The following is a 49,034-nucleotide window of genomic DNA, read 5'->3' as shown; positions in this document are numbered from 1 at the left end:
TAGCTTGCAGCTTATAGCTTGCCGCTACCGCCTACTCAGCCTTGAGGGTAACCCGGGCAAATGCCTTCTTGCCCGCCTGGCATACATGGGTCGCGCCAAGTGCAAACATGAAATCACGATCAACCACCGCACCGTCGACCTTCACCGCGCCGCCATTGAGCAGATCCCGCGCCATCGCCGAGTTCTTCACCAGACCCGCGCGGTTCAACACGGCAGCGATCGGCAAGCCTTCAGCCGCAGAGACCTCAACCTCAGGCAGATCCTCCGGCAACTCGCCCTCTTTCATACGGTTACCTGCCGCGCGGTGAGCATTGGCGGCAGCCTCCTCGCCATGGAAGCGGGCAACGATCTCTTCCGCCAGCTTGATCTTAATGTCACGCGGGTTTGCGCCATTGGCGACATCGGCACGCAACTGCTCGATCTCTTCCATGGAACGGAAGCTCAGCAGTTCGAAGTAACGCCACATCAGGGTGTCAGGAATCGACACGAGCTTGCTGTACATCACCCCAGGGGCTTCCTGGATGCCGACATAATTGCCCAGGGACTTGGACATCTTCTTCACGCCGTCGAGCCCTTCGAGCAGCGGCATGGTCACGATGTTCTGTGCTTCCTGGCCGTAAGCACGTTGCAGCTCGCGCCCCATAAGCAGGTTGAACTTCTGGTCGGTACCGCCGAGCTCGACGTCGCACTTGAGTGCCACCGAGTCATAACCCTGCACCAGCGGATAGAGGAACTCATGGATCGCGATCGGCTGGTTGGTGGTGTAGCGCTTGTCGAAGTCGTCGCGCTCGAGCATGCGCGCCACGGTGTACTGCGACGCCAGGCGAATGAAGTCGGCCGGGGTGAGCTTGTCCATCCAGGTGGAGTTGAACGCGACTTCGGTCTTGGCCGGGTCGAGAATCTTGAACACCTGCTGTTTATAGGTCTCGGCGTTATCCAGTACCTGCTCGCGGGTCAGCGGCGGACGGGTAGCGCTCTTGCCGCTCGGGTCACCGATCATGCCGGTGAAGTCGCCAATCAGGAAGATCACCTGGTGACCCAGGTCCTGGAACTGGCGCAGCTTGTTGATCAGGACGGTATGCCCCAGGTGCAGGTCAGGCGCAGTCGGGTCAAAACCCGCCTTGATCCGCAGCGGCTGCCCGCGCTTGAGCTTCTCGACCAACTCGGACTCGACCAGTACCTCTTCCGCTCCACGCTTGATCAGCGCTAGCTGCTCTTCAACCGACTTCATAACAGACCCGTAAGGCTCAGATTCAAAGGGACCCAACCATACAAGATCAGCCATCAAATACAAGTTTTTGCCCCGAGTGTGACCTCGAAGCCGACTGATGACGTCTGCGCGCTTGCGCTGAAGGGGATTTGGTTATATTTTATACAGTTATTTCATCTTCATCATGTCATTCATCTTTTCCACTTCATCTATTTCAAAGTCAATTCATCTATGACCAACGAACCGCCTAAAGCGCCCCCGCTTTATCCGAAGAGCCACCTGTTGGCCGCCAGCGGCATCGCCGCCTTACTCAGCCTGGCCTTGCTGGTGTTCCCATCCAGCGAGGTCGAAGCCAAGAAAACCACCCTGAACCTGGAGCTGGAAAGCCCGGCAGAGCAACTCAAGCAGGAACAGGACGCCCCACTTACCCAGAACACCGACGCCACCCCCTCGCCGTTTGCGCAGATCGACAACAGCGCCGCAGCAACCGAGGAAACCGCCAAGACCGAGCCTGCGCCCGCCGCTGCCGAAGCCGCGCCAGACAAGGACCCAAGCCACCGCGAAGTCACCGTAAGCCGCGGCGATACCCTGTCGACCCTGTTCGCCAAGGTCGGCCTGCCGGCCACCGCTGTGCATGAAGTGCTGGCCAGTAACAAGCAGGCCAAGCAGTTCAGCCAGCTCAAGCATGGCCAGGTACTGCAGATCGAACTGGACAAGGACGGTCAACTGGCCAGCCTGCACAGCAAGCTCAGTGATCTGGAAACCATTCGCCTGACCAAGAGCGCAAACGGTTACGCGTTCAACCGTGAAATCAGCAAGCCCGTGGTTCGCTCGGCCTATGTACATGGCGTGATCAAGAGTTCGCTGTCGGCCTCGGCCCAGCGTGCCGGCCTGAATCACAACCTGACCATGGATATGGCGCGCATCTTCGGGTATGACATCGACTTCGCCCAGGATATCCGCCAGGGCGACGAGTTCGACGTGATCTATGAACAGAAGGTCATGAACGGCAAGGTCGTCGGTACCGGCAATATCCTTTCTGCCCGCTTCACCAACCGCGGCAAGAGTTTCACCGCAGTGCGCTACACCAACAAGCAGGGCAACACCAACTACTACACCGCCGACGGCAACAGCATGCGCAAGGCGTTCATCCGCACTCCGGTTGATTTCGCCCGCATCAGCTCGCGCTTCTCGGCTGGCCGCAAGCACCCGATCCTGAACAAGATCCGCGCGCACAAAGGTGTCGACTACGCAGCACCACGCGGCACACCGATCAAGGCGGCCGGTGACGGTAAAGTGCTGCTGGCAGGCCGCCGCGGCGGCTACGGCAATACCGTGATCATCCAGCACGGTAACCGCTACCAGACCCTGTACGGGCACATGCAGGGCTTCGCCAAGGGCGTGAAGACCGGCGGCACCGTCAAGCAAGGGCAAATCATCGGCTACATTGGCACCACCGGCCTGTCTACCGGCCCGCACCTGCACTACGAGTTCCAGGTCAACGGCGTCCACGTCGACCCGCTCGGGCAGAAGTTGCCAATGGCTGACCCGATCGCCAAAGCCGAGCGCCAGCGTTTCCTGCAGCAAAGCCAGCCACTGGTCGCGCGCATGGACCAGGAAAAGGCCACCCTGCTTGCTTCGAGCAAGCGTTAAGCAATGCCGCTCTATCTGGGTGTGATGTCCGGGACCAGCCTCGATGGCGTGGACATCGCCTTGATCGAACAGGAGCAGCAGCTCACGCTGCTCGCCACCCATTACATCCCCATGCCCGCCGACCTGCGCCAGGACCTGCTGGCCCTGTGCGCCAGCGGGCCGGACGAGATTGCCCGCGCCGCCCTGGCCGAAAACCGCTGGGTGCAGCTTGCCGCCGAAGGTATCCAGCACCTGCTGGCCGCGCGCAACCTCACGCCCGAGGCCATTCGCGCCATCGGCAGCCACGGCCAGACCATCCGCCACGAACCGGCGCGCGGCTTTACCGTACAGATCGGCAACCCGGCGCTGCTGGCTGAGCTTACCGGCATCAGCGTGGTCAGCGACTTCCGTCGCCGTGACGTTGCCGCCGGCGGCCAGGGCGCTCCCCTCGTACCGGCCTTTCACGAAGCCCTGTTCGCCCATCAGGGCCAACGCCTGGCGGTGCTCAATGTCGGTGGCTTCAGCAATCTGAGCCTGATCGAACAGGACAAACCAGTCAGCGGCTTCGACTGCGGGCCGGGTAACGTGCTGCTCGATGCCTGGATTCAGCAGAAACAAGGGCACAGCTATGACGCCAATGGTGCCTGGGCGGGCACCGGCCAGGTTATCCCAGGCCTGCTCGCCTCGCTGCTGAGCGATCCGTTCTTCGCAGGCAGCGGCCCGAAAAGTACCGGCCGCGAAGTGTTCAACCTGCCTTGGCTCAATCAGCACCTGGCCCCTCAGCCAAGCCTTCGGGATGAAGACGTGCAGGCCACCCTGCTGGAACTGACCGCCCGTAGCATCGTCAGCTCGCTGCAAGCGGCACAGGATGATACCCAGGCACTGCTGGTCTGCGGCGGCGGCGCCCACAACAGCGTGCTGATGCAGCGCCTGGCAGCCCTGCTGCCCAACGCCCGGGTCAGCAGCACTGCCGCTTGCGGGATCGACCCTGACTGGGTTGAGGCCATGGCCTTTGCCTGGCTGGCCCACTGCTGCCTGCAGCGCATCCCCGCCAACCGCCCCAGCGTCACCGCTGCCCGTGGCCTGCGGGTACTGGGCGCGATCTACCCGGCATAACTCGCAGACAGCAAAACGCCGCGCATCAGCGCGGCGTTTGCGGTACTGCCCTGGCGATCAGATCGAGAACGAAGAGCCGCAACCACAGGTCGTGGTGGCGTTCGGGTTCTTGATAACGAAACGCGAGCCTTCCAGGCCTTCCTGGTAATCCACCTCGGCTCCTGCCAGATACTGGAAACTCATCGGATCGACAACCAGAGCCACGCCTTCGCGCTCGACGATGGTGTCGTCTTCGGCAACGTCTTCATCGAAAGTGAAACCGTACTGAAAACCCGAGCAACCGCCGCCGGTCACGAAAACTCGCAACTTCAGGCGATCATTGCCTTCTTCATCGACCAGGGTCTTCACCTTGTGCGCTGCACCCTCAGTGAACTGCAATGCCACAGGGGTGAAGGATTCGACGCTCATGCTGACTATCTCCCGGCGCTATGCCGCCATAATGCGTGATGACGCGCATTATCCGCTTCTCCGAGAAAAGCGGTCAACAATACAAAAGCTGCAAGAGGTGCGCCGCAAGCTATAAGCGGATCGCGTGCACCTTTTACTTGCAGCTTGAAAGCTGGCGTTTACGGAAGCAGACCGGCGTGGGAAAGCCCCATGCGCTCGTCCAGGCCAAAGAGGATGTTGAGGTTCTGTACCGCCTGCCCCGACGCGCCCTTGACCAGGTTGTCGATCACCGACAACACCACCACCAGGTCGCCGCCCTGTGGACGGTGCACGGCAATTCGGCAGACGTTGGCACCGCGCACGCTGCGGGTTTCCGGATGGCTGCCGGCCGGCATTACGTCGACGAACGGTTCATCGGCGTAGCGTTTTTCGAATAGCGCCTGCAGATCGACCGAGGTATCGGCGACGGTTGCATACAGGGTCGAATGGATACCGCGGATCATCGGGGTCAGGTGCGGCACGAAGGTCAGTCCGACATCACCACCCGCCGCCCGGCGCAGGCCCTGGGTGATTTCCGGCAGGTGACGGTGCCCCTTGACCGCATAAGCCTTCATGCTTTCGCCCGCCTCACAGAACAGCGAGCCCACCGCCGCGCCACGGCCGGCGCCGCTGACCCCGGATTTGCAGTCGGCGATCAGCCGCGAGGCGTCGGCGATACCGGCTTCGAGCAGCGGCAGGAAGCCAAGCTGGGTAGCGGTTGGGTAGCAACCCGGTACGGCGATCAGGCGTGCCTGGCGAATTTGCTCGCGATTGACTTCAGGCAGGCCGTAGACCGCGTCCTTGAGCAGCTCGGGCGCGCCGTGCGGCTGGCCGTACCACTTGGCCCACTCATCGGCGTCCTGCAGGCGGAAGTCGGCGGACAGGTCGATGACCTTGGTGCCCGCGGCCAGCAGCTCGCCGGCCAGGGCGTGGGCGACACCGTGCGGGGTGGCAAAGAACACTACGTCGCAGGCGGCCAGGGTCTTCACGTCCGGCACGCTGAAGGCCAGGCCGTCGTAGTGGCCTCGCAGGTTCGGGTACATATCGGCAACCGCCAGACCAGCTTCGGAACGCGAGGTGATCACTGCCACCTCGGCCTGTGGATGCTGTGCCAACAGACGCAGCAGCTCGACCCCGGTGTAACCCGTGCCGCCAACGATACCGACCTTGACCATAACGCGTGCCCCTTATCAACGAACCATCAGGAAAGCCCACGATAATAGGGGCGCTGAAACACGCCCACAACTGTTGCGATGGCTCGCCGGGCCCCTTGCCTCTACTATCTGACCACCGTGAACCCTGAAGGAACTCAACCCCATGCTTTTTCTCTGGATCAAAGCGCTGCATATCGTCAGCGTGGTCTGCTGGTTTGCCGGCCTGTTCTACCTGCCGCGCCTGTTCGTCTATCACGCACAAAGCCAGGACAGCATCAGCCAGGAACGCTTCGTGATCATGGAGCGCAAGCTCTACCGCGGCATCATGCTGCCGGCGATGATCGCCAGCCTGGTCTTCGGCATCTGGCTGCTGAGCCTGACCCCGGGCTTCATGAGCCAGGGCTGGATGCACGCCAAGCTCACCCTGGTGGTGCTGCTGATCGGTTACCACCATATGTGCGGCGCACAGCTCAAGCGCTTCGCCCGCGGCGAAAACACCCGCAGCCACGTGTTCTACCGCTGGTTCAATGAAGTGCCGGTGCTGGTCCTGCTGGCCGTGGTAATTCTGGTGGTGGTCAAACCGTTCTAACCTAAACCCATACTCAGCCTCGGGAAACCTGCCATGTCATTGCCTGCCCTGCTCGAACAACGCTTGCGCCTGCCGGTGGTAGCGGCGCCGATGTTTCTGATCTCCAATCCGCAACTGGTACTGGCCTGTTGTGCTAACGGTGTGGTCGGCAGTTTCCCGGCCCTGAACCAGCGCGACAACGCAGGCTTCAAGGCTTGGCTGGAAGAGATCGAAACAGGCCTGGAGGCCCTCGACAAACCTGCACCCTATGCCGTCAACCTGATCGTGCACCAGAGCAACCCGCGCCTGCAGGCAGACCTGGCGTTGTGCGTCGAACACAAGGTGCCGATCGTCATCACCAGCCTCGGGGCGGTGAAGGAACTGGTCGATGCCGTGCACAGCTATGGCGGCCTGGTGTTCCATGACGTGACCACCCGCCGGCATGCCGAGAAAGCCGCCGAGGCCGGTGTCGACGGTCTGATTGCCGTAGCCGCGGGCGCCGGCGGCCACGCTGGCACCTGGAGCCCGTTCGCCCTGATCGCCGAGATTCGCCAGTTCTTCGACAAGACCTTGCTGCTGGCCGGTTGCATAAACCGTGGCCAGGAAATCCTCGCCGCGCAGTTGCTGGGCGCTGACCTCGCCTACCTGGGTACGCGCTTTATCGCCACCCACGAGAGCCAGGCGCCGGGGCCTTACAAAGAAATGATGCTTGAAGCCAAGGCAGCCGATATCATCCACACCGCTGCGGTTTCCGGGGTGCCTGCCAGCTTCATGCGCCAGAGCCTGGAAAACGCCGGTTTCGACATGGCCGCCCTGCGCAGCCACACCGAGACCAAGCTCAAACCCATCGACGACGAGGCCAAGGCCTGGAAGACCGTCTGGTCTGCCGGACAAGGTGTCGGTGCCATCGACCAGCTCTGCTCGGTCGAGCAACTGATTACCCGCCTGGATACCGAATACCGCCAGGCGCACGCCTCGGCCACAGCCCTTGGCCATCGCTGGCCGGGCTGACTCACGCTTTATCACGGCAAAGGAAGCCCGCATGTATGACACCCTGACTCTCGCCAACTCGAGCAAACCCAAGGTCATGAGCCTGGAAGGGCGAATTGGCCGCGTGCGCCTGCTGGCCTGGAGCCTGGTCTTGTTCGCTGCGACCATCGGCGGCATTTTCCTGGTGGCCTTGCTGTCCAGTTCAATGTCGCTGGACCTCGGCGGCCTGATGATGATCGGCCTGTTGTCGGCACGGATCCTGAGCATGCTGTTCATCGTCCAGCGCCTGCACGACCTGAACTGGAGCGGCTGGTTCTGCTGGCTGTCGATCCTTCCATGGGTCGGCAACTTCTTCATCCTGGTGCTGGTACTGATGCCCGGCACGCGTGGCAGCAACCGCTTCGGTGCGCCGCCAGTGCCCAACAACAACGCAGTGGTGATCCTGGCCTGGCTGTGGCTGGTCCTGGTTGCCGGGCTTGCATACGTCACCGTCACCCGCCCCGGCATCTAGACACGCCACGGGTAGCAGCACTCCGGGCCCGGCACCTGTAAACTGCGCACTTTGGCCACCCTTCCCGACTGGAGAACTGCATGACCCGTTACGCCATGATCACCGGTGCCTCCAGCGGCTTGGGCCTGGCACTGGCCGAGGCGCTGGCACGTCGGGGACGCAATTTGATCCTGGTGGCCCGACAGCGCGACCCGCTGGAAAGCATCGCCATCGAGCTGACCCAGCGGTTTGGCGTCGAAGTGCTGTTTCGTGCCTGCGACCTGGGCGAGCCGCTGCGGTTGTCGGGGTTCCTGCTGGAGCTGGAAGAAAGCGAGCGGCACATCGACTTGCTGGTCAACTGCGCCGGAATTCGCTCCTACGGGCACTTTCTGGCCCAGGAATGGAGCGATGAGCAGGACCTGATCGAGGTGAACATCCTCGCCCTGACCCGCCTCTGCCACGCCCTTGGCAATGCCATGGCGGTTCAGGGCGGCGGGCAGATACTCAACGTCGCATCGCTTGCCGCCTTCGCGCCCGGCCCGTGGATGAGCAGCTACGCGGCAAGCAAAGCCTATGTGCTGCACTTTTCCGAAGGCCTGCGCGAAGAGCTCAAACGCACCGGCATCAAGGTTTCGGTGCTGTGCCCAGGCCCGGTGCGTTCGCCGTTGCGGCGTATCCCGCGGCTGGAAAACGGTCAACGCAGCCTGAGCCCGGAAGAAGTCGCGCTGTATACCGTACGCGCCTTGGACAAGAACCGCGCATTGATCATCCCCGGCCGGCGCAACCGCTGGCTGGCCTTCAGCCCGCGCTGGCTATCGCGCTGGCTGGCACGCAAGCTGGCCGGCGCCATCAACCAGGCCTATTGCCCGCGCTAGTTGTACAGGGCTGGGCGCAAGCGTCTGGCCTGCGTACACTCAAGTCCGATCACCCTCATGGAGCAGCCGTAGTGGATACTCTGTTTACCAAGATCATCAACCGGGAAATCCCGGCCAAGATCATCTACGAGGACGACCAGGTTCTGGCCTTCCACGATATCGCCCCGCAGGCACCGGTACATTTTCTGGTCATCCCGAAAAAACCGATCCGCACCCTCAACGACCTGACCGAAGAAGACAAGGGCCTGGCCGGGCACATCCTGTTCACTGCCCAGCGGCTGGCCAAGGAACTGGGCTGCGAAGACGGCTTTCGCGTGGTCATGAACTGCAATGAGCTGGGTGGGCAGACCGTCTACCACATTCATATGCACGTGCTTGGCCAGCGTCAGATGCACTGGCCACCAGGCTGATCCAGGGCAAGCCCCGGCATCGCGATTGGGGTAAACTGTCGGGCACATTCTTGCGGAGGTGCCCGATGGCTACCGAACGTCACTATTCCCCGCTCGACCGCTTGTTGCTGCAGGCCGACACCGCCATGCGCACCTTGCTGCCCTTCAGCGGCCAGCCTTCCCGGCCGTCGCCGGCGATCATCCAGCCGGATGTCACCCTCGACGAAACCCAGACCCGCCATGTGGCCGGGCTCATGCGTATCAACCATACCGGTGAAGTCTGTGCCCAGGCGCTGTACCAGGGCCAGGCCCTGACCGCCAAGCTGCCCCAGGTTCGCAAGGCCATGGAGCACGCCGCCGAAGAAGAAATCGACCACCTGGCCTGGTGCGAACAGCGCATTCGCCAGCTCGGCAGCCACCCCAGCGTGCTCAACCCGCTGTTCTACGGTATGTCCTTCGGCATCGGTGCCCTCGCGGGCCTGGTCAGCGACAAGGTCAGCCTGGGTTTTGTCGCCGCCACCGAGCATCAGGTGTGCAAGCACCTGGACGAACACCTGGAGCAAATCCCGGCCGAGGATGAGAAATCCCGGGCGATTCTTGAGCAGATGCGCATCGACGAAGAGCAACATGCCGAATCGGCCCTGGATGCTGGCGGCTTCCGCTTCCCGGCACCGGTCAAGTTCGGCATGAGCCTGATGGCCAAGGTCATGACCAAAAGCACTTATCGTATCTAGGACCACCGATGACGGAACGCTTCGACGCCAAGGACCTGGCCCGCGCAGTCAGCGCCGGCGTTCTGAACCCGGGCCAGGATCAGGCCCTGCTTGAATTTCTCAAGCGCCAGCCGCAAACCCAGGCCAGTTTCCATCTGGCCCACGTGGCGTTTTACTTCGGCGCCCTGCTGATCATGGCCGCCATGGGCTGGCTGCTCAGTGAAGCCTGGATGCGCGTCGGTGACAGCGCCCTGCTGCTGGTCTCACTGATTTATATCGGCGTACTGACCCTGGGCGCCTTGCTAATGCAACGCCGCGGCCAGGTCATCCCTGCTGGCGTACTTGCTGCGGTGGCGGTGAGCATCGTACCGCTGGCAGTGTTTGCGGCGCAGCGACTCAGCGGTTTCTGGCTACTGGACAACGCCCAGGGCAACTACCACAACTACTACACCTACGTGCAGGACGGTTGGCTGCTGATGGAGGCGGCGACGATACTGGCCGGCTTGTTGATGCTGCGCCTGATCCCGTTTCCGTTCATCGTCATGCCGATTGCCGTGGCCTTGTGGTTCATGTCCATGGACCTGAGCGAATGGTTCTATGGCGAGGCCTTCGACTGGAATCAGCGGCGTACGGTGTCACTGTGGTTTGGCCTGGCGACATTGCTGGTGTTCCTGGTGATCGACGGTCGCACCCGCCAGGACTATGCCTTCTGGGGCTATCTGGCCGGATTGCTGGCCTTCTGGCTCGGCTTGCCGCTGCTGGATACCGACAGTGAATGGGACAAAGCGCTTTATGGTCTGATCAACCTTGGCCTGATGGGCATAGCACTGTTGCTGCGCCGTCCGCTGTTCATGGTCTTTGGTGGCATGGGCGTGGCGATGTACCTGGGTTACCTGTCTTACGAGGTGTTTGCCGAGTCGCTGCTGTTCCCGGTGGTGCTGACCCTGATCGGGTTGGGCGTGATTGGCTTGGGGCTTTTCTATCAGAAGCACCGCGAGGCTTTGAGCAGCCGTTTGCAGGCGCGATTGCCGCAAGGCTTGCTGAAGCTGCTGCCGGGGTTGCGCCACTGATGATTCGGTTATTTTGCCTTCGCTTGCTGCAAAGCCTGGGGCTGGTGCTGGTGGCTTATCTGTTCGTGTGCCTGCTGACCGCCGGCATGAGCGGGGAACCCTTTAGCCTGAAACTGCCTGACATCTCCCAACCTGACGGCAACAGTGCCGTCGACCTGTGGGTGTTTTCACTGCCCGGGCAACTGCTGTTGCTGCTGGCCGGCTGCTTCATTCACAGGCAGCGCCTGCTTGCCTTGGCCTTTGTGTTATCGGCCGCGCTGACGGCCTGGCTGCAGTGCCTGATATTTGCCGACGCCTTTGGCAATACCTGGAGTAGTGCAGAAATCGTCGGTTTGCTCGTCTTCAACCTGCATTGGTTGGTGGTGGCGCTGGTTCCGGGGCTGGCCTGGCTGATCGGGCTGGAGCGCCTGCGCCGTTAGCCCGCCCCCACAGGAGCGGGCTTGCTGGTAATCAACCGAGCTCGACAATCTCGTAGCTGTGGGTGATCTCGACACCGGCCCGGCCGAGCATGATCGAGGCCGAGCAATACTTCTCTGCCGACAGCTCGACCGCACGCTTGACCTGGGCTTCTTTCAGGCCACGGCCCTTGACCACGAAATTCAGGTGGATTTTGGTGAATACCTTCGGGTCTTCGCTGGCGCGCTCGGCTTCAAGGAAAGCTTCGCAGCTCTCTACTGCCTGGCGGGATTTCTTCAGGATGCTGACTACATCGAAGTTGCTGCAGCCACCCAGGCCCAACAGCAGCATTTCCATGGGCCGTACACCCAGGTTGCGGCCACCGGCCTCGGGCGGGCCATCCATCACGACCACATGGCCACTGCCCGATTCGCCCAGAAACATGGCTTCACCTGCCCACTGGATACGCGCCTTCATTACCTGGACTCCCTTGATTGAAAAAAGGCTGCCAGCTTAGACCCTGCGAGCCCGGCGGAAAAGCTCAAGCGCATGAGTAAATCTGCCGATAGAAGGACAAGTGTCTGATAAGCTGACGCCAAATCACTGGCGCTTATCGCCAGACTATCTATAAAAGAAATTGAAGCGTCGCCTCCTGACCGGGATCCAGCCATGGTTGCATCAGCCCTTCCAGCCAAGATCAAGAACATCGACAAGCTGCTGGTCCATTGCCAGCGCCGCCGCTATGCGGCCAAGAGCAACATCATCTGCGCCGGTGACAAGGCCGAAACCCTGTCCTTTATCGTCAAGGGCTCGGTGACCATCCTTATCGAGGATGACAACGGCCACGAAATGATCATCGCCTACCTCAACAGTGGCGACTTTTTCGGCGAGCTGGGGCTGTTTGAACCAGCCGGCCAGGAACACCAGCGCAGCGCCTGGGTGCGGGCCAAAAGCGAATGTGAAGTTGCAGAAATCAGCTACGAAAAATTCCGAGAACTGGCGCGTCACGACCCGGACATTCTCTATGCCCTGGGCAGCCAGATGGCCCAGCGCCTGCGCAACACCACGCGCAAGGTCGGCGACCTGGCCTTCTTCGACGTCACCGGCCGGGTAGCCCGCTGCCTGCTGGAATTGTGCAAGCAGCCAGACGCCATGACCCACCCCGACGGCATGCAGATCAAGATCACCCGCCAGGAAATCGGCCGCATCGTCGGTTGTTCGCGGGAGATGGTTGGCCGCGTCCTCAAGGATCTCGAAGAGCGCAGCCTGGTACACGTCAAGGGCAAGACCATGGTGGTCTTCGGTACCCGTTAATCGCGGGCGATGCCTTTGATCACTTCGGCATAGGCCTGGCCAAGGCGCTCGAGCAGTGGCGCCTCGGGTACCACCTCGTGCAAAGCGATGTGGCTGTCGGCCAGGCAGCGCTGCTCCAGCTCGCAGCATTCGTTGAAGCGGTTAACCGCCGCCACCATCGACTCGCGCTCGTTATCCAGCAGCAACGCACCATGAACCAACACCACCGGGCGCTTGCCACCCAGGCCCTGGCGCCAGCGCTGGGCAGTGCCGACCAGTTTGCGACCGTTAAGGTTGACGTTGTAGCGGCCATCACAGAACGCCCCTTCGATTTCCCCCACCGACGCCATCCCGCCCCATTCGCGCAGCACATCACACAGCGGCAGGCACAGACGCTCGTAGGCGTTTTCGATACGGCCGTGATCACCTTCGCTTTTTGGTGCGACGTAAACCAGGGCGATGTTGATCACCGCCGGCGACTGCGGCACTGGCTCACCACCGGTTTCGCGCAGCAGCACCGGCCAACCGGCAATCGCAAGCTCGGCGCAGGCCGCCTCGAAGCCTTCGAGGCGGCTCATGCGCCGGGGCATGACCAGGGCATGATCGGTCGGTCGCCAGAACAACAGGCCATGATCCTTTTCGCCCTTGCATACCGCCGCCAGCAGCTCCTGTTCGGCGTGCAGCCCGGCCTCGACAGTGACATCAAGCACTTGATCAGTCATCGCATTAACCTTGTAGAAACAAAAAAGCCGGCATCGCCGGCTTCAGAGTTGAATCAGTCCAGGCCTTGCACCGGGTTCTGCACCACACGCTCCGGGAAGAACAGGCGCTGCAGCTCCAGCCCCGGGTGTTCGGCGCGCATGAACGCTTCGCCGACCAGGAAGGAGTAGACCTCGTTGATTTCCATCAGCTCGACGTCGGCGCGGTTGAGGATGCCGCTCTCGGTGATGGCCAGGCGATCACGGGGGATGCGCGGCAGCAGGTCGAGGGTGGTTTCCAGGCTGACTTCAAAGGTGTGCAGGTTGCGGTTGTTGACGCCCACCAGCGGCGTGTCGAGAGTCTTCAGCGCCCGCTCCAGCTCGTCGCCGTCGTGCACTTCGACCAGCACATCGAGGCCCACGCCTTTTGCCGTCGCGGCCAATTCGGCCATCTTCACATCATCCAGCGCGGCAACGATCAGCAGCACACAGTCGGCGCCCAAGGCCCGGGCTTCGACGATCTGATAAGGATCAATCATGAAGTCCTTGCGAATCACCGGCAGCTTGCACGCGGCGCGCGCCTGTTGCAGGTAGATGTCGCCGCCCTGGAAGTAATCGACGTCGGTCAGCACCGACAGGCAGGTCGCGCCGCCCTTCTCGTAGCTGACGGCAATGTCGGCCGGAATGAAGTTTTCGCGGATCACACCCTTGCTTGGCGAGGCTTTCTTGATTTCGGCAATGACTGCAGGCTGCTTGCGCTTGGCCTGTTCGATAAGGGCCTTGGCAAAACCGCGTGGCGCATCGGCAGCGGCCGCCAGGCGTTCAAGCTCGGCAAGGCTGACACGGGCGCTGCGCTCGGCGACTTCTTCGACCTTGCGCGCCAGAATGTTTTCCAGAACCGTCGGCACACTCATCCTTCATTCTCCTGCTTGAATACCGCGGTAAAGGCACCGAGCTCTTCGAGTTTTTCCCGGGCAAGGCCAGTGTGCAATGCGTCGTGAGCCAGCTCCACGCCCTGTTTGAGGCTCATGGCATGGTCGGCGGCGTACAGTGCGGCGCCGGCGTTGAGCACAATCATTTCCGCAGCCTTCTGGCCGTTCTCGGTCTTGCGCCGGCCCAGGGCATCGCGGATCAGCTCCAGCGACTTGGCCGGGCTCTCCACGGCCAGGCCATGCAGGCTCTGGCTTTTCATGCCGAGGTCTTCGGGCTCGACCCAGTACTCGCTGATCTGGTCGTTCTTGAGTTCAGCAACGAAGGTTGGCGCCGCCAGGCTGAATTCGTCCAGGCCATCTTTCGAATGCACCACCAGCACATGCTTGCTGCCCAGGCGTTGTAGCACTTCAGCCAGTGGGCGGCACAGTGCCTGGGTGAACACGCCGACGACCTGGTGCTTGACCCCGGCCGGATTCGTAAGCGGGCCGAGCATGTTGAACAGGGTACGCAAGCCCAGGTCACGACGCGGGCCGGCGGCGTATTTCATCGCCTTGTGGTGGGTCTGGGCAAACATGAAGCCAATGCCGACGCTGTCGATGCAGCGTGCGACCTGCACCGGCGTCAGGTTCAGGTAGATGCCAGCGGCTTCCAGCAGGTCGGCGCTGCCACTCTTGCCCGAGACCGCACGGTTACCGTGCTTGGCCACGGTGCAACCGGCGGCGGCGACGACGAAGGCCGAAGCGGTGGATACGTTGAAGATGTTGGCGCCATCACCGCCAGTGCCGACCACGTCGACCACCTGGTCGAGGGTGTTGAGCTCGACTTTGTCGGCCAGCTCGCGCATCACCGACACGGCACCGACAATTTCATCGATGCTCTCGCTCTTCATGCGCATGCCCATCATGAAGGCGCCGATCTGCGCCTCGGTGCATTGGCCGGTCATGATTTCGCGCATGACATCGCGCATTTCTTCGGTGCTCAGGTCCAGGTGGCCGACGATGCGGCTCAGCGCGCTCTTGATATCCATGTTCGATCCTTAACGGCGGCCGCCGGTCTGCTTGAGGAAATTGGCGAACAGCTCGTGGCCCTGCTCGGTGAGGATCGATTCGGGGTGGAACTGCACCCCTTCGATGTTCAGCTCTTTATGGCGCAGGCCCATGATCTCGTCCACCGAGCCGTCTTCAAGGGCGGTCCAGGCGGTCAGTTCCAGGCACTCGGGCAGGGTTTCGCGCTTGACCACCAGCGAGTGGTAGCGGGTCACGGTCAGCGGGTTGTTGAGGCCGGCAAACACGCCCTGGTCCTTGTGCAGCACCGGGCTGGTCTTGCCATGCATCACCTGGCGGGCGCGCACGACTTCACCGCCGAAGGCCTGGCCGATGGACTGGTGGCCCAGGCATACGCCGAGGATCGGCAGCTTGCCGGCAAAATGCTTGATGGCCTCCAGCGACACACCGGCTTCGGTCGGGGTGCAGGGGCCAGGGGAAACGACAATGCGCTCGGGGTTAAGGGCTTCGATCTGGGCGATGGTCAGTTCGTCATTGCGAATGACCTTGACCTCTGCACCCAGCTCGCCGAGGTATTGCACGACGTTGTAGGTAAAGGAGTCGTAGTTGTCGATCATCAGTAACATCTGGGTTCAACCTCTTGCATCTACTGACTTTGAATACATGCCTTTCGATGTGCCTGTGCGCGGTGCTACAGGTGCGAGCTTCCCGGTGCACACCAGCAAGCGCCGGTTACAGCAGGTAAAGCATTCAGAAAGGCAAAGCGGTACAGGGCCGGCTAACCGGCAAGAGATAAAGTCAGGCGCGCCAACGCCAACGGGCGTGGGCCTTGATAACGCGCATCAAGAGTTTGCTGACGATCAACACGGGGTAGGTCTCGTTCATACGTTCCCGCACAGTAGCCTACCGGCGCGGTCCACGCAATATGACGGTGGCATGCCGAAACGCTTTAGCGATGGAAGACGCGCGGAATGTTTTGCTAACGTCGTAAGGCGTCATCCGATAACAACAACGAAAAAGGATCTTTGCGATGTTGAACGCGCGCTCCCTGTTGCCTTGTGCATTCTCGCTGCTGGCCCTGGCCTGCTCCAGCGTCCATGCCGCCCCCTCCCCTTACTCAACTCTGATCGTCTTCGGCGACAGCCTTGCCGATGCCGGGCAGTTCCCCGACAGCAATGGCCCGGCGGGTTCCACCCAGCGCTTTACCAACCGGGTCGGGCCAACATACGCCAACGGCGAAGCCTTCGGCGCGGTTTCGCCCATGCTGCTCGGTGCCCAGCTGGGTGTTGCTGCGGCCGACCTGGGCGCTTCGACCTCGCCAGTCAATGCCGCGCTGGGTCGCCCGGACGGCAACAACTGGGCAGTGGGTGGTTACCGTACCGACCAGATTCTCGACTCGATCACCGGTACTTCCGACGTGATCATTCCACCGGGCAACCCCGGCGCCGGCACCGTGCTGCGCGAACGCCCGGGCTATCTGGCCGGTGGTCTGCGCGCCGACCCCAACGCGCTTTACTACCTGACCGGTGGCGGCAACGACTTCCTCCAGGGCCAGATCACCAGCCCGGCAACCGCCGCAGCTGCCGCCAATCGCCTGGCCGCCAGCGCCCAGGCCCTGCAACAGGGTGGCGCGCAGTACATCATGGTCTGGCTGCTGCCCGACCTGGGCCTGACTCCGGCCCTCAACGGCACGCCGATGCAGGGCCCGGCTTCGCAGTTGAGCAGTATCTTCAACCAGCAACTGGTCGGCCAGCTGAGCCAGATTGATGCACAAGTTATTCCGCTCAATGTGCCGTTGCTGCTCCAGGAAGCCCTGGCTGCTCCGACGCAGTTCGGCCTGGCCAGCGGGCAGAATCTTGTTGGCACCTGTTTCAGCGGCAATGGCTGTGTGCAGAACCCGACCTACGGCATCAACGGTGCCACGCCCGACCCGAGCAAGCTGCTGTTCAACGATTCGGTCCACCCCACCAGTGCCGGGCAGGAGCTGATCGCCGACTACGCGTTTTCGATTCTTTCCGCCCCTTGGGAGCTGACGCTGTTACCAGAAATGGCCCACGCCAGCCTGCGCGCGCACCAGGATGAACTGCGCAACCAGTGGCAAGGCAAATGGCAGCCGGTTGGCCAATGGCAGGCCATCGTAGCCGCCGGGGGGCAGAACCTGGATATCGACAGCCAGCGCAGCTCGGCCAGCGCCGACGGCCATGGCTATAACCTGACCCTGGGCGGCAGCTATCGTCTGGACGAGGCCTGGCGTATTGGCGTGGCCACAGGCGTTTACCAGCAAAAGCTCGAAGCCGGCGAGCAAGACTCCGACTACAAGCTCGACAGCTACCTGGCAACCGCTTTCGTGCAGTTCCAGCAGAACCAGTGGTGGGCCGATGCCGCGCTGACCGGCGGGCACCTAGACTACAGCGACTTGAAGCGCACCTTCGCCCTGGGGGTAAATGATCGCAGCGAGAAAGGTGATACCGATGGCGAACTGTGGGCCTTCGCCGCACGCCTGGGTTACGACCTGGCAGCGCCCGGCAGCCGGTGGAGCCTGTCGCCGTTTGTCAGCGCCGATTATGCGCGGGTGAAGGTCGATGGCTATTCGGAGAAAGGCAGCCGCGCCACTGCCCTGAGCTTTGACGATCAGGACCGCGAATCGCGGCGCCTGGGCCTGGGCTTGCAGGGCAAGTACCAGGCCGGGCCCAGCACCTTGCTGTTCGCCGAAGTCGCTCACGAGCACGAGTTCGAAGACGACCAGCAGGACCTGACCCTCCACCTCAACAGCCTGCCGGGCAACGACTTCACCCTGACCGGCTACACCCCGCAGAGCAATCTGAACCGGGCAACCCTGGGTCTGAGCCAGAGCTTGGCACCGGGCCTGGCCCTGCGCGGCAGCTACAACTGGCGCAAGAGCGACGAGCTGACCCAACAGGGGGTCAGCCTGGCATTAAGCCTGGAGTTCTAGGGAGGGGGAAAACGGCGCCTGCTACCAACAGGCGCCGTGGATCAGGCTCAGCTACGCGGCGTCTGCTCGGCCAGCGCCACCGCACGGAACATCGCCCGGCGCTTGTTGATGGTTTCTTCCCACTCGAGCGCTGGCACCGAATCGGCAACAATGCCGCCACCGGCCTGCACGTGCAGCTCGCCGTCCTTGATCACCGCGGTACGGATGGCAATTGCGGTGTCCATGTTGCCGTTCCAGGCAAAATACCCCACCGCACCACCGTAGACGCCACGCTTGACCGGCTCCAGCTCGTCGATGATTTCCATGGCGCGGATTTTCGGCGCGCCGGACAAGGTGCCCGCCGGCAGGATGGCACGCAGGGCATCCATGGCGCTCAAGCCCTGCTTCAGCTCGCCGGTGACGTTGGACACAATGTGCATGACGTTGGAATAACGCTCGATCACCATCTTCTCGGTGACTTTGACCGAGCCGGTTTCCGACACCCGGCCAGCGTCGTTGCGGCCCAGATCGATGAGCATCAGGTGCTCGGCGATTTCCTTGTCGTCAGACAGCAAGTCTTCTTCCAGCGCGCGATCAGCCTCTTCGGTGGCGCCGCGTGGGCGGGTACCGGCGATCGGGCGCACGGTGACCAGGTTGTCTTCGACCCGTACCAGCACTTCCGGAGAGCTGCCCACTACGTGGAAGTCGCCGAAGTTGAAGAAGTACATGTATGGCGTCGGGTTGAAGCAGCGCAGCGCCCGGTACAGGTCGATCGGCGCGGCCTTGAAGTCGATGGACATACGCTGCGACGGCACCACCTGCATGCAGTCGCCAGCGAGGATGTATTCCTTGATGGTATCGACCGCACGTTCGTAGTCGCTCTGGGTAAAGCTTGAGCGGAACTCAGGTTCTGCCGGCAGCGGCCCACCCAGGTCGAGGCCGCGACGCGGGGCGATAGGCTGGCGCAGTTGCTCAAGCAGGCCTTCGAGCCGGGCCAGGCCGTTTTCGTAAGCGTCTTGTTCAGCCGGATCGGCGAGGACAATGGCGTGCATCTTGCCGGCCAGGTTGTCGAACACCACCACGGCATCGGAGACCATCAGCAAGATGTCCGGCACGCCCAGCGGATCAGGGTTCGGGCACTTGCCCAGGCGCCGCTCGACATAACGCACGCAGTCATAACCGAAGTAGCCGACCAGGCCGCCGTTAAAGCGCGGCAGGCCGGCGATGGTCGGCACCTGGTAGCGCTCCTTGAAAGCTTCGACGAAGGCCAGCGGATCTTCCACTTCATGCTGCTCGATCAGTTCACCATCATGGGTGATCCGCACCTGATGATCGTGCACACGCAACACGGTGCGGCACGGCAGGCCGATGATCGAGTAACGCCCCCACTTCTCGCCGCCCTGCACCGATTCGAGCAGGTAGGAGTTGGCGTGGTCAGCCAGTTTCAGGTAGATCGACAGCGGCGTGTCGAAGTCGGCCAGGGTCTCGCAGGCCAGGGGAATGCGGTTGTAGCCGGCAGCGGCCAGGCGCAGGAATTCTTCGCGGGTCATGATAGCCTCGTGGCAAGCAGCAGATGGGTCAGGCAGGCAAGCAGGCCGGCGTGGGCCGGCGGATAGCAGTCAGGCGCGCCAACGCCAGCGGGCCAGGGCCTTGATGACTTTCATCCAGAGTTTGCCGATAACCGCCACGATGGAATCTCGATCTGAGGGGGATTGAACGTCCGCCAACGTTATCCCAGTGGCCGGATCTAAGCAACCAGGCAACAGCGCGCGCAGGTCGTCGATGACCAGGCACGGCGCCTCTTCGCTGATCGGCCGGCCATGGTTGTAGCCATAGGTCAGGCCAACGCATTTGACCCCGGCAGCCTTGGCCGCCAGCACGTCGCTGCGCGAGTCGCCAACGAACAGCGCCTGCTCGGGCTCGACGCTGGCCATTTTCATCACGAACAGCAAGGCAGCCGGATCGGGCTTTTTCTGCGGCAGGGTGTCGCCGCCGATGATCCAGCGGAAATAACGGCCGATTTTCATCTGGTCAAGCAAGGGTGCAACGAAGCGCTCGGGCTTGTTGGTGATCAGGGCCATTTCCACGCCCTGCTTGTGCAACCACTTGAGGGTGTCGCGCACGCCGGGGTAGACCACCGTCAGCTCATGGCTTTCGGCGTAGGCCTGCATGAACAGCTCCAGGCCCCGTTCGGCTTCGTCGTCATCCACTGCGCCATGCTCGATGCCACCGGCCAGCGCGCGGCGCACCAGCACCGGCGCACCATTGCCGACCCAGTGGCGTACCGCCTCAAGGCCAGCGGGCGGGCGGCCCATTGCGAGCAGCATGTTATCCACCGCCGCTGCCAGGTCCGGTACCGAATCGATCAGGGTACCGTCCAGATCAAACATCACCAGTTTGGGCAGGGCGCCGGGGAACAGCTGCTCGAAGCCACTCATGGGCGGGCCAGGGCCAGTTCGGCGTGCATCTTGGCAATCACCTCACGGTAGTCCGGGGTGTTGAAGATCGCCGAACCGGCGACGAAGGTGTCGGCGCCAGCAGCAGCGATTTCACGGATGTTGCCGACGTTGACGCCACCGTCGATTTCCAGGCGGATATCACGGCCGCTGGCGTCGATCAGCGCGCGGGCTTCGCGCAGCTTGTCGAGGGTGCCGGGGATGAATTTCTGGCCACCAAAGCCTGGGTTGACGCTCATCAACAGGATCATGTCGACCTTGTCCATCACGTACTTGAGGGTGTCGAGCGGAGTCGCCGGGTTGAATACCAGGCCGGCCTTGCAACCGCCGTCGCGAATCAACTGTAGCGAACGATCGATGTGCAGGGTGGCTTCCGGATGGAAGGTAATGTAGCTGGCGCCGGCTTCGATGAAGTCACCGATAATGCGGTCGACCGGGCTGACCATCAAATGCACGTCGATCGGTGCAGTGATGCCGTACTTGCGCAGGGCGGTGCAGACCATCGGGCCGATGGTCAGGTTGGGCACGTAATGGTTGTCCATTACATCGAAGTGAACGATGTCGGCACCCGCGGCCAGGACGTTGTCGACTTCCTCGCCGAGGCGGGCGAAGTCGGCAGAAAGAATCGAGGGGGCAATAGCGTAGGGCTGCATGGCGCACCTGTAGGCAGAATCACAGTGGCGCGCATTGTACCTCAGGCAAACGCTCAGGGGCTGACCGGTATCAAGGCGGTCGACGGGTGCTCATCGCGGGGCAAGTCGACTCGACTCGCCCCGCGAACGATCTCAACCCGGCTGCTGGGTACGCAGCTTCTCGCTGCGCCCACGCAACCACTCCAGGGTCAGCAACAGCACCACCGAGAAGGCAATCAGCAAGGTTGCGGCGGCGGCGATGGTCGGGCTGAGGTTCTCGCGGATGCCGCTGAACATCTGCCGTGGCAGGGTCGCCTGCTCGGGGCCGGCGAGGAACAGGGTGACCACTACCTCGTCAAAAGACGTGGCAAAAGCGAACAGCGCCCCGGAGATCACCCCCGGCGCAATCAGCGGCAGGGTAACCCGCCGGAAGGTGGTCAGCGGCGAGGCGCCCAGGCTGGCGGCGGCACGCACCAGGTTATGGTTGAAGCCCTGCAGGGTCGCCGAAACGGTGATGATGACGAACGGCACACCCAACACCGCATGCACCAGGATCAACGAGATAAAGCTGTTGCCCATGCCCAGCGGGGCAAAGAACAGGTAGCTGGCCACACCGATGATCACCACCGGCACCACCATGGGCGAAATCACCAGGGCCATGATCAGCGACTTGCCGGGGAAATCACCGCGAGTCAGGCCGATCGAAGCCAGGGTGCCGAAGATCATCGCCAGCACCGTGGCCGCCGGGGCGACGATGATGCTGTTCTTCAGCGCGCGCATCCACTCGGCGGAGGCGAAGAAGTCGTGGTACCACTGCAGCGAAAAGCCCTGCAGCGGGTAGACCAGGAAGCTGCCGGAGTTGAACGACAGCGGAATGATCACCAGCACCGGCAACACCAGGAACAACAGGATCAGCCCGCAAAGGATGCGCAAGCTGTAGAACCAGACCCGCTCGACGGGCGACATGTAGGGGCTCAGCATGACAACGCTCCTCAGCTAAGGCGCAGGCGGCTGGCGCCGACCAGCCAGCTATAGATCAGGTAAAGCAGCACGGTGGCCAGCAACAGCAGGCCGCCCAGCGCGGTCGCCATGCCCCAGTTGATGCTGGTGTTGGTGTAGAAGGCCACGAAGTAGCTGACCATCTGGTCGTTGGGGCTGCCGAGCAGCGCCGGGGTGATGTAGTAGCCGATGGCGAGGATGAATACCAACAGGCAGCCCGCGCCTACGCCGGCGTAGGTTTGCGGGAAGTACACCCGCCAGAAGCTGGCAAACGGATGACAGCCCAGGGATATCGCCGCACGCATGTAGGTCGGCGAAATGCCCTTCATCACGCTGTAGATCGGCAGGATCATGAACGGCAGCAGGATGTGCACCATGGAGATGTACACCCCGGTGCGGTTGAACACCAGTTCCAGCGGTTTGTCGATGATGCCCATGGCCATCAGCGCGCTGTTGATCAGCCCGCCCGATTGCAGCAGCACGATCCAGGCCGCAACCCGCACCAGGATCGAGGTCCAGAACGGCAGCAGCACCAGAATCATCAGCAGGTTGCTCTGCCGGGTCGGCAGGTTGGCCAGCAGGTAGGCCAGCGGATAGGCCAGCACAAGGCAGATGGCGGTGATGACGAAGCCCATCCACAGGGTACGGGTGAAGATGTCCAGGTAAATGGCCTGGTCCGGGGTGGCCTTGGCCAGCTCGCCGAGGTCATCGATACGATGGTCCAGGGCCGCCAGCAGGTAGAACGGGGTGACGCTACTGGTGTTACGGCGGATCGCCTGCCAGTAGGCCGGATCGCCCCAGCGCTCGTCCAGTTCCTGCAGGGCTTCTTTATAGGAAGCCGGCTCGGTCTTGAACGGCAACGCCCGCGCGGTCTTGGCCAGCAGGCTGCGATAGCCGGCCAGCTCCATGTTCAGACGCTTGGAGGTATCGCCCAGGGTCTGGTTCTTGCGTGCTTGCGCGAGGTCTTCGCTTAGCGCCTTATATACCGCCTCCCCTGGCAGGCCCTTGCCGTCCCACTCGGCCACAGCCGTCACAGTCAGCGGCAAGCCGCCGACCACTTCCGGGTTGCCCACGCTCTTGTACAACAGCGCGGCAATCGGCACGAGGAACACCAGCAGCAGAAACAGCGCCAGCGGTGCGATCAGCGCTTGCGCCTTCCAGCGGTTGACCCGCTCGGCACGCTTGAGACGCTGCTTGAGGTTGGAACCGGCGCCTTCATTCAGGGGCACTGCGATGGCCATAGCGAACTCCGAAATCTTGAGAACAAGGAGCGCCGGCGGCAAGCCGGCGCCCCATCAGCAGCCCTTACTTGGCAGCCCAGGCGTTGAAGCGTTGCTCCAGCTGCTCGCTGTTGTCGGCCCAGAACGCCACGTCGATCTGCACCTGGTTGGCGATGTTTTCCGGGGTGGTCGGCATGTCTTTCTTGATCTCGTCGGACAGCAGCGCGACGGCCTTGGAGTTGGCCGGGCCGTAGGCGATGTTCTCGGAGTAGGTCTTCTGCTGTTCAGGCTGGACCGAATAGGCGATGAATTTCTTTGCCTCTTCAACATCCTTGGCGCCTTTGGGGATGGCCCAGGCGTCGAAGTCGTAGATACCGCCGTTCCATACGACTTTCAGGTTGCTCTCTTTTTGCACCGCGGCAATCCGGCCGTTGTAGGCCGAGCTCATGACCACGTCACCCGAGGCCAGGTACTGCGGCGGCTGGGCACCGGCTTCCCACCACTGGATGCTCGGCTTGAGCTCGTCGAGTTTCTTGAAGGCGCGGTCCTGGCCTTCTTTGGTGCCAAGCACCTTGTAGACGTCCTTGGGCGCAACGCCGTCGGCCATCAGGGCAAACTCCAGGGTGTACTTGGCGCCTTTGCGCAGGCCGCGCTTGCCCGGGAACTGCTTGGTGTCCCAGAAGTCGGCCCAGCTGGTCGGCGCGGTCTTCAGTTTGTCGGCGTTGTAGGCCATGACTGTGGACCAGACGAAGAAGCCGACACCGCACGGCTGGATAGCGCCCTTCACATAGTCGCTTTCGTTGCCGAACAGTGCAGGATCGAGCTCTTCGAACATGCCTTCATCACACCCACGGGCCAGCTCCGGCGACTCGACTTCCACCAGGTTCCACGACACGCTCTTGGTGTCGACCATGGCTTTGACCTTGGCCATTTCACCGTTGTACTCGCCAGCGACGATCTTGCCCTTGCCCGCCTTCTCCCATGGCTCGTAGAACGCCTTGACCTGGGCCGCCTTGTTGGCGCCGCCGAAGGAAATCACGGTCAGGTCGGCCGCCATGGCCTGGCTTGCCGCAAACAGGCCCAGGGTCAGGGCGGTCAACTTCAAGTGCTTGAGCATTATTATTCTCTCCACAGAACAGGGTTGGTGAAGCAAACCTTCAATTGGCTTCCAGCAGAGGATCGAGCGCGCGGGCGTGCTCCACCTGCCAGCCAAGCGGTACCACATCGCCCACGGCCAGGGCCGGGTCGAGTTCGGCAATCGGCTGCTTCACGAAGAAATCGGCCTTGCCGCAGACTTCCAGGCGTACCCGCACGTGGTCGCCCAGGTAGATGAATTCGGCCACGCGCCCGGAGAAACGGTTGACGCAGCTTTCGCTGTGGCCGTTGAGGCGCACGCGCTCGGGGCGGATCGACAGGGTTACCGGCTCGCCGGCCTGGCCGACATTGACCGCCAGCGCCTCGACCTTCTCGCCGCGCGGCAGCAATACCTGGCAACGTTCGCCGTCGTGGCTGAGCAGGCGGCCATTGATGCGGTTGTTTTCACCGATGAAGTTGGCGACAAAGGTGTTCTTTGGCTCTTCATACAGGGTGCGCGGGTCGGCGATCTGCTGGATCTCGCCCTGGTGGAATACCGCGACGCGGTCGGACATGGTCAGCGCTTCGCCCTGGTCGTGGGTCACGTAGACCACAGTGACGCCCAGGCGCTGGTGCAGGTGCTTGATCTCCATCTGCATGTGTTCGCGCAGTTGCTTGTCCAGAGCGCCCAGCGGTTCATCCATCAGTACCAGCTGCGGCTCGAACACCAGCGCCCGGGCCAAAGCCACCCGTTGCTGCTGGCCACCGGAAAGCTGGCCGGGGTAACGCTGGGCGAAAGCGTCGAGCTGGACCATGTTGAGCACGCGCTTGACCCGTTCGCTGATGTCGGTCTTGCTCAGGTTGCGCACGCTCAAAGGGAAGGCCAGGTTCTCGGCAACGGTCATGTGCGGAAACAGCGCGTAGTTCTGGAACACCATGCCGATGTCGCGCTTGTGCGGCGGCACGTTGTTAATGGAACGGCCAGCCAGCTGGATCTCGCCTGCAGTCGGCGTTTCGAAGCCGGCGAGCATCATCAGGCTGGTGGTTTTGCCGGAACCGGACGGGCCGAGCAAGGTGAGAAACTCACCCTTGCGGATATCCAGGTTGAGGTCTTTGACGATCAGCGATTCGCCGTCGTAGCTCTTCTGCACACCACGGAAGCTGACCAGCACTTCGCCGGTTGCAGCGCTCGAATTCACCTCACTCATACCCGCACCTTTTTGTTGGATGACTGCTGTATCCAAAGCCTAGTGAAGGCGGCAAGCGGCGCAAATCGGCGGTGGAGAGAGATTGATATCAGCAGGATGGAAGGCTTGGGGTAGGGATTGCCCTACAAGAGTGGCGTTTTTGGATATGTGCATGGCAGGTTCAATGCTATCGCGGGTCAAGCCCGCTCCTACAGATCCCTACTTTGTGGGAGCGGGCTTGACCCGCGATGAGCTCAGCGCAATGTCGCTTCTGGAACACTCACAACAGCTTGTGCTCCATCGCGTACTTCACCAGCTCCGCCAGCGAGGTGACGTTGAGCTTCTGCATCAGCCGCGCCTTGTGGGTGCTGATGGTCTTGTTGCTCAGCGCCAGTTGCTGGGCAATATCGTTGACGTTAGCGCCCTGGGCCAGGCGCTCGAACACCGAGAATTCGCGCTCAGACAGCAATGAATGCAGCGGCCGGGCATCGGTGAGGCCGACCTCGAAGACCATGCGGTCAGCCAGGTCCGGGTCGATGTAACGCCCGCCACCGGCGACCCGACGAATCGCGGTGAGCAGCAACGCCGGATCGCTGTCCTTGGTGGCGTAGCCGGCAGCGCCGACTTTCAGCGCCCGCGCTGCCATCTGCGCTTCGTCGTGCATCGACAGCACCAGGATCGCCGGTGGGTTGTTCAAGGCGCGAATCCGCGGGATCGCCTCCAGGCCATTGACCCCGGGCATGGAAATATCCAGCAGCACCACCTCACACTCGGTATGGCGCAAGGTTTCCAGCAGCTGTTCGCCATTGCCGGCCTCCCCCGCTACCTGCATGTCCTTGGCCAGGCCGATCAACTGCTTGATGCCTTCACGGACAATGGTGTGGTCTTCGGCAACCAGTACTCGAATCACGCAATGCTCCTAATCCAGGGGGATGGCCACGCTCAGGCTGGTGCCCTCGCCCGGCTCGCTTTCCAGGGCCATGCTGCCACCGAGCATCAGCACCCGCTCACGCATACCGACTAGGCCAAAGGACGTTGGCCGACTTTGCTCAAGGACAAACCCTACGCCATCATCGATCACCGTCAGGCGCAGGGTCTGGCCATCGAGACTCAGGCTGATCTGCACAGTATGCGCCTGGGCATGGCGCATGACATTGGTCAGCGCCTCTTGCAGGATGCGGAACAGGCCAATGGCCTTGGCATCACTCAAGGGTGGCAGATTCTCCGGTACCTGCACCAGGCAGGGGATCTGCGTGCGCGCCTCGAAACGCCGGGCCTGCCACTCGATGGCCGAAGCAATGCCGGCATCGAGGATCGGCGGGCGCAAGGCGGTGGCCACATCGCGCACCAGCTGGAACAGCTGGGCGATCAGGCGCTTCATGCTGCCCAGGCGCTCGTTGAGGCCGGGGTCCAGTTCGGCGTAGGCCAGTTCGCACATGGATGTTTCAAGCTTGAGCACCGTGAGCATCTGTCCCAGCTCATCGTGCACTTCCCGGGCAATACGGGCTTTTTCTTCCTCGCGAACGCTTTCCAGGTGCGCCGACAGTTCGCGCAGTTGCTCCTGTGAACGGGCCAGCTCGAGCTCGACGCGCTTGCTCTGGCTGATGTCCCAGACCACTCCGTCCCAGACCACCCGGCCATCCACCAGGGTGCGGGTACTGGCCTTGATGTCGGCCCAGCGCTGCTCGCCCTGGCGGGTCAGGATCCGCCCTTGCCAGGACCAGTCGCTGTCAGTGGCCAGGGCCAGGTCCTGGACCCGGTGGTAATCGGCGCGGTCGTCAGGGTGCACCAGGTTGCGCAGGCCCATGTCCGGATGCTGCAACGCCGCAGGCGCATAGCCCACCAGGGCTTCACTGCCTTCACTGATGTAGGGGAACTCCAGCTCGCCTTCGGCCGGGTTGCGTTCAAGGCGAAACACCAGGCCGGGTACGTTGCCGGCAATACCCTTGAGCCGTGCCTCGCTCTCGCGCAGCGCCGCCAGGGCGCGCCTGCGTTCGGTGACATCGGCAAGAAACACCACCAGGTATTCGGCATCACGAAAGCGCAGAAAGCTCAGCGACACATCCACCGGCAGCAGGCTGCGATCGGCACGCAGGCACCGGGTTTCAAAATGCTGCGGGGCTTCATCGCTGGCACGGGCACGCTTCCACAGATCGAGCCAGCGGTCCATGTGCAGGTTCGGCTCGAAATCAATCAGCGGCCGATCGATCAGCGCCCCCGAGGGGTATCCGAGCATGCTTTCGGCGGCCCGGTTGGCATAGCGCACATGGCTGTCCCAGTTGACCCAGAGAATGCCCACGGTGCTCTGGTCGATGGAAAACTGGCTCAGGCGCAAGGCTTCTTCGCGGGCCTGGCGCTGGGCCAGGGTGTCGCGGGTGGCCAATAAACTGTGCTCGAGCTGCTGTAGTTGCCGACGCTGCCAAATGACGATGGCCACGCAACTGAACAGCAGCGCCGCCAGCAACAGACCCAGGTTCTGCCAAAAGCCCGGGGATTCGCTCAGGCGCGGGTATTTAGGCTCCAGCCAGCGCTGGTGGAGTTGCTCCAGGTCCTTGGCCGGAACGGCCTGCAGGCCGCGCTCAAGAATCTCGGCCAGCTCCGGCCAGTCCCGGCGCGAGCCGACCCGCAGCAACTGCGGCAGGCCGATATCACCGACCACCACCAGCTCGCTGAATTCACTTTCCCGAGACAGACGGCTCAACTGCGCTTCATCTACCACGGCAAACCGCGCCTGTTCGCTGAGCACCAGCTGCAACGCCTGGCGCTCCTGAGGCACGCCTTGCAGGTTGAGGTTGGTGTAGGTGGCACGCAGGTAGTCGGCGACAGTGCTGGGCATGCGCACGGCGACCCGATCGGTACTGGCGAGCTTCTCCAGATCAACCGCCACCGCGCCAGTACGCGGGCCGACAATCAATTGCGGCACGCGCATGTAGGGATCGCTGAACAACCATAGGCGCAGGCTGGCAGGTGTCTGGGTCAGACCTGGGGCCAGATCGACTTCGCCGGCCTGCAGCGCATGCTCAAGGGCAGCCTGATCGGTAAAGTTGCGCCAGGTAAGGTCCAGCCCCAGCGAACGGCCAAGCCAGTTCATCAGCTCGACGTTGACCCCATAGAGCTGCTGCAGGCGCCGGTCGAACTGGGCAAAAGGTGCCTGCAGCACCAGCCCGACGCGCAGGCTGCGGTGTTGCTCAAGCCATTGCTGCTGGGCCGGCTCCAGCACAACCTGCGCAGGCGCGGAAGGCGACGCCGCCCAAGTGATCAAGGGCAGGCAAAAACAGCCGATAAGCAACAGGCAGCGCAAAAGCTTCATCTGCACTCTCATCAAGGGTAGGACGGCCACCGAGCATGGCCGTCCCGAGCAAATACTATTAGGCTGCCGGTATTAATCTGGCCTGGATCGATCCATGTTCGCACTTTATCGCACGACGCTGCCGGCGTTATGCCTGTCACTGATACTACCTTGTACCGCACAAGCAGCCGCTGGCGAAACGCCAGAAGCGGCTGCCGACAGCAAACCTGCCGCAGTCGAACGCCAACCGCTGGCCGAACGCAGCCAGGAAGACGCCCAGGCCCTGGAACGCCAGGTTCCTGCAGCCGAACAGCAAACCCTGCAGGCTGGCAGCGACAGCTTCCTGGCCCTGTGGAAACCGGCCAACACTGCCGAACCCGAAGGCGCCCTGATCATTCTTGCCGGTGCTGGCGAAAATGCCGACTGGCCGAAAACCGTCGGCCCGCTGCGGCGCAAGTTTCCCGATGCCGGTTGGCACAGCCTGAGCCTGGCCCAGCCGGATTTGCTTGCCAGCGCCCCGCAGGCGCGCGTCGAAGTGCCCCCGGCAGTGGAAAAAAAGGCCGAGCCAGGCGAAAGCGCACCGGCCAAGGACACCCCGGCCAATGCCAACGCCAGTATCGAGCAAGCCACGGCAGCCGAAAGCGAGAACAGCGAAAGTATCGAACAAGCGAAGGCGCCGGTCGACGATGACAAGGCCGATGCCGAACGCATCTTCGCCCGCCTCGATGCGGCCGTTGCTTATGCCCAGCAACAGAATGCCCGCAGCATTGTCCTACTCGGTAACGGCAGCGGCGCCTACTGGGCAGCGCGTTACTTGAGCGAACGGCAACCGGCCCAGGTGCAGAAGCTGGTAATGGTCGCCGCGCAGACGCCAGCCCAGGCCGAACAGAGCCTGGACAGCCTGGCGCCGAACCTCAAGGTAGCCACCGCAGACTTCTTCTACGCCACCCTGCCCCAGGCCAGGCGCGCCGCCGAGCAGCGCCTGCAAGCCAGTAAACGCTTGAAGGACGCCAACTACCGCCAGGTCAGCCTGACCGCCATGCCAGGCAACAGCGCGGCGGAACAGGAGCAATTGTTCCGCCGCATCCGCGGCTGGCTCAGCCCGGAAAAACTCGACTAGAAGCCACGGCGTTTACGGATGACGGCGTAGGCCTGATGCAGTTCACGGGTTCGTTCGGTGGCCTCGCGAACCTGCGCGGGGCTTGCGCCATTGCCCACCAGCTTGTCCGGATGATGACGGCTGAGCAGGCGCCGGTAGGCTTGTTTGATCTGCCCGGCTTCGCTGTCGGCGCTGACCCCAAGCATGCGCAAGGCTTGTGGATAACCCAGCGTGCCATCGGCCAGTGCGGCCTTTTGCGGCTCATAGTCCAGCGCCAGGGCCTGGACCTTGGCTGCCGACCAGCCAAGGGCCTGGCCCCACGCCAGCAGCAGCTCGCGTTCATGCCGGCCAGCCTGGCCATCAGCCCAGACCATGCGCCAGCATGCGCGCAACATGCCTTCGGCGGCATGCGGCTGTTGCTTGAGGCGGCGCAGATGAACACCCAGGCGCTCCTTGCCAGCCTTGCCACGATTGAACGCGGCAATGGCGCGGCGCCTGGCCGGTTCAGTCATTTCCAGGCGCTGCATCTCCACCCGGGCCTGCTGGATATGGCCATCGACCACCCGTCCGTCGCTCTTGGCCAGGCGCCCAAGCAGGACGAACAGCACCTCGTCGTCACGCAGCACCGGCCGCCCACCCAGGCGTTCACGCAGATGCGCCCAACTGTGCAACTGCAAACGGCGGTCCATCGCCTGGCCCAGCAACGCCCCCAGCAACGCCCCGGGAATACTGGCGATGGCGAAGCCTGCTCCGGCACCTATCACTGTGCTCGGCCACAACATGTCAGCGGCGCTCAGCGAGCAGTTGCTCGACTTCGGCCAGCCGCTCCAGGGTGCCGACATCCACCCAGTGTCCGCTGAAATGCTCACCACTGACCTGCCCGGCCGTCATCGCCTGGCGCAGCAGCGGCGCCAGCTTGAAGGCGCCGGCCTGGCAGTCGGCAAACAGCTCCGGGGCGAGCACGGCGATTCCGCTGTAGGTCAGGGTGTCGGCATCGGCGTTGGCATCGCTGACCTGGCCTTTATCCAGACAGAAGTCACCCTTGCCATGATGACCAGGGTTATCCACCAGCACCAGGTGGGCCAGGCCGTCGAGGTGCTTCGGCAAGCCGGCGAAGTCGTACTCGGTCCAGATATCGCCATTGACCAGCACAAAAGGCTCATCGCCCAGCAACGGCAGGGCCTTGAAGATGCCGCCGCCGGTCTCCAGCGGCTCGCCTTCGGGTGAGTAACTGATGTTCAGGCCCCAGAGCGAACCATCGCCCAGGTGATCTTCGATCTGCTGCCCGAGCCAGGCGTGATTGATTACCACATCCTTGAGGCCGGCCGCTGCCAACGCACGCAGGTGGTACTCGATCAGCGGCATACCGGCCACCGGCACCAACGGCTTGGGGGTGTGCAGGGTCAGCGGGCGCATGCGCTCGCCTTTGCCTGCAGCAAGAATCATCGCTTTCATGGACGCGCTCCGGCTGCGGCCTGCAGGCTCTCGATCAGCTCATCGAGTTCGGCCAGCTCCGGCCTGCGCGCGATCACTTCATCTATATAGGCAAAGAAGCGCGGTACATCGGCCAGGTAACGCGGCTTGCCGTCGCGGTGGCAGATGCGCGCGAAGATGCCGATGACCTTGAGGTGACGCTGCACGCCCATCAGGTCGCTGGCGCGGTGGAAGTCCTCGAAATCGGCCTGCACCGGGATGCCCTTGGCCTGGGCGCGCTGCCAGTAATCCTTCAGCCAGCCCTGCACGCGTGCCTGCGGCCAGCTCAGGAAGGCATCCTTGAACAGGCAGGTGATGTCATAGGTGACCGGCCCGTACACCGCGTCCTGGAAATCCAGCACGCCGGGGTTCGGCTCGCTGTCCATCAGGTTGCGTGGCATATAATCGCGGTGCACCAGCACCTTTGGCTGAGCCAGGGCGCTGTCGATCAACAGGCTGCTGATACGCTGCCAGGCGGCCAGTTGCGCATCGGTAAAGCCCAGGCCCAGTTCACGGCCGACGTACCACTCGGGGAACAACTCAAGCTCGCGGCGCAACAGGGCCACGTCGTAGCTTGGCAGCGGCGCGTTCATCGGCAACTGCTGGAAGGCTAGCAGCGCATCAATGGCGTCGTTGAACAGGCCATCGGCGTTCTCGGCGTTGATCACATCGAGGTAGGTCTGGGTGCCCAGGTCGCTGAGCAACAGGAAACCACGTTCAAGGTCCTGGGCATGAACGACCGGAACATTGACCTCGGCCGTGGCCAGCAAGTGGGCAATATCAACGAATGGCCGGCAGTTTTCCTGCGGCGGTGGCGCATCCATGACAATAAAGCTGTGGCCTTCGGCCTGCCAGCGGAAGTAGCGGCGAAAGCTCGCATCGCTGCTGGCGGCGGTCAGGCTACCCGCGGGAACCGTGCCCCAGCCCTGTTTATGGAACAGATTTGCCAGCTGCTCGGCGAGCCAGACATTCAGGTGTTGCAAGCGTACATCGTGATCGGGCATTACAAGGGTCTCCGACGGCCCTAGCCGTCAAGCGGGTCATGCTTTATTATCCAGCATCTTTTTCAGACCATCGAGAGGCGTGCGGCCCCACACGCGGGCAGATGGCACGCAGGAAGCCCGGACTAATAAGATGGCATTGAAATCCCCCGCGTTTCGTAAAAAATTCCCGTTGCTGGTCACCGGCGGTTTGCTGGCGATGCAACCTCTGGCCACCCCATACGTGGTTGCCGCAGAGCAGTTCGACTGCCAAGTGTCTGCTGCCGGAGGCTGGGACTGCAAGCCCAAAACCCCTGCCGCCGCACTGCCGCCGCGCCCGGTGCACGCCGGAGCGGCCGCCAGCTCGTCCGGTGAAACGCCAGCCGGCTCCGGCGAGGTCGCCCAGGAGCAGGCTCAAGGTCCGGTGCTGGTCACCGAAGCCAAAGGCCGCGTGCTGAAATCCCGTAGCCCCGATGCCAGCCACCTGGATTGGGTCCCTCGTGACCAGCTCACCCCAGCCCAGCTCGCCGAAACCGGGCCTTACTGCGCCGGTGCCTACATCGAGCCGACCCGTCCGGGCATGACCGACACCACGCCCAAAGACGAGTCGCCGACCTTCATCGGTGCCAAGGTTTCGCGCTACCAGCAGGAGCAGCAGATCGCCACCCTCGCCGGTGACGTGGTCATGCGCCAGGGCAGCATGCAGGTCGAGGCCGACGAGGCCAACCTGTACCAGGCCGAGAACCGTGGTGAGCTGAGCGGCAATGTGAAGATTCGCGACAACGGTTCGCTGGTGGTCGGCGATCACGCCGACATCCAGCTCGACACCGGTGAAGCCAAGGTCGATAACGCCGAATACGTGATGCACAAATCGCGCATCCGCGGCAGCGCCCTGTACGCCAAGCGTGCTGAAAACGCCATCATCCGCCTCAAGGATGGTACCTACACCACCTGTGAGCCGAACAGCAACGCCTGGCAGCTCAAGGGCAACAACATTACCCTGAACCCGGCCACCGGCTTCGGTACCGCGACCAACGTCACCCTGCGGGTCAAGGATTTCCCGGTGTTCTACACACCGTACATCTACTTCCCGATCGATGACCGCCGCCAGTCCGGTTTCCTGCCGCCGTCGTTCAGCACCAGCAGCGATACCGGCTTCATGCTGGTCACGCCGTACTATTTCAACCTGGCGCCAAACTACGACGCCACCTTGTATCCACGCTACATGGCCAAGCGCGGCATGTTGATGGAAGGCGAGTTCCGCTACCTGACCAAGTCCAGCGAAGGACAGTTCGGTGGTGCTTACCTGAATGACAAGGATGATGACCGCAAGCTGCAGACGGACTACAAAGATCAGCGCTGGATGGTCAACTGGCAGCACAAGGGCGGCCTCGACGAGCGCCTGATGACTGAAGTCGACTACACCGACTTCAGCGACCCGTTCTACTTCCAGGACCTGGAATCGGATCAGATCGGTGTCGAAAGCCGGGACTTCGTCAATCAGCAAGGTGCGTTGACCTATCGCGGTGATACCTACACCGCGCGGCTGAACGTGCAGGCTTTCGAGCTGGCGACCATTTCGCAGATCACCCCGTATGACCGCCTGCCGCAGGTCACTTTCAACGGCATGCTGCCTTACCACCCGGGCGGGATGAACTTCACCTACGAATCCGAGGCTGTACGCTTCGAGCGTGATCTGAAGAACGGCACTGTCTTCGACAAGGACGGCAAGCTCGATACCAGCGTTCGCGCTGACGGTGGCCGCATCGACCAGAACATCACCGGCCTGGCCCGAGCCAACGGTACTCGCCTGCACCTGGCGCCGACCATCAGCCTGCCGATGGAAGCAAGCTATGGTTATGTACGGCCATCGCTGAAGTACGCCTACACCCACTACGACCTTGACCTCGACAGTCAGGGCAAGGCCCAGGCGCCAGGCCAGCCGCGCGAATTCGGCCGGTTCAACTCTTCGCAGGATCGCGATGTTCCGATCGTCAGCGTCGACAGCGGGCTGTACTTCGACCGCAGCACCCAGTGGTTCGGCAAGAACTACACCCAGACCCTGGAACCACGTCTGTACTACCTGTACGTCCCGTACAAGAACCAGATGGACATCCCGGTCTTCGATACCAGCGAGTACACCTTCAACTACGCCTCGCTGTTTCGCGACAACCGTTTCAGTGGCAACGACCGTATCGGCGACGAGAACAAGCTGTCGCTGGGCGTGACCAACCGCTGGATCGAAGAGAACGGCTTTGAACGTCAGCGCCTTAGCGTTGGCCAGGCCCTGTACTTCAAGGACCGCAAGGTTCAGTTGCCTGGCATTGCCTACAAGGACCGTCAGGACGCACAGTCGGATGTTTCCCCGTACGCACTGGAATACGAATACCGCTTCAACCGCGACTGGCGCTTCAATTCCGATTTCAACTGGGATCCGGACAGCCGCAGCACCCGTTCGGGCAGCGCGATGTTCCATTACCAGCCTGAAGACAACGTCAACAAGGTGGTCAACCTCGGTTACCGCTACCGCAACGACATGGTCATCTACAACAGCGCCACTGGTCGCTGGCAGGTAGGTGGTGGCGACTATGGCCAGCCGGGTGACGCGAACTACATCAAGGACTACTACAAGATCCAGCAGCATGACTTCTCGGTCATGTGGCCGATCGTTCCGCAGTGGACCGCGATCGCGCGCTGGCAGCATGACTACAACCGCAACCGCACGCTGGAAGCCTTCGGTGGTTTCGAATATGACAACTGCTGCTGGAAGCTGCGTCTGATCAACCGTTACTGGATCGATTACGACGATTACAGCCAGGCAATTCCGCAAAACGAAAAAGGCGACCACGGCGTCTTCCTGCAGATTGTGCTGAAAGGCCTCGGCGGCGTAGTGGGCAACAAGGTCGAGTCGTTCCTCGACCAGGGCATTCAAGGTTATCGTACTCGTGAAGACCAAGCTTACTGATTGTCTGCGCCCGCTGTTGCTGGGCGCAGTATTGCTGACCGGCACGGCGCACGCCGCCGTGCAACCCCTGGACAGCGTTGTGGCCATCGTCGACAACGACGTGGTGATGAAAAGCCAGCTGGACAGCCGCGTACGCGAAGTCCAGCAGACCATCGCCAAGCGTGGCGGCCAGGTGCCGCCCGCCGGTGTCCTGGACCAACAGGTGCTCGAGCGCCTGATCGTCGAGAACCTGCAACTGCAGATCGGCGATCGCTCGGGCATCCGCATCACCGACGAAGAACTGAACCAGGCCATCGGCACCATTGCCCAGCGCAATGGCATGAACCTGGAGCAGTTCCGCGCCGCTTTGGCCCACGACGGCCTGTCGTACGAAGATGCCCGCGAGCAGGTTCGACGCGAGATGATCATCAGCCGCGTGCGTCAGCGCCGGGTTGCCGAGCGCATCCAGGTCTCGGAGCAGGAAGTGAAAAACTTCCTCGCCTCGGAGCAAGGCCAGATGCAACTGTCGGAAGAATGGCGCCTGGCCAATATCCTGATCCCGACCCCGGAAAGCGCCAACTCGGCGCAGATCCAGGCGGCCGCGCAAAAGGCTGGTGAGGTCTACTCGCGCCTGAAAAGCGGTGCCGACTTCGGCCAGATGGCAATCGCCAGCTCCGCCAGCGAAAACGCCCTGGAAGGCGGCGAAATGGGCTGGCGTAAAGCCGGTCAACTGCCGCCGGAGCTCGCCAAGCTGCTCAGCAGCCTGAGCGTTGGTGACGTGACTCAGCCACTGCGTATTCCTACCGGTTTCCTCATCATCAAGATGCAGGAAAAACGCGGCGGCGGTGGTGCCACCATGCGCGACGAAGTGCATGTCCGCCACATCCTGATCAAGCCAAGCGAGATTCGCAGCGAAGCGGCGACCAAGGAACTGGCGCAACGGCTGTATGACCGCATCCAGAACGGCGAAGATTTCGCCACGCTGGCCAAGAGCTTCTCCGAAGACCCTGGCTCGGCACTCAATGGCGGCGACCTCAACTGGATCGATCCAAGCGCCCTGGTACCGGAGTTCCGCGAAGAAATGGCCAACGCCCAACAGGGCCAGGTGACCAAGCCATTCAAGACCCAGTATGGCTGGCACGTGCTCGAAGTGCTGGGCCGCCGCGCCACCGACAGCACCGAACAGGCCCGCGAGCAACAAGCGATGAACGTACTGCGCAACCGCAAGTACGATGAAGAACTGCAGACCTGGCTGCGTCAGATCCGTGACGAAGCCTACGTCGAAATCAAGCTTCCTGGCGCCGATCAGGCCGCGCAGTGAAACCGCAGCGCTTCGCCCTCACACCCGGCGAGCCGGCCGGCATAGGTCCTGACCTGTGCCTGCTGCTCGCCACGCAAGCCCAGCCGCACCCCCTGATTGCCATTACCAGCCGTGACCTGCTCGCCGAGCGGGCCACGCAGCTGGGCGTGGCCGTCACGCTGCTGCCGGTGAGCCTCGACGCCCTCCCCGACCAGCCCGCTCCGGCAGGCAGCCTGTATGTCTGGGACACGCCGCTGCAAAACCCGGTGGTTGCCGGCCAGCTGGACAAAGCCAACGCCGCATTCGTCCTGCAAACCCTCACCCGCGCCGGGCAAGGCTGCCTGGACGGGCATTTCGCCGGGATGATCACCGCACCGGTGCACAAGGGCGTGATCAACGAAAGCGGTATCGCCTTTTCCGGGCACACCGAGTTTCTCGCCGACCTGACCAACACCGCGCAAGTGGTGATGATGCTGGCGACCCGCGGCCTGCGCGTGGCCCTGGTGACCACGCACCTGCCGCTGCGCGAGGTTGCCGACGCCATCACCAGCGAGCGCCTGGAGCGCGTCACGCGGATCCTGCATGCTGACCTGCAACACAAGTTCGGCATAGCCAACCCGCGCATCCTGGTCTGCGGCCTCAACCCGCATGCCGGCGAGGGTGGTCACCTGGGCCACGAAGAAATAGACACCATCGAACCGACATTGGCGCGCCTGCGCAGCGAAGGCATGGACCTTCGCGGCCCGTTGCCCGCCGACACCCTGTTTACCCCCAAATATCTGGAGCACTGCGACGCAGTGCTGGCGATGTACCACGACCAGGGCCTGCCCGTGCTCAAGTACAAAGGCTTCGGCGCTGCGGTCAACGTGACCCTGGGCCTGCCGATCATCCGCACCTCGGTCGACCACGGCACCGCCCTGGACCTGGCCGGCAGCGGCAAGATCGACACCGGCAGCCTGCAGGTCGCCCTGGAAACCGCCTACCAGATGGCCGAGACCCGAAAATGACCGAGCAATACCAACACAAGGCGCGCAAGCGCTTTGGCCAGAACTTCCTGCACGACGCCGGGGTCATCGACCGCATCCTGCGCTCGATCCACGCCAAGGCCGGCGAGCGCATGCTGGAAATCGGCCCGGGCCAGGGCGCCCTGACCTCCGGCCTGCTGGCCAGCGGCGCGCAGCTGGACGTGGTCGAGCTGGACAAAGACCTGGTACCGATCCTCAACCAGCAGTTCGCTAACCGCGACAACTTTCGCCTGCACCAGGGCGATGCACTGAAGTTCGACTTCACCACCCTCGGCGCTGCCCCCCACAGCCTGCGCGTGGTCGGCAACCTGCCGTATAACATCTCGACGCCACTGATCTTCCACCTGCTGGCCAACGCCGAGCTGATCCGCGACATGCATTTCATGCTGCAGAAGGAAGTGGTCGAGCGCCTGGCCGCAGGCCCTGGCGGTGGTGACTGGGGCCGTCTGTCGATCATGGTGCAGTACCACTGCCGGGTCGAACACCTGTTCAACGTCGGTCCCGGCGCGTTCAACCCGCCGCCCAAGGTCGATTCAGCGATCGTGCGCCTGGTGCCACACGAAACCCTGCCGTTCCCGGCCAAGGACCATCGCCTGCTCGAACGCATCGTTCGCGAAGCCTTCAACCAGCGCCGCAAAACCCTGCGCAACACCCTCAAGGCCCTGCTCAGCAGCGACGCCATTGAAGCTGCCGGCGTCGATGGCAGCCTGCGCCCCGAGCAACTCGACCTCGCCGCCTTCGTGCGCCTGGCCGACAAGCTGGCCGAGCAACAGGGCGCCGCGTAACCTGCGCCATAGGCCAGTCATGCCCGCATGACTGGCCGGCTACCCCGCCGATAGCCTAGACTGACGCCATCGCCGTATCCGCGTCTGTTGCCAAGGCCCCTTGCATGTCTGATCCCCGTTACCAGATCGACGTCAGCGTCGTGACCCGCTTTCTCAAAGAACAATCCGACCCCGAAAACGACCGTTTCGCCTTCGCCTATACCATTACGGTGAAGAACAATGGCTCTGTGACCGCCAAGCTGATGTCACGACACTGGCTGATCACCAACGGTGATGGCCATGTCGAAGAGGTCAAGGGCGCCGGTGTGATCGGCCAGCAACCGGCCATTGAACCCGGGCAAAGCCACACTTACAGCAGCGGCGCGGTGATCAGCACCAAAGTCGGCACCATGCAGGGCAGCTATCAGATGTTTGCCGAGGACGGTAAGCGTTTCGACGCCGTCATTGCCCCCTTCCGCCTCGCCGTCCCCGGAGCCCTGCACTGATGGCGGTATACGCAGTCGGAGACCTGCAAGGCTGCCTGCAGCCGCTCAAGTCCCTGCTCGAACGGGTGAGCTTCGATCCAAAGGTCGACCGCCTGTGGCTGGTCGGCGATCTGGTCAACCGCGGCCCGGAATCACTGGAAACCTTGCGCTTCCTTTATTCCATCCGCGAATCGCTGGTGTGCGTACTGGGCAACCATGACCTGCACCTGCTGGCCGCCTGGCACAACATCGAGCGCCTGAAAAAAAGCGACACCCTGCGCGAAATTCTCGATGCGCCAGATGCTGGCGAACTGCTCGACTGGCTGCGCCGGCAAAAGCTGCTGCATTACGACGAGCAGCGCGGCGTAGTGCTGGTGCACGCCGGCATCCCGCCGCAGTGGACCCTGGGCAAGGCCCTGGAGCTGGCAGGCGAAGTTGAGGAAGCGCTGCGCGACGACAATCGCTTCAAGCCCTACCTCGATGGCATGTACGGCAACGAGCCGAACAAGTGGAGCAAGGACCTGAGCGGCGTCACCCGCCTGCGGGTGATCACCAACTACTTCACCCGCATGCGCTTTTGCACCAGCGAAGGCAAGCTCGACCTCAAGGGCAAGGAAGGCGCCGACACCGCCCCTCCCGGCTACAAGCCCTGGTTCGCCCACAAGGGCCGCCGCTCACGGCATGTGAAGATCATCTTCGGCCATTGGGCCGCCCTTGAAGGGCGCTGCAAGGAGCCCGGGGTGATCGCCCTGGACACCGGCTGCGTCTGGGGTGGCGCGATGACCCTGTACAACGTCGATACCGGCGCATTGCAGCGCTGTGAATGCACCGAGCAAGGCACCCCGCGCACGCAGCCTGCGTCCGCACAACCGGCTAGAATGAACGACCAGTCCTGAAGGAAACCGTACCCATGAGCGAATTCAAACGCATCCCTCCCGAGCAGGCCCAGGCGCTGCGCGAGCAAGGTGCGGTCGTGGTCGATATTCGCGACCCGCAAGCCTTTGCCGCCGGTCATATCACCGGCGCGCAGCATCTGGACAATCACTCGGTAGCGGACTTCATCCGCACTGCCGATCTCGATGCCCCCACCGTAGTGGTCTGCTATCACGGTAACTCCAGCCAGAGCGCTGCCGCCTACCTGATCAGCCAGGGCTTTTCCGACGTCTACAGCCTCGACGGCGGCTTCGAGCTGTGGCGTGGCACCTACCCTGCAGAAACCGCCCAAGGCACTGCCGAATAATTTTTTTCATCTCTCGCAGCCCGCGTCCTGTGCGGGCTCGCGCCTGGCCAGACGAACGGTCATGGCGAACTTCATGTACAACCGCCCTTGACCTCCCCGATAACGAACTATCCTTAAGCGCAGGCCATCCAAAAAGGGGAGAGCCGGTACACCGGCGTGCGGGTCATCGGTAGCGAGTTCTAGGTGTTCTGGGGGGTATACAGCAATCGGCGGTGTCGATTGCATGCCAGCATCAGCTGACTGATCCGGCGTCGGCTCCACGTATCGAGCGAGGTGACGTCATGAGTATTTTTAGCCACTTCCAACAACGTTTCGAGTCCACCCGTCAGGAAGAACTTTCGCTGCAAGAGTACCTTGAGCTCTGCAAAAGCGATCGCAGCGCTTATGCGTCGGCGGCCGAACGCCTGTTGATGGCTATCGGCGAGCCGGAACTGGTCGACACCTCGAACAACTCAAGGCTGTCGCGCATTTTCTCCAACAAGGTGATCCGCCGTTATCCGGCCTTTGAAGACTTCCATGGCATGGAAGAGTGCATCGACCAGATCGTGTCGTATTTCCGCCATGCCGCCCAAGGCCTGGAAGAGAAGAAACAGATCCTTTACCTGCTGGGCCCGGTGGGCGGTGGTAAATCGTCCCTGGCCGAAAAGCTCAAACAATTGATGGAGAAGGTGCCCTTCTATGCCATCAAGGGCTCGCCGGTATTCGAGTCGCCCCTGGGGCTGTTCAACGCCGCTGAAGACGGCGCCATTCTCGAAGAAGACTTCGGCATTCCACGACGCTACCTGAACACCATCATGTCGCCCTGGGCGACCAAGCGACTGGCCGAGTTCGGGGGCGACATCAGCCAGTTCAAAGTGGTCAAACTCTACCCGTCGATCCTCAACCAGATTGCCGTGGCCAAAACCGAACCGGGTGATGAAAACAACCAGGACATTTCCGCCCTGGTCGGCAAGGTCGACATCCGCAAACTCGAGGAATACCCGCAGAACGACGCCGACGCCTACAGCTACTCGGGCGCGCTGTGCCGGGCCAACCAGGGCCTGATGGAATTCGTCGAGATGTTCAAGGCGCCAATCAAGGTTCTGCACCCGCTGCTCACGGCAACCCAGGAAGGTAACTACAACAGTACCGAAGGCCTTGGGGCGATCCCCTACTCCGGGATCCTGCTGGCCCACTCCAACGAATCGGAATGGCACAGTTTCCGCAACAACAAGAACAACGAAGCCTTCATCGACCGTATCTACATCGTCAAGGTGCCGTACTGCCTGCGGGTCAGCGACGAGATCAAGATCTACGACAAGCTGCTGTTCAACAGCTCGCTGGCCAAGGCCCATTGCGCGCCAGACACCCTGAAGATGCTCGCCCAGTTCACCGTGCTGTCACGGCTCAAAGAGCCGGAAAACTCGAACATCTACTCGAAAATGCGGGTGTACGACGGCGAAAACCTCAAGGACACCGATCCCAAGGCCAAGTCGATCCAGGAGTACCGCGACGCCGCTGGAGTGGACGAAGGCATGAACGGCCTGTCGACCCGCTTCGCCTTCAAGATCCTCTCCAAGGTGTTCAACTTCGACCCTCACGAAATTGCCGCCAACCCGGTGCACCTGCTGTATGTGCTGGAGCAGCAAATCGAACAGGAACAGTTCCCGGCCGAAGTGCGCGAACGCTACCTGCGCTACCTCAAAGAGTACCTGGCACCGCGCTACATCGAGTTCATCGGCAAGGAAATCCAGACCGCTTACCTGGAGTCCTACAGCGAGTACGGGCAAAACATCTTCGACCGTTACGTGCTGTATGCCGACTTCTGGATTCAGGACCAGGAGTATCGCGACCCGGAAACCGGCGAGATCCTCAACCGCATCGCCCTCAACGAAGAGCTGGAGAAGATCGAGAAGCCGGCCGGCATCAGCAATCCGAAGGATTTCCGCAACGAAATCGTCAACTTCGTGTTGCGCGCCCGGGCCAACAACAACGGCAAGAACCCGACCTGGCTCAGCTACGAAAAACTGCGGGTGGTGATCGAGAAGAAAATGTTCTCCAACACCGAGGACCTGCTGCCGGTCATCAGCTTCAACGCCAAGGCCAGCAAAGAGGATCAACAAAAGCACAACGACTTCGTCACCCGAATGGTGGAACGCGGTTACACAGACAAGCAAGTTCGGCTGCTCTCGGAATGGTACCTGCGAGTCAGAAAATCGCAATAAGCGCCAAGCTGCAAGCTGTCAGCTGCAAGTCGCGCACGTAGGTCAAATACGTGTCGGCTTGCGGGGGCAGCGGTGATCCAACTTGAAGCTTGAAGCTTACAGCTTGCAGCTACCGCCTACTCCCGGAGGGGCCTATGAGCTATGTGATCGACCGACGCCTGAACGGCAAGAACAAGAGCACGGTCAACCGCCAGCGCTTTTTGCGGCGTTACCGTGACCATATCAAGAAGGCCGTCGAGGAGGCCGTGAGCCGCCGCTCCATCACCGATATGGAGCATGGCGAGCAGATCAGCATTCCCGGTCGCGACATCGACGAGCCGGTGCTGCACCATGGCCGCGGCGGCAAGCAGACCGTGGTGCACCCTGGCAACAAGGAATTCACCGCGGGCGAGCATATCGCCCGTCCGCAAGGGGGCGGCGGGGGCGGCGGCCGCGGCAAGGCCGGCAACTCTGGCGAAGGCATGGACGAGTTCGTCTTCCAGATTACCCAGGAAGAATTCCTCGAGTTCATGTTCGAAGACCTCGAACTGCCCAACCTGGTCAAACGTCACCTGACCGGCACCGACACCTTCAAGACCGTGCGCGCCGGTATCAGCAACGAAGGCAACCCGTCACGCATCAACATCATCCGCACCCTGCGTTCAGCCCATGCCCGGCGTATCGCCCTGTCCGGCAGCAGCCGGGCAAAACTGCGTGAGGCGCAGGAAGAACTGGCGCGCCTGAAGCGCGAAGAACCGGACAATTTCGGCGATATTCAGGAAATCGAAGCGGAAATCGAGCGATTGAGCGCGCGCATCCACCGCGTGCCGTTCCTCGACACCTTCGACCTCAAGTACAACCTGCTGGTCAAGCAACCCAACCCCAGTTCCAAGGCGGTGATGTTCTGCCTGATGGACGTTTCCGGCTCCATGACCCAGGCCACCAAGGACATCGCCAAGCGCTTCTTCATCCTTTTGTACCTGTTCCTCAAGCGCAACTACGACAAGATCGAAGTCGTGTTCATCCGCCATCACACCAGCGCCCGCGAAGTAGACGAAGAGGAGTTTTTCTACTCTCGGGAAACCGGCGGCACCATCGTCTCCAGCGCCCTGAAGCTGATGCAGGAGATCATGGCAGAACGCTATCCGGCCAATGAATGGAACATCTACGCCGCCCAGGCTTCAGATGGCGACAACTGGAACGACGACTCGCCGATCTGCCGCGAGATTCTTACCAAGCAGATCATGCCGTTCGTCCAGTACTACACTTACGTTGAGATCACCCCTCGCGAACATCAGGCATTGTGGTACGAGTATGAGCGTATCGGCGAAGCCTTTGCCGATACGTTCGCCCAGCAGCAGCTGGTGTCGGCCGGCGATATCTATCCGGTCTTCCGTGAACTCTTCCAGCGCAGGTTAGTGACATGACCGCTAGAGAGCAGAAGCGCCACCCTATTTCTACCGGGTCCGAATGGACATTCGAACTGATCCAGGCCTATGACCGGGAAATCAGCCGCCTGGCCGAGCGCTACGCCCTGGACACCTACCCCAACCAGATCGAGGTGATCACTGCCGAGCAAATGATGGACGCCTACGCCTCCGTCGGCATGCCGCTGGGCTATCACCACTGGTCCTACGGCAAACACTTTCTCAGCACTGAAAAGTCCTATAGCCGCGGTCAAATGGGCCTGGCCTACGAGATCGTGATCAACTCCGACCCCTGCATCGCCTACCTGATGGAAGAAAACACCATCTGCATGCAGGCCCTGGTGGTTGCCCACGCCTGCTACGGACACAACAGCTTCTTCAAGGGCAACTACCTGTTCCGCACCTGGACCGACGCCAGCTCGATCATCGACTACCTGGTGTTTGCCAAGCAGTACATCACCCAGTGCGAAGAACGCCATGGCATCGATGCCGTCGAAGACCTGCTCGACTCCTGCCACGCGCTGATGAACTACGGTGTCGACCGCTACAAGCGGCCCTACCCGATCTCCGCCGAAGAAGAGCGGCGCCGCCAGAAGGAACGCGAAGAGCACCTGCAAAAACAGATCAACGACCTGTGGCGCACCATTCCCAAGGGCGCCGACAAGAACAGCGACCGCGACAACGCGCGCTTCCCGGCCGAACCCCAGGAGAACATCCTCTACTTCATCGAGAAACACGCGCCGCTGCTCGAACCCTGGCAGCGTGAAATCGTGCGTATCGTGCGCAAGATCGCCCAGTACTTCTACCCGCAGCGCCAGACCCAGGTGATGAACGAAGGCTGGGCAACCTTCTGGCACTACACCCTGATGAACGATCTGTATGACGAAGGCCTGGTGACCGAAGGCTTCATGATGGAGTTCCTGCAGTCGCACACCAGCGTGGTGTTCCAGCCAGGCTTCGACAGCCCCTATTACAGCGGCATCAACCCTTATGCCCTGGGCTTTGCGATGTACCGCGACATCCGCCGCATGTGCGAACACCCTACCGAAGAGGACCGCCGCTGGTTCCCCGACATCGCCGGCAGTGACTGGCTGTCGACCATCAAGTTCGCCATGAGCAGCTTCAAGGACGAAAGCTTCATTCTCCAGTACCTGTCGCCGACGGTAATCCGCGACCTAAAGCTGTTCAGCATCCTCGATGACGATCAGCGCGAAGACCTGCTGGTACCGGCCATCCACGACGAAAGTGGCTATCGGATCATCCGCGAGACCCTGGCCGCCCAGTACAACCTCGGCAACCGTGAACCCAACGTGCAGATCTGGAGCATCGACCGTCGCGGCGACCGCTCGCTGACCCTGCGCCACCAGCAACACGACCGCAAACCCCTGGGCGACTCAACCGAGGAGGTTCTCAAGCACCTGCACCGCCTCTGGGGCTTTGACATCCACCTGGAGACCCTGCAGGGCGAGCAGGTGATGAAAACCCACCATGTGCCGCCCAAAGGCGAGCACGGCGAAGCTGACTATGGTCGCCTGGACCTGGCGGTAGTGCACCTCTAGCACGCCCTCCGTTGCTGCCAGACAGGTTATCCTGTGGCATCAACGGAGGTTCTACATGCAGATCTACAAAGTCGGCGGCGCCGTACGCGACCGCCTGCTCGGCAGGCCGGTCAGTGATATCGACTGGGTCGTGGTCGGCGCCACGGCGGAACAAATGCAAGCCCTGGGCTATCGCCCGGTCGGGGCGGATTTCCCGGTGTTCCTGCACCCCAAAAGCGGTGAGGAATACGCCTTGGCGCGCACCGAGCGCAAGAGCGGACGCGGCTATGGCGGCTTCACCTTCCACGCAAGCCCCGAGGTTACCCTCGAGCAGGACCTGATCCGCCGCGACCTGACCATCAATGCCATGGCCGAGGACGACGAGGGCAATATCTGCGACCCGTATAACGGCCAGAAAGACCTAGAAGCCCGAATTTTGCGCCATGTTTCCCCGGCATTCGCCGAAGATCCCTTGCGCGTGCTGCGCGTCGCCCGCTTTGCCGCGCGCTATGCCGGCATGGGCTTTAGCGTGGCCCCGGAAACCATCGAGCTGATGCGCGAACTGGGAGATTCAGGCGAACTGCAAGCCCTGACCGCCGAGCGCAGCTGGAAGGAAATCGCCCGGGCGCTGATGGAGGACCAACCCCAGGTATTCATCCAGGTATTGCGCGATTGCGGCGCCCTCAAGCAACTGATGCCCGAGCTCGATGCGCTGTTCGGGGTGCCGCAGCCTGAGGCCCATCACCCGGAGATCGACAGCGGCATCCATACCCTCTCGGTGCTCGAGCAAGCCGCCCTGCACCAGCAGCCCCTGAGCGTGCGCTGGGCCTGTTTGCTGCACGACCTGGGCAAGGGCCTTACCCCAGAGAAAGAATGGCCACGGCACATCGCTCACGAGCAACGCGGGCTGAAGTTGATCAAGGCGGTGAACCAGCGCTTCAAGGCGCCCCGTGAATGCCAGGAACTGGCCTTGCTGGTCGGGGAATATCACACCCACTGCCACCGGGCCCTGGAACTGCGCGCCTCGACCTTGCTGGAGCTACTGCAAAGCTTCGATGTGTACCGCCGGCCGCAGCGTTTCGAGGAGTTTATCGTCGCCTGCGAGATGGACGCCCGGGGCCGCAAGGGCCTGGAGCAACGTGATTATCCACAGGCTGATTACCTGCGCGGCGCAGCGGCGGCGGCGCGTGCAGTGCAGGTGCAACCGCTGGTGCAACGAGGGCTGACCGGGCAGGCGCTGGGCGAGGCGCTCAAGGGCGAGCGGCTGAAGGCGTTGAAGGCGTACAAGGAAGGTCTCGGGCGCTGAACCTATCGCGGGGCAAGCCCGCTCCTACAATCCTGTGGGAGCGGGCTTGCCCCGCGATCGAAGCTAAAGACCGGTCAACTGCTGCCCACGCCACTCGAACGGCACCGGCGCCAGCACTTGCTCGATTTGCGCCTCGGCCCACAGCTGGCTCATGGTTTTGCCGGCACCCGGGTGCTTAAGCGCTGGCGCAATCAACGCCAGCGGCCACAACACGAATGCGTTCTTGAGAATCTCTGCCCGCGGCAATACCAGCCCGTCGAAGCTGCCATGCAGGTCGTTGTACATCAGCACGTCGATATCCAGCGGCAGACCTTTGCGCTCGGGGGCGTAGCGGCCATTGTCGGCCTCGATGAACTTGAGCCGGCGATCCAGTTCCATCAGCGGCAGCTCGGTCAAACCGCTGACCACCAGGTTGAAGAACGGTCCGCTCTTGATGCCCACCGCCTGGCTTTCGAACACCGCCGAACAGTGCATGTCGGTGAGCATTTCGGCCAAGGCATCGAGCCCGGCGGTCAAGTGCCGCTCGCGCTCGATATTGCTGCCCAGCCCGAGGTAAACCCTGTTCAGAGACATCCGCGCTCGATCTCCACGCCGACCCCAGTGGCGGCCGGTACCGCGCCAGGCTTGGTCAGTTTCAGGCGCAACCAGGGAATCTGGAACTCACTCATCAGCACCGCCGCCAGGCGCTCGGCGAAGGTTTCCACCAACTGGAACTCGGACTGCTCGGCAAACGCCTGGATGCGCGCCGACACGCTGGCGTAGTCCAGGGCTTTGGTCAGGTCGTCTCCGGCTGCGGCCGGGCGGTTGTCCCAGGCAAAGCTCAGGTCCAGGCGCAGGCACTGGCGGATTCCGCGCTCCCAGTCATAGGCGCCGATCACGGTATCGACTTCCAGCCCCTCGATGAACACTCTGTCCAAGCACTTCTCTCCACAGCACGACAAGGGCGCGTTGCGCCGTTAGAATCAGGGCGTCCTCGCCCGGAATGGTTAGCATGTTTTGGTTACTGGCGCTGTGCGCCTACCTGCTTGGCTCTCTGTCCTTTGCCATCGTCCTCAGCCGCCTCAATGGCAGCCCGGACCCGCGCATGAGCGGTTCAGGCAATGCCGGTGCAACCAACATGCTGCGCCTGGCCGGCCGCAAACTGGCGGTCCTGACCCTGCTTGGCGACCTGTGCAAGGGCCTGCTGCCCGTGCTGGTCGCCAATCTTGCTGGCCTCGACCTGCAGCAACAGGCCTGGATCGGCGTGTGCGCGGTGATTGGCCATCTGTTTCCGGTGTACTTCCGCTTTCGCGGCGGCAAAGGTGTCGCCACCGCCGCCGGCATGCTGCTGGGGCTTTACCCGCCAGCCGCCTTGCTGGCCATCAGCGCCTGGCTGCTGACCTTCTACCTGACCCGTACCAGCTCGCTGGCGGCGCTGGTGGCAACGCCACTGACCCTGCCACTACTGGCCTGGCGTGAGCCGGAAGCGTTGCTGCCAATCAGCGTGCTGACCGTGCTGATCGTCTGGCGTCACCGCGGCAATCTACGCGACCTTTTCGCCGGACGCGAACGGCATTTCTGAATCCAGCGCATGAGCAACGCTCAGCTTCACAGCGGCGCCAGTTGCTCCATTGGCCAGCGCGCCTGCACGCTGATCGCCAGGCTTTCCTGCTGCCCGGCGGCCAGACGCTGGCAGCCGGCGTAGGCAATCATGGCGCCGTTATCGGTGCAAAACTGCGGCCGGGCGTAGTACACATTACCCTTGATGCCAGCCAGCATGTCTTCCAGCGAAGCGCGCAAGGCCTTGTTGGCACTGACGCCGCCAGCGATCACCAGGCGCTTGAGGCCGGTCTGCTTGAGGGCTCGCTTGCACTTGATGGTCAAAGTCTCCACCACCGCCTGCTGGAAGGCCAGCGACACGTCGCAACGGGTTTGCTCACCGTCGTCCCCAGCACTCTGGCACTGCTGCCAGGTATTGAGGGCAAAGGTTTTCAGGCCGCTGAAGCTGAAATCCAGCCCCGGGCGGTCGGTCATCGGCCGCGGGAAGACAAAGCGCCCGGGCACGCCCTGGGTTGCCAGGCGAGCGATCTCCGGGCCACCCGGGTACGGCAGGCCGATCAGCTTGGCGGTCTTGTCGAAGGCTTCGCCGGCGGCGTCATCGAGGGTCTCGCCGAGCAACTCGTACTGACCGATACCGTCGACGCGCACCAACTGGGTATGCCCGCCCGACACCAGCAAGGCGACGAACGGGAACTCGGGTGGCTGCTCTTCGAGCATCGGCGCCAGCAGGTGACCTTCCATGTGATGCACGCCAAGCGCCGGAATCCCCCAGGCAAAGGCCAGGGCCTGGGCGCAGGAAGCGCCCACCAGGAGTGCGCCGACCAGGCCGGGGCCTGCGGTATAGGCGATGGCGTCGATCTCGGTGGCGACGCAGTCGGCTTCGGCCAGCACCTGGCGGATCAACGGCAGCATGCGCTTGACGTGATCACGCGAGGCCAGCTCCGGCACTACCCCGCCATAGACGCGGTGCAGGTCGATCTGACTG

48 protein-coding genes (1 of these 48 running past the window's edge) are annotated in these 49,034 nt (G+C 62.3%); 25 read left to right on the top strand and 23 right to left on the bottom strand.

Annotated features, from left to right (window positions below):
- Window positions 1-31: 31 nt before the first annotated feature.
- Complete coding sequence (tyrS, locus tag JYG36_RS03350; protein WP_045199348.1) at window positions 32-1,231, bottom strand: tyrosine--tRNA ligase; 1,200 nt, start codon at window positions 1,229-1,231, stop codon at window positions 32-34.
- Between the two features lie 210 nt (window positions 1,232-1,441).
- Between tyrS and JYG36_RS03345 the strand changes: the two genes are divergently transcribed.
- A complete protein-coding gene (locus JYG36_RS03345; protein ID WP_213603116.1) occupies window positions 1,442-2,863 on the top strand; it encodes a peptidoglycan DD-metalloendopeptidase family protein in 1,422 nt (473 codons plus the stop codon).
- 3 nt (window positions 2,864-2,866) lie between these two features.
- Entirely contained in the window at window positions 2,867-3,958 is a 1,092-nt protein-coding gene (locus tag JYG36_RS03340) for an anhydro-N-acetylmuramic acid kinase (protein WP_213603114.1), read from the top strand.
- A gap of 57 nt (window positions 3,959-4,015) precedes the next feature.
- Here JYG36_RS03340 and erpA read toward each other — a convergent pair whose 3' ends face one another.
- Window positions 4,016-4,366 carry an iron-sulfur cluster insertion protein ErpA gene (gene erpA, locus JYG36_RS03335; protein ID WP_010221479.1) on the bottom strand — a complete coding sequence of 117 codons (351 nt, stop codon included), beginning with the start codon at window positions 4,364-4,366 and terminating at the stop codon, window positions 4,016-4,018.
- Window positions 4,367-4,524: 158 nt separating this feature from the next.
- Complete coding sequence (gene argC, locus JYG36_RS03330) at window positions 4,525-5,559, bottom strand: N-acetyl-gamma-glutamyl-phosphate reductase (RefSeq protein WP_213603112.1); 1,035 nt, start codon at window positions 5,557-5,559, stop codon at window positions 4,525-4,527.
- A gap of 142 nt (window positions 5,560-5,701) precedes the next feature.
- Here argC and hemJ point away from each other — a divergent pair, with 142 nt between their 5' ends.
- The 8 genes from hemJ (at window position 5,702) to JYG36_RS03290 (ending at window position 11,052) form a co-directional block, all read left to right on the top strand.
- Window positions 5,702-6,127, top strand: coding sequence for a protoporphyrinogen oxidase HemJ (gene hemJ / locus JYG36_RS03325; RefSeq protein ID WP_045199341.1), 426 nt, complete (start codon window positions 5,702-5,704; stop codon window positions 6,125-6,127).
- 33 nt (window positions 6,128-6,160) lie between these two features.
- Window positions 6,161-7,117: an NAD(P)H-dependent flavin oxidoreductase gene (locus JYG36_RS03320; RefSeq protein ID WP_213603110.1), complete on the top strand. Its 957-nt coding sequence runs from the start codon at window positions 6,161-6,163 to the stop codon at window positions 7,115-7,117.
- Between the two features lie 31 nt (window positions 7,118-7,148).
- Window positions 7,149-7,607 carry a DUF805 domain-containing protein gene (locus tag JYG36_RS03315; protein WP_052676537.1) on the top strand — a complete coding sequence of 153 codons (459 nt, stop codon included), beginning with the start codon at window positions 7,149-7,151 and terminating at the stop codon, window positions 7,605-7,607.
- An 80-nt stretch (window positions 7,608-7,687) separates the two neighbouring features.
- Window positions 7,688-8,461, top strand: coding sequence for an SDR family NAD(P)-dependent oxidoreductase (locus JYG36_RS03310; protein ID WP_045199338.1), 774 nt, complete (start codon window positions 7,688-7,690; stop codon window positions 8,459-8,461).
- Between the two features lie 71 nt (window positions 8,462-8,532).
- Window positions 8,533-8,871: a histidine triad nucleotide-binding protein gene (locus JYG36_RS03305; protein ID WP_045199336.1), complete on the top strand. Its 339-nt coding sequence runs from the start codon at window positions 8,533-8,535 to the stop codon at window positions 8,869-8,871.
- A 65-nt stretch (window positions 8,872-8,936) separates the two neighbouring features.
- Window positions 8,937-9,584 (top strand): 2-polyprenyl-3-methyl-6-methoxy-1,4-benzoquinone monooxygenase, encoded by a 648-nt coding sequence (coq7, locus tag JYG36_RS03300; protein WP_045199333.1) that lies wholly within the window; start codon window positions 8,937-8,939, stop codon window positions 9,582-9,584.
- 8 nt (window positions 9,585-9,592) lie between these two features.
- Window positions 9,593-10,633, top strand: coding sequence for a DUF2157 domain-containing protein (locus JYG36_RS03295; protein WP_213603108.1), 1,041 nt, complete (start codon window positions 9,593-9,595; stop codon window positions 10,631-10,633).
- Window positions 10,633-11,052 carry a hypothetical protein gene (locus JYG36_RS03290; RefSeq protein ID WP_052676536.1) on the top strand — a complete coding sequence of 140 codons (420 nt, stop codon included), beginning with the start codon at window positions 10,633-10,635 and terminating at the stop codon, window positions 11,050-11,052. The genes JYG36_RS03295 and JYG36_RS03290 overlap by 1 nt, the downstream gene beginning before the upstream one ends.
- 31 nt (window positions 11,053-11,083) lie before the next feature.
- Here the strand turns inward: JYG36_RS03290 and JYG36_RS03285 are convergent, their stop codons facing one another.
- Window positions 11,084-11,506 (bottom strand): OsmC family protein, encoded by a 423-nt coding sequence (locus JYG36_RS03285; RefSeq protein WP_010221469.1) that lies wholly within the window; start codon window positions 11,504-11,506, stop codon window positions 11,084-11,086.
- Between the two features lie 192 nt (window positions 11,507-11,698).
- On the opposite strand from JYG36_RS03285, the gene crp reads away from it, so the two are divergent.
- On the top strand, window positions 11,699-12,343 hold the full coding sequence (crp, locus tag JYG36_RS03280; RefSeq protein ID WP_045199329.1) for a cAMP-activated global transcriptional regulator CRP: 645 nt from the start codon (window positions 11,699-11,701) through the stop codon (window positions 12,341-12,343).
- Here crp and JYG36_RS03275 read toward each other — a convergent pair.
- The 4 genes from JYG36_RS03275 to JYG36_RS03260 are packed head-to-tail and all read right to left on the bottom strand — an operon-like array spanning window position 12,340 to window position 15,583.
- Window positions 12,340-13,044: a lipoate--protein ligase family protein gene (locus JYG36_RS03275; RefSeq protein WP_213603106.1), complete on the bottom strand. Its 705-nt coding sequence runs from the start codon at window positions 13,042-13,044 to the stop codon at window positions 12,340-12,342. The two genes, crp and JYG36_RS03275, sit on opposite strands and share 4 nt — an antisense overlap.
- A gap of 53 nt (window positions 13,045-13,097) precedes the next feature.
- On the bottom strand, window positions 13,098-13,934 hold the full coding sequence (trpC, locus tag JYG36_RS03270) for an indole-3-glycerol phosphate synthase TrpC (RefSeq protein ID WP_093378986.1): 837 nt from the start codon (window positions 13,932-13,934) through the stop codon (window positions 13,098-13,100).
- A complete protein-coding gene (trpD, locus tag JYG36_RS03265; protein ID WP_045199323.1) occupies window positions 13,931-14,980 on the bottom strand; it encodes an anthranilate phosphoribosyltransferase in 1,050 nt (349 codons plus the stop codon). The genes trpC and trpD overlap by 4 nt, the downstream gene beginning before the upstream one ends.
- A 9-nt stretch (window positions 14,981-14,989) precedes the next feature.
- Window positions 14,990-15,583 carry an aminodeoxychorismate/anthranilate synthase component II gene (locus JYG36_RS03260; RefSeq protein ID WP_195885148.1) on the bottom strand — a complete coding sequence of 198 codons (594 nt, stop codon included), beginning with the start codon at window positions 15,581-15,583 and terminating at the stop codon, window positions 14,990-14,992.
- Between the two features lie 404 nt (window positions 15,584-15,987).
- Between JYG36_RS03260 and estP the strand changes: the two genes are divergently transcribed.
- Window positions 15,988-17,910: an esterase EstP gene (gene estP, locus JYG36_RS03255; RefSeq protein WP_213603104.1), complete on the top strand. Its 1,923-nt coding sequence runs from the start codon at window positions 15,988-15,990 to the stop codon at window positions 17,908-17,910.
- A gap of 47 nt (window positions 17,911-17,957) precedes the next feature.
- Here estP and trpE read toward each other — a convergent pair whose 3' ends face one another.
- From trpE to JYG36_RS03210, 9 genes are all read right to left on the bottom strand, one after another.
- Window positions 17,958-19,439, bottom strand: a complete 1,482-nt coding sequence (gene trpE / locus JYG36_RS03250; RefSeq protein ID WP_213603102.1) for an anthranilate synthase component I — start codon at window positions 19,437-19,439, stop codon at window positions 17,958-17,960.
- 69 nt (window positions 19,440-19,508) lie between these two features.
- Window positions 19,509-20,327: a phosphoglycolate phosphatase gene (locus tag JYG36_RS03245; RefSeq protein ID WP_045199315.1), complete on the bottom strand. Its 819-nt coding sequence runs from the start codon at window positions 20,325-20,327 to the stop codon at window positions 19,509-19,511.
- Entirely contained in the window at window positions 20,324-20,998 is a 675-nt protein-coding gene (rpe, locus tag JYG36_RS03240; protein ID WP_045199313.1) for a ribulose-phosphate 3-epimerase, read from the bottom strand. Before rpe ends, JYG36_RS03245 begins: the two co-directional genes overlap by 4 nt.
- 132 nt (window positions 20,999-21,130) lie before the next feature.
- Complete coding sequence (locus tag JYG36_RS03235; RefSeq protein ID WP_045199311.1) at window positions 21,131-21,958, bottom strand: ABC transporter permease; 828 nt, start codon at window positions 21,956-21,958, stop codon at window positions 21,131-21,133.
- Between the two features lie 11 nt (window positions 21,959-21,969).
- The gene (locus JYG36_RS03230; protein WP_045199309.1) at window positions 21,970-23,217 is read right to left on the bottom strand and encodes an ABC transporter permease; all 1,248 of its coding nucleotides are present in this window, start codon (window positions 23,215-23,217) and stop codon (window positions 21,970-21,972) included.
- Between the two features lie 64 nt (window positions 23,218-23,281).
- Window positions 23,282-24,313: an ABC transporter substrate-binding protein gene (locus JYG36_RS03225; RefSeq protein ID WP_093378974.1), complete on the bottom strand. Its 1,032-nt coding sequence runs from the start codon at window positions 24,311-24,313 to the stop codon at window positions 23,282-23,284.
- A 40-nt stretch (window positions 24,314-24,353) separates the two neighbouring features.
- A complete protein-coding gene (locus tag JYG36_RS03220; RefSeq protein ID WP_038998451.1) occupies window positions 24,354-25,478 on the bottom strand; it encodes an ABC transporter ATP-binding protein in 1,125 nt (374 codons plus the stop codon).
- Window positions 25,479-25,737: 259 nt separating this feature from the next.
- Window positions 25,738-26,367, bottom strand: coding sequence for a response regulator (locus JYG36_RS03215; RefSeq protein ID WP_093378971.1), 630 nt, complete (start codon window positions 26,365-26,367; stop codon window positions 25,738-25,740).
- Between the two features lie 9 nt (window positions 26,368-26,376).
- On the bottom strand, window positions 26,377-28,767 hold the full coding sequence (locus tag JYG36_RS03210) for a PAS domain-containing sensor histidine kinase (protein WP_213603100.1): 2,391 nt from the start codon (window positions 28,765-28,767) through the stop codon (window positions 26,377-26,379).
- 94 nt (window positions 28,768-28,861) lie between these two features.
- On the opposite strand from JYG36_RS03210, the gene JYG36_RS03205 reads away from it, so the two are divergent.
- Window positions 28,862-29,866 (top strand): alpha/beta hydrolase family protein, encoded by a 1,005-nt coding sequence (locus JYG36_RS03205; protein ID WP_213603098.1) that lies wholly within the window; start codon window positions 28,862-28,864, stop codon window positions 29,864-29,866.
- Here JYG36_RS03205 and JYG36_RS03200 read toward each other — a convergent pair.
- From JYG36_RS03200 to JYG36_RS03190, 3 genes are read right to left on the bottom strand one after another with little or no spacing between them, the layout of a single operon-like run.
- On the bottom strand, window positions 29,863-30,627 hold the full coding sequence (locus JYG36_RS03200) for a DnaJ domain-containing protein (RefSeq protein ID WP_213604343.1): 765 nt from the start codon (window positions 30,625-30,627) through the stop codon (window positions 29,863-29,865). The two genes, JYG36_RS03205 and JYG36_RS03200, sit on opposite strands and share 4 nt — an antisense overlap.
- 1 nt (window position 30,628) lies before the next feature.
- A complete protein-coding gene (murU, locus tag JYG36_RS03195) occupies window positions 30,629-31,300 on the bottom strand; it encodes an N-acetylmuramate alpha-1-phosphate uridylyltransferase MurU (RefSeq protein WP_213603096.1) in 672 nt (223 codons plus the stop codon).
- Window positions 31,297-32,322 (bottom strand): aminoglycoside phosphotransferase family protein, encoded by a 1,026-nt coding sequence (locus JYG36_RS03190; RefSeq protein WP_213603094.1) that lies wholly within the window; start codon window positions 32,320-32,322, stop codon window positions 31,297-31,299. Before JYG36_RS03190 ends, murU begins: the two co-directional genes overlap by 4 nt.
- 130 nt (window positions 32,323-32,452) lie before the next feature.
- Between JYG36_RS03190 and JYG36_RS03185 the strand changes: the two genes are divergently transcribed.
- The 11 genes from JYG36_RS03185 (at window position 32,453) to JYG36_RS03135 (ending at window position 46,510) form a co-directional block, all read left to right on the top strand.
- Window positions 32,453-35,263, top strand: a complete 2,811-nt coding sequence (locus JYG36_RS03185) for an LPS-assembly protein LptD (RefSeq protein ID WP_093378953.1) — start codon at window positions 32,453-32,455, stop codon at window positions 35,261-35,263.
- Window positions 35,244-36,563 carry a peptidylprolyl isomerase gene (locus tag JYG36_RS03180; protein ID WP_045199291.1) on the top strand — a complete coding sequence of 440 codons (1,320 nt, stop codon included), beginning with the start codon at window positions 35,244-35,246 and terminating at the stop codon, window positions 36,561-36,563. The genes JYG36_RS03185 and JYG36_RS03180 overlap by 20 nt, the downstream gene beginning before the upstream one ends.
- A complete protein-coding gene (gene pdxA / locus JYG36_RS03175) occupies window positions 36,560-37,549 on the top strand; it encodes a 4-hydroxythreonine-4-phosphate dehydrogenase PdxA (protein ID WP_045199289.1) in 990 nt (329 codons plus the stop codon). Before JYG36_RS03180 ends, pdxA begins: the two co-directional genes overlap by 4 nt.
- Window positions 37,546-38,352: a 16S rRNA (adenine(1518)-N(6)/adenine(1519)-N(6))-dimethyltransferase RsmA gene (gene rsmA / locus JYG36_RS03170; RefSeq protein ID WP_045199287.1), complete on the top strand. Its 807-nt coding sequence runs from the start codon at window positions 37,546-37,548 to the stop codon at window positions 38,350-38,352. The genes pdxA and rsmA overlap by 4 nt, the downstream gene beginning before the upstream one ends.
- 104 nt (window positions 38,353-38,456) lie before the next feature.
- Window positions 38,457-38,837 (top strand): Co2+/Mg2+ efflux facilitator ApaG/CorD, encoded by a 381-nt coding sequence (apaG, locus tag JYG36_RS03165; RefSeq protein ID WP_045199285.1) that lies wholly within the window; start codon window positions 38,457-38,459, stop codon window positions 38,835-38,837.
- Window positions 38,837-39,712 (top strand): symmetrical bis(5'-nucleosyl)-tetraphosphatase, encoded by an 876-nt coding sequence (locus JYG36_RS03160; protein WP_213603092.1) that lies wholly within the window; start codon window positions 38,837-38,839, stop codon window positions 39,710-39,712. The genes apaG and JYG36_RS03160 overlap by 1 nt, the downstream gene beginning before the upstream one ends.
- A gap of 14 nt (window positions 39,713-39,726) precedes the next feature.
- Window positions 39,727-40,056 (top strand): thiosulfate sulfurtransferase GlpE, encoded by a 330-nt coding sequence (gene glpE, locus JYG36_RS03155; RefSeq protein ID WP_213603090.1) that lies wholly within the window; start codon window positions 39,727-39,729, stop codon window positions 40,054-40,056.
- 281 nt (window positions 40,057-40,337) lie between these two features.
- Window positions 40,338-42,260: a PrkA family serine protein kinase gene (locus JYG36_RS03150; RefSeq protein ID WP_010221441.1), complete on the top strand. Its 1,923-nt coding sequence runs from the start codon at window positions 40,338-40,340 to the stop codon at window positions 42,258-42,260.
- A 134-nt stretch (window positions 42,261-42,394) separates the two neighbouring features.
- The gene (locus tag JYG36_RS03145) at window positions 42,395-43,666 is read left to right on the top strand and encodes a YeaH/YhbH family protein (protein WP_045199279.1); all 1,272 of its coding nucleotides are present in this window, start codon (window positions 42,395-42,397) and stop codon (window positions 43,664-43,666) included.
- Window positions 43,663-45,225, top strand: a complete 1,563-nt coding sequence (locus JYG36_RS03140; protein ID WP_045199277.1) for a SpoVR family protein — start codon at window positions 43,663-43,665, stop codon at window positions 45,223-45,225. The genes JYG36_RS03145 and JYG36_RS03140 overlap by 4 nt, the downstream gene beginning before the upstream one ends.
- Before the next feature lie 55 nt (window positions 45,226-45,280).
- Window positions 45,281-46,510 carry a multifunctional CCA addition/repair protein gene (locus tag JYG36_RS03135; RefSeq protein ID WP_213603088.1) on the top strand — a complete coding sequence of 410 codons (1,230 nt, stop codon included), beginning with the start codon at window positions 45,281-45,283 and terminating at the stop codon, window positions 46,508-46,510.
- Window positions 46,511-46,573: 63 nt separating this feature from the next.
- On the opposite strand, the gene folK is transcribed toward JYG36_RS03135, so the two are convergent.
- Entirely contained in the window at window positions 46,574-47,083 is a 510-nt protein-coding gene (folK, locus tag JYG36_RS03130) for a 2-amino-4-hydroxy-6-hydroxymethyldihydropteridine diphosphokinase (protein ID WP_213603086.1), read from the bottom strand.
- Window positions 47,074-47,427 (bottom strand): dihydroneopterin aldolase, encoded by a 354-nt coding sequence (gene folB / locus JYG36_RS03125; protein WP_045199271.1) that lies wholly within the window; start codon window positions 47,425-47,427, stop codon window positions 47,074-47,076. The genes folK and folB overlap by 10 nt, the downstream gene beginning before the upstream one ends.
- Window positions 47,428-47,501: 74 nt before the next feature.
- Between folB and plsY the strand changes: the two genes are divergently transcribed.
- The gene (plsY, locus tag JYG36_RS03120) at window positions 47,502-48,071 is read left to right on the top strand and encodes a glycerol-3-phosphate 1-O-acyltransferase PlsY (RefSeq protein ID WP_045199269.1); all 570 of its coding nucleotides are present in this window, start codon (window positions 47,502-47,504) and stop codon (window positions 48,069-48,071) included.
- 26 nt (window positions 48,072-48,097) lie between these two features.
- On the opposite strand, the gene tsaD is transcribed toward plsY, so the two are convergent.
- A protein-coding gene (tsaD, locus tag JYG36_RS03115) for a tRNA (adenosine(37)-N6)-threonylcarbamoyltransferase complex transferase subunit TsaD (RefSeq protein ID WP_038998431.1) crosses the window boundary here: on the bottom strand, window positions 48,098-49,034 show its 3' portion. Its footprint extends 89 nt past the window's final position; the window shows 937 of its 1,026 coding nt (coding positions 90-1,026); the start codon falls outside the window, past its right edge — the gene reads right to left on this strand; its stop codon occupies window positions 48,098-48,100.

This window comes from Pseudomonas sp. SORT22 (genome assembly GCF_018417635.1).
Lineage (GTDB): Bacteria > Pseudomonadota > Gammaproteobacteria > Pseudomonadales > Pseudomonadaceae > Aquipseudomonas.
This window is presented reverse-complemented; position numbering and strand designations above follow the sequence as displayed.

Excerpts from the sequence above, each read along its gene's own strand:
- tyrS (WP_045199348.1), bottom strand. The coding sequence starts at position 1,231 with ATGAAGTCGGTTGAAGAGCAGCTAGCGCTGATCAAGCGTGGAGCGGAA.
- JYG36_RS03345 (WP_213603116.1), top strand. The coding sequence starts at position 1,442 with ATGACCAACGAACCGCCTAAAGCGCCCCCGCTTTATCCGAAGAGCCAC.
- JYG36_RS03340 (WP_213603114.1), top strand. The coding sequence starts at position 2,867 with ATGCCGCTCTATCTGGGTGTGATGTCCGGGACCAGCCTCGATGGCGTG.
- erpA (WP_010221479.1), bottom strand. The coding sequence starts at position 4,366 with ATGAGCGTCGAATCCTTCACCCCTGTGGCATTGCAGTTCACTGAGGGT.
- argC (WP_213603112.1), bottom strand. The coding sequence starts at position 5,559 with ATGGTCAAGGTCGGTATCGTTGGCGGCACGGGTTACACCGGGGTCGAG.
- hemJ (WP_045199341.1), top strand. The coding sequence starts at position 5,702 with ATGCTTTTTCTCTGGATCAAAGCGCTGCATATCGTCAGCGTGGTCTGC.
- JYG36_RS03320 (WP_213603110.1), top strand. The coding sequence starts at position 6,161 with ATGTCATTGCCTGCCCTGCTCGAACAACGCTTGCGCCTGCCGGTGGTA.
- JYG36_RS03315 (WP_052676537.1), top strand. The coding sequence starts at position 7,149 with ATGTATGACACCCTGACTCTCGCCAACTCGAGCAAACCCAAGGTCATG.
- JYG36_RS03310 (WP_045199338.1), top strand. The coding sequence starts at position 7,688 with ATGACCCGTTACGCCATGATCACCGGTGCCTCCAGCGGCTTGGGCCTG.
- coq7 (WP_045199333.1), top strand. The coding sequence starts at position 8,937 with ATGGCTACCGAACGTCACTATTCCCCGCTCGACCGCTTGTTGCTGCAG.
- JYG36_RS03295 (WP_213603108.1), top strand. The coding sequence starts at position 9,593 with ATGACGGAACGCTTCGACGCCAAGGACCTGGCCCGCGCAGTCAGCGCC.
- JYG36_RS03290 (WP_052676536.1), top strand. The coding sequence starts at position 10,633 with ATGATTCGGTTATTTTGCCTTCGCTTGCTGCAAAGCCTGGGGCTGGTG.
- JYG36_RS03285 (WP_010221469.1), bottom strand. The coding sequence starts at position 11,506 with ATGAAGGCGCGTATCCAGTGGGCAGGTGAAGCCATGTTTCTGGGCGAA.
- crp (WP_045199329.1), top strand. The coding sequence starts at position 11,699 with ATGGTTGCATCAGCCCTTCCAGCCAAGATCAAGAACATCGACAAGCTG.
- JYG36_RS03275 (WP_213603106.1), bottom strand. The coding sequence starts at position 13,044 with ATGACTGATCAAGTGCTTGATGTCACTGTCGAGGCCGGGCTGCACGCC.
- trpC (WP_093378986.1), bottom strand. The coding sequence starts at position 13,934 with ATGAGTGTGCCGACGGTTCTGGAAAACATTCTGGCGCGCAAGGTCGAA.
- trpD (WP_045199323.1), bottom strand. The coding sequence starts at position 14,980 with ATGGATATCAAGAGCGCGCTGAGCCGCATCGTCGGCCACCTGGACCTG.
- JYG36_RS03260 (WP_195885148.1), bottom strand. The coding sequence starts at position 15,583 with ATGTTACTGATGATCGACAACTACGACTCCTTTACCTACAACGTCGTG.
- estP (WP_213603104.1), top strand. The coding sequence starts at position 15,988 with ATGTTGAACGCGCGCTCCCTGTTGCCTTGTGCATTCTCGCTGCTGGCC.
- trpE (WP_213603102.1), bottom strand. The coding sequence starts at position 19,439 with ATGACCCGCGAAGAATTCCTGCGCCTGGCCGCTGCCGGCTACAACCGC.
- JYG36_RS03245 (WP_045199315.1), bottom strand. The coding sequence starts at position 20,327 with ATGAGTGGCTTCGAGCAGCTGTTCCCCGGCGCCCTGCCCAAACTGGTG.
- rpe (WP_045199313.1), bottom strand. The coding sequence starts at position 20,998 with ATGCAGCCCTACGCTATTGCCCCCTCGATTCTTTCTGCCGACTTCGCC.
- JYG36_RS03235 (WP_045199311.1), bottom strand. The coding sequence starts at position 21,958 with ATGCTGAGCCCCTACATGTCGCCCGTCGAGCGGGTCTGGTTCTACAGC.
- JYG36_RS03230 (WP_045199309.1), bottom strand. The coding sequence starts at position 23,217 with ATGGCCATCGCAGTGCCCCTGAATGAAGGCGCCGGTTCCAACCTCAAG.
- JYG36_RS03225 (WP_093378974.1), bottom strand. The coding sequence starts at position 24,313 with ATGCTCAAGCACTTGAAGTTGACCGCCCTGACCCTGGGCCTGTTTGCG.
- JYG36_RS03220 (WP_038998451.1), bottom strand. The coding sequence starts at position 25,478 with ATGAGTGAGGTGAATTCGAGCGCTGCAACCGGCGAAGTGCTGGTCAGC.
- JYG36_RS03210 (WP_213603100.1), bottom strand. The coding sequence starts at position 28,767 with ATGAAGCTTTTGCGCTGCCTGTTGCTTATCGGCTGTTTTTGCCTGCCC.
- JYG36_RS03205 (WP_213603098.1), top strand. The coding sequence starts at position 28,862 with ATGTTCGCACTTTATCGCACGACGCTGCCGGCGTTATGCCTGTCACTG.
- JYG36_RS03200 (WP_213604343.1), bottom strand. The coding sequence starts at position 30,627 with ATGTTGTGGCCGAGCACAGTGATAGGTGCCGGAGCAGGCTTCGCCATC.
- murU (WP_213603096.1), bottom strand. The coding sequence starts at position 31,300 with ATGAAAGCGATGATTCTTGCTGCAGGCAAAGGCGAGCGCATGCGCCCG.
- JYG36_RS03190 (WP_213603094.1), bottom strand. The coding sequence starts at position 32,322 with ATGCCCGATCACGATGTACGCTTGCAACACCTGAATGTCTGGCTCGCC.
- JYG36_RS03185 (WP_093378953.1), top strand. The coding sequence starts at position 32,453 with ATGGCATTGAAATCCCCCGCGTTTCGTAAAAAATTCCCGTTGCTGGTC.
- rsmA (WP_045199287.1), top strand. The coding sequence starts at position 37,546 with ATGACCGAGCAATACCAACACAAGGCGCGCAAGCGCTTTGGCCAGAAC.
- apaG (WP_045199285.1), top strand. The coding sequence starts at position 38,457 with ATGTCTGATCCCCGTTACCAGATCGACGTCAGCGTCGTGACCCGCTTT.
- JYG36_RS03160 (WP_213603092.1), top strand. The coding sequence starts at position 38,837 with ATGGCGGTATACGCAGTCGGAGACCTGCAAGGCTGCCTGCAGCCGCTC.
- glpE (WP_213603090.1), top strand. The coding sequence starts at position 39,727 with ATGAGCGAATTCAAACGCATCCCTCCCGAGCAGGCCCAGGCGCTGCGC.
- JYG36_RS03150 (WP_010221441.1), top strand. The coding sequence starts at position 40,338 with ATGAGTATTTTTAGCCACTTCCAACAACGTTTCGAGTCCACCCGTCAG.
- JYG36_RS03145 (WP_045199279.1), top strand. The coding sequence starts at position 42,395 with ATGAGCTATGTGATCGACCGACGCCTGAACGGCAAGAACAAGAGCACG.
- JYG36_RS03140 (WP_045199277.1), top strand. The coding sequence starts at position 43,663 with ATGACCGCTAGAGAGCAGAAGCGCCACCCTATTTCTACCGGGTCCGAA.
- JYG36_RS03135 (WP_213603088.1), top strand. The coding sequence starts at position 45,281 with ATGCAGATCTACAAAGTCGGCGGCGCCGTACGCGACCGCCTGCTCGGC.
- folK (WP_213603086.1), bottom strand. The coding sequence starts at position 47,083 with ATGTCTCTGAACAGGGTTTACCTCGGGCTGGGCAGCAATATCGAGCGC.
- plsY (WP_045199269.1), top strand. The coding sequence starts at position 47,502 with ATGTTTTGGTTACTGGCGCTGTGCGCCTACCTGCTTGGCTCTCTGTCC.